The following is a 42843-nucleotide window of genomic DNA, read 5'->3' on the forward strand; positions in this document are numbered from 1 at the left end:
CAATAGCGTTCTTTTGTCACGCAGTACGTGCCAGAATTCTTTTTTTACAAAGGTGATTAATTGTTTCATTTTTTTAGTAGATAGCGGATCGTTGACAATTGATAGTTTAAAATAATAAACTGATCGTTATTTTCTTCCGAGATTTTCTTTAGTTGTTTTTACCATTTTTAGGCGTATATTTAATATTTCGATGCAGTCTGAAATAATGGATGGTTCTTCTTTTTTGTTGAGGTAATCGCTATTCAACTCTTTTCGCTCCTCTCGCTAATTCATAAAAAACATCGTCCATATTTTTTGCCTTAAATTGTTTCTTCAAATTTGCGGGAGTATCCAAAGCTGCAATTTTCCCATCTACCATAATGGAAACACGGTCGCAATATTCGGCTTCATCCATATAATGGGTGGTGACAAAAATGGTAATTCCACGATCGGACGCTTCATAAATCATATTCCAAAACTGTCGCCGAGTGACCGGATCTACGCCGCCGGTGGGTTCATCCAAAAAGACAATTTGAGGCTCATGAAAAATAGCGACCGAGAAGGCCAATTTCTGTTTCCAACCCAAAGGGAGTTGCGAAACCAATTTGTTTTTTTCATTTTCAAGACCCAGTTCCGTGATGAGTTGATTGCGCTTCATTCTTAATTCTTTCCTTGGTATTTCGTAAATTCCTCCGAAGAAGTTCAGGTTTTCTTTGACGGTTAAATTTCCGTACAAAGAAAATTTCTGACTCATATACCCGATGTTCTTTTTAATTTTTTCAGTCTCAGTGTATACATCATAACCGGCAACCGTAGCATTTCCAGAACTCGGAATGGAGAGGCCACTAAACATTCGCATCGCGGTTGTTTTTCCAGCTCCATTTGCACCGAGAAAACCAAAAATCTCTCCTTTTTTTACCTCAAAATTAAGGTGGTCTACGGCCGTAAAGTCGCCAAAAACTTTGGTGAGGTTTTCGGATTTAATGGCGATATTGTTATTTTCAGTCATCATTTTAATGAGATAATAAACGGATAAAACTGTCTTCGATACTGGCCGTCACCGGATAGATTTCGATGTTTTCACATCCTTCTTTTTGTAAATAATCTTTAATAATTGAAGGGTCAAAGTCGTCTTCTTTGTCAATGGTTAAATGCACAAATTCACCGTAGGCGTAGACATTTTTCTTTTGGTCAAAATTCTCCAAAGCGCCTAAAACAGTGGAAGTTCTACCGGCTTTTACTTCAAAGAGCAGGTCAGGAAAAGAATTACTCACATTTTCTGGCGTATCTATGGAGAGGATTTTCCCGTGGTTCATTAAGGCAATTCTGTCGCAAAGCGCCGCTTCATCCATATATGGTGTCGCCACGACCATGGTAATACCCTGTAGTTTTAACCGTTGAAGCATTTCCCAAAATTCTTTTCTGGAAACGGGATCTACTCCCGTGGTGGGCTCATCTAAAAAAAGAACTTTTGGTTTGTGAATTAAAGCACAGGATAATGCCAGTTTTTGCTTCATTCCGCCTGATAATTTACCAGCGCGCCGGTTTTTAAAAGGTTCAATTTGAATATAAATATCTTTTATTAAATCATAATTTTCGGCAATGGTCGTATTAAAAACACTCGCAAAAAATTCCAGGTTTTCCTCAATGGTCAAATCTTGATAGAGTGAAAATCTTCCCGGCATGTAGCCAAGAATCTTTCGGATTTCTTTATAATCTTTTACCATATCTAGGTTTTCAATGGTTGCAGAACCGGAGTCGGGGAGAAGAACGGTGGTCAACATTCGGAAAATAGAGGTTTTTCCGGCACCATCGGGACCGATTAAGCCAAAGATTTCTCCAGGTTTTACTTCAAAACTCACATCGTCAACTGCAAGAACTTTGTCGTTTTTCTTGCCATAGGTTTTGGTGAGATTTTGAACGGTAATTGATTTCATTGTTATGTTTGATGGGTTTCACCACAAAAGTCAAAAAAGTTTTCTTTTTAAAGTGGGAACTTATTAAGTTTTAAAGTTCAAAAAAGGTGTGCTTTTTTCTTATTGTGGATTTTAATGCTTTATTATTAATCTTTAATGCTTTATTATTAATCTTTTATGGCATTTATCTTTTGTGACTTTTTTGGTCAATTTAGTTTTTTGTTTAATCACGAGTCACAAAAGATTTTTCTTTTTAAAGATAAAACGTATTAGACTTTAAAGTTCAAAAAAGAGAACTTCGAAACTATTTTGTGAACTTTAATGCTTTATTATTAATCTTTTTAAGACATTCATCTTTTGTGACTAACTCTAAAATTTCACGTCGCCATACATTCCGATTTTCAAATAGCCATCATTTTTTACGTGAATTTTTACGGCATAAACCAGGTTAGCTCTTTCATTTTTTGTTTGAATGGTTTTTGGGGTGAACTCGGCTTTAGAACTGATCCAGTAGATATTTCCGTCGAGTTCTTTGGTAGTACCTTCACCAGCATCGATTAAAACCTTTACTTTTTGACCAATTTTCACCTGTGGCAATTGATCACCCGTGATGAATGTTTTTAAGGTCATCATCTGGAGTGCTGCCATTTTGAAAATAGGTTTCCCAACCACCGCAAATTCGCCCTCATTTAAATATTTGGTTAAGACCATTCCTGAAATCGGACTTTCAATCGAGTTGTTTTTTAATTGTTCATCGATCTGGTCAACTTTTTTCTGTGTAGGTTTTCTCTCGCTTAAAATGGCTCTGTTTTGAATCGATACATTTTCTTTGGTGGTTGAAATTTGTTGTTGCAAAACATTTAATTGACTTTGCGCTGCCGCAATTTGCCTCTGAATTACTTTGATCTGCCCATTGGCATCATCGAGTTGCTTTTTTGTCGCAGCATCTTTTGCCACTAGATTTGCAGTTCGATTTCTTTCACGGACTGCATTTTGAAGTTGCTCCTGCAGAATGGAAACATTGGCAGTTTGTCCCGAGATTTGGGATTGCAAGACCTGAATTTGTGGCAGTGCCGAATTTGTTTTTTGCTCAAGTGCATCCATGCTTGCCAGAACCTGTTCTTTTTGCAGTTCTACATTTTTAGGATCGATTTCGCCTACTTTTTCATTCGCAGAAAGTTCTTGTCCTTCTTCCAAATTTAATTGTAAAATGGTTCCATTTGCTTTTGCGGTAACAATGAGTTCATCTGCTTCGAAAGTTCCGGAAGCATCGTAATCTTCATCAGAATTGGTACAGGAGAAAAGGGCAAAAATGGTGAGAAGGAAGATGTATTTTTTCATCGGATTATTTTATTTTAAAGGAAATAGATTTTAATAGTTAGAAATTTGGTATGCAAACACTCAAAGACTCAATCACTGATTTAGTTGTGCTTTCAGGTTATATTGGGTTAAAAGATATTGGATCTCATGCGTTATTTTTTGGTTTTTAGCGCGGTCGAGTTCGTTAACTTCGCGCAAATAATCGCTGGTCGTGATGATTCCGTTTTCTAATTGGGCAAAAGATGATGCTTTTATACTTTCGCGTAAAACGATCAGCTCATTATCTTTGGTGAGTAGTTGCTGGATCTTCTCAAGTTCACTGTTCTTCTGAATGGTTTGAAACTGTTGATTAAATAAGAAGTTTTCTTTCTGAACCTCAATTTCCTTTTGTTGGATGCTGACGAGTGCTAAATCATTTTTCTTGGTGTAGAAGCCAGAGATCGGAATGTTTAAGCGTACGCCGCCGATATAAAAGAGGTCGAATTCATTTTTCAACATGTTAAATCCTGGCTTTCCATAACCGCCTTGGAAAAAAGCACCAATTTTCGGGGTGTTTTTAGAGGTGATATTCGATTTTTGCTGCTCCAAAGCTTGTTTCTGTAAATCGAAAAGTTGCAGTTCAGCCCGTTTATTTTCGTCTAAAATTAGAATTTTTTCAGGTTTTTCGAGGGTTGTGGATTCATCCAAATTTCTTTGAATAAAGAGGGAAAGCATTTGGATAAAACCAATTCTTATCGCCCGCAGTTCCATTTGTTTTTGGTCGATATTTACCAATTGTGCCTTCAACACGTCTACATTGCTACGGAAGATGACCCCATTTTGCAATTGAGCTTCGGCTTTTTTTAGTCCATTGGTAATATCTGATTTGGTGAGTTCTGTTTGTTTAAGTTGTTCATCAGTTTGCAAAATTCCAAAATATATTTGGTTGATTCTCATTTCCAATTGATCGGTTTCGACTTCGGTTTTTTGCAATTCTATTTCAGCATTGATGGTCGCCATTTTCTTTTGGTTGGCAATCATTCCGCCATCGTAAATATTCTGTTGAATATCTGCAAAAACTTTATATTGGTCTTTAGTAACGGGCTCAACAGTCATGTTTGGAATCTGAATTGGTAGTTGCGTGACCTCATTTTGGTAGGTTGCCTGTCCGATGACTTGAATTTGAGGAAGCCAACCTTTCGCGGCATTTTGCAAATTATATTCCTTGGTTTTGGCAATTAAATCGTGTCTTTTGATGAGCGGATAATTGTGCTTCGCCAGATCATAACATTCTTCTAAAGTCAATGTTTGTGCGGTGACAGTAGAGATAAGAAAGATAAAAAGATATTTTAAATGTTTCATTAGAGCGCTTTTAGATGATCGACATTAGATGTTAATTATTAGATATTAAAAATGTGTTGATTACAATTAATTATTCAACATCATTTTAATCCACATGGGAACCAAAGTTTTTCTTTCCGTAGCAAATTTTTGAAATTCATCATCGTCCATTAAGTCGAAAGATTGTAAAATAGGTTTGCCTAAAAAGGGAAAAACAGTCATGCTTAAATAGTTCAGTAGAAAGTGAAAAGGGTTTTGGTCTGGTTGCTTTTCTCTAATCTGTTGCATTAAAAAAGAATTATTTAAAACTTTTTCAAAAGGCAAAATTGATTTTACATCAGAAGTTTTCTTTTGAATTTCACTTAAGACGAAAATCGGGAGGTTGGGATTTTTTGTTAAAATATCGAAGTATTTTACACTTGCCAAATCAATTTTCTCCTCTAATGTGGTTTTTTCGTTGGTGACGATAGGAATGATTTGACCGAATAATAAAACGATTTTCACTTTCATGACCTGTTCAAACAGTTTTTCTTTGGTTCGGAAATAATAATTCAGCAAGGCCAGATTAATACCAGCTTCTTCTGCAATATCGCGGGTTCGTGTACCGGAAAACCCTTTTTCGGTAAAAACCTTGGAAGCGGCGAGTAAGATTTTATCTTCGGTTGAAAGTTCGGTTGTTGCCATTTTTAAATTAATTCTTCTGCAAATATAGAATTAATTTTTTGATTTAAACAAATGAATTAATTAAATGATTAAATCAACTGGGCTTGTGGTCTAAAAAAATGCCACCTCGATTTATATTCGGGTGGCATTTTGTAAACTAGTGAACGGTTATTTTTTGAGAAACTGGATCGATTCCACAGTTCCATTTATATCGGTTAATTTTAAAATATACTGACCCGCAGGAAGATAAACTATATTCAATGGTGTCTTTCCGGAGGTTTTTTCTGAAACAACCATTTGGCCCGTCATCGTATAAACCGTATAAAAAGTAAATTCTTTGTCAGATTTAACATATAGCTCGTCTTTTACAGGATTGGGATAAACGGTCGGCCTTTGGTTTATTTTCACTGAACTTACACCCAAAGGACCATCTGCTGTAATTTCTACATAGATGAAGTTGCCTTGTAAAACGTTTCCAGTAGATTGCCAAAGTGCAGAAAACAGCGTGCCATAGCCTGTAGAAGTTGTGGGAGCTGCTTGAACGGATCTGGAAGAAATTCCGGTACCGCTGTGTCTTATTTCAATCAATAGATTGCCGCCGGTATATTGCCAGGCACTGCTGAAAGTGATTTTAAAGCTAAAATTATTTGGGTTAGACCCGACTGTTAAAGCTCCTGCAGGAATCACTAAACTGCCTGTTCTTACTTTAGTTTGGGGACCTACAACATTGGCTGTAAAATCGAGTTGCCGATCAGCTGGTTCAACACTATCACTCAAATAGATATCAAATGCAGACATGGTCAAAGCGTTTGCAGGCCAGCTATCGACTGTACTTGCTGGCAATCGAAATGAAATTGACGTAAGGTTTTTTCCTACCAAAGAGGTGAGTAAGCTATCATCGATAATAAATTGTAATTTTCTTGCGGCGTTTCCGAAAGGTCCAATAAACGAGCTACCCTCATTGCTGTTAGGAAGCACTAATGTTGTTTGTGCCTTGGTTGTGGTATTGTAGCCAAACATCATGATTAGTCCGATTAGTGCAGAAAAAAGTCTTTTCTTTATCTTCCGCCCGGAATGGGATTTTGGAAAAATATTTGGATTTTTGTAAAAAGTAATTTTTGTTTTCATAGTCAATAATTTTTTTTGGTTTAAAACAAATTTAGGTAAAATTATAATGAGGTTTTCATGACTTTTGATCAATCATATTCAAAAAAAATGAAGTTAATATAATGCTGATTTTTTAGGCAGTTTTCATAAAAAAAAGAAAGTGTCTCAATACTCGAAATCAGCCTCTGAGATTCTAATATTCGAGACCCAGACTCTGACAGGAGTCTGTGATAAAAGCATAAAAAAAGCCGTTTCATACAGTTATGAGACGGCTTCTTCTATTTTTTTTTTAGTTATAATCCAAACTGCTTCGCAAACAAATCTGGGAAAACTCCCATCGCTACTAGAGCGAAGATAATGAAAACCGCTACAATATTGTACGTTAAAGAAACTCTTTCTGAGGTTTTGAAACTGCTTTCTTTCGGGAAGAACATCGCCATAATCAAACGCAGATAATAGGCAATTGAGAGTGCAGAACCTAAAACCGCAACCAATACTAAAAATGGGGCAGAATCAATAGCCTGCGCGAAGATTGCAAATTTCCCCATAAAACCTGCAGTTATAGGAATCCCCGCCATTGACAACAAAGAAACTGTAGCCGTGACCGCCAAGATGGGTTCGGTATGCGCTAATCCTTTGAAAGCGTTGTAAGAAGTTTCTCTTTTTAATTTTTCAACCCAGATCAAGCACATCATTACGCCAACGGTTGCTAAAGAATAAGCGAAGAGATAGAACGCCAAGTTATAACTTGACAAACTATTCATTCCGTAGAAGATTAAAGATAAATAACCCACGTGCGACACGGAAGAGTAGGCCAACATTCGTTTGGCATTACTTTGCGCCAGACCCATAACATTCGCCAAGAATAAAGTGATAATAATTAAAACGCCTAAGATGGTAATCCATTCGCCCGTAATTCCGATAAAACCAATCGTCATTAATTTAAATAAAGCAAAGAAGGCAGCGATCTTCACCACCGACATCATAAAGGCGGTAATTAGTGCTGGTGATCCTTGATAGACATCTGGACTCCACATATGGAACGGTGCTAAGGAAACCTTGAAAGCCAAAGCAACCAGCATGAGGATTGCGCCTAAGTTGAACATTAAATCCTTTGGATGGTCCACCGCAAACTTATGGATGGTGTACAAGTCAAAACTTCCGCTGCTGCCGTAAATTAGCGCCACGCCAAATAGAAGAAATCCTGTGGCGAAAGCACCCATTAAGAAATATTTAATCGAAGCTTCGTTTGATCGCAAGTCGGTTTTATTACTTCCTGCGAGTACGTATAAAGGAATAGATAGGATTTCGATTCCTAAAAATAAAGTCACCAAGTTTTGGAAACCAAATAAAATAACCCCACCAATTAAGGAAAATAACATGAGGGTGTATAATTCTGATTGGTGATTTCGATGATTGCTGAATGAAAAACCGCCCAAGAAAAATAATAAGATGGTAATGACAATCGATATTTTGGTAAATAAAGCGGCATTTGCCCCAAATTCATACATGTGTTGGTATTGGTGGAAGAACGATAGCTCTGGTAAGAAACTGACGTAAAAAGCAATCATCAAGCCCAGAATACCAATGTATCTGGAGAATTTTCCTTGTTCAAAAACACCTGCAAATAAAGCAGCTACTGCGGTAAGGAATATAATTATTAAAACGCTCATTGAGTATAGATTTGAGATTTATAGATTTGAGATTTTAGATTTTCATCGGGATCTCGATCTCTTTATTTCTTAATTATTAATTTTTCTTAATTCATCATTGAAGTAAAAATAAACTTCAAAGAACTGTTGACCATATCGAGCATTGGTTGCGGATATACTCCCAATACAATTACAAATACAACCAAACTTGCCAACACGGTAAATTCTACGCCAGTGACGTCTTCTACATTTGCAAGTACTTCTTCATCCCCTTCTCCAAACATGGCTTTGCCATAAAATCTGAAAAGATACACCGAAGAAAAAATCATCGTTGTACCAGCAATGACCGCTGCAAGAATATTATAATCGAAAATAGATTTAATTAAAATAAATTCTCCGATAAAGCCGTTGGTCAATGGGAGTGCAATTGATCCCAATAAAATTACCATAAATAAAACGGCAAACTTTGGAGCTACTTTCGCTAAACCACCCATTTGTCTAATATCTCTAGTTTTAAATCTTTTGTAAAGAATATCGGCACAATAAAACAGACCAACCACGTTGATACCGTGGGCAAAGGCTTGTACTAAAGCTCCTTCGCCACCTTCAATCATTAATGTTCCTTTCATCGTTAAGATTGCAGAAGCCATAATCCCGGCTGTCATCAAACCAACGTGAGATAAAGAAGAGTAGGCTATTAATCGTTTGGAGTCATTTTGAATAATCGCAATTAAAGCACCATGTACAATTCCGATAATCGCCAGTACCAGTACAATCTGTCCGGAAATTCCTAAAATCGGTTCTGGTGTGATGGGTAATAACCATCTTAATAAACCGAATACGGCCATTTTCAACATAATTCCAGAGAGTAACATAGACCCTTGGGTTGGTGAATAGGTGTAGGTATCTGGCTGCCAGGAATGGAATGGGAAAATTGGTAACTTCACTGCGAAAGCAAAGAAGATAAACCAGAAAATCACCGTTTGTGCGCCTGAAGTTAAATCTGCGTTGTATAAATCAGTGAGAGCAAATGATGCGGAGTGGTTGTACACGTATATTAAACCGATCAACATGAATAGGGAACCTACAAAAGTATAAACAAAGAATCGTGTAGTAAATTCTACTTTCTTGTTTTCTTGACCCCAAATTCCCGCGATTAACCAAATTGGAATTAGCGTTACTTCCCAGAAAATATAGAATAATAATCCGTCTAAAGAAGTGAAAACACCGATTAAACCAAACTGCATTAGCAGGATTAAGCCGTAGAATGTATTTCGGTACCCCGGTTTTTCATTAAAGGACGAAAGAATAATTAGCGGTGTTAAGATATTGGTGAGCAATAACATCAACATGCTCATTCCATCAATACCGAAATGCAGATTGCTCTTGATATAATTGGACCAAGGATAATTAATTTCATATTGCAAAACTCCATCAACGGTCGGTTTGAAATCAAAACCCGACAGCATATAAAAGGTCAAAAACATTTGTGCAAATGCAATTCCTAATGCTAGATATTTACTGGCGGGATTTTTCCACGCGAACACCAAAACTGAACCTAAAAGTGGTAAAAGCAGTAATGTTAATAATAGGTACGACATTTACTATTGTAATATAAAGTTAACAATTAATATAATTCCGATTGCTAAAGACATGATGAGAACATAATTCTCTACATTTCCGTTCTGTAGCTTTTTTGCGGCAATTCCTGAATCCTGTGCTCCGGTACCGATATAATCAACAAATCTTTTAAGAACGCCTTTGTCAAACATATTTCCACCGACGCCAAGTCCTTCGATAAATTTCACGAAAGTCGCGTTATTCAATTCATCGATGTATAATTTCTTGTTAGAAAGTTTTTCCCATCCGGTATAATTTTCATCAGGTAAAGCCATTTTTTTCTTGTTGATGTAAATGATTTTAACAAGGAACCACACTACGAAGAACATTAAAACAGTTAAACCTAGAAGGATCATTTCAGTCATCAGAGGAACTTCTGCAAGCTCTAAATCATACATATAAAGGTTTTGCAACCATTTGTCTAAGTGGGCATAATTACCGTGACCAATAAAATGTGGCAGGTTAATGAAACCCCCAATAATTGAAAGTACTGCCAACACGATTAAAGGCAGAGTCATGGTTAAAGGACTTTCATGCAGATGATTTTTCTGTTCCTCGGTTCCTCTAAATTCCCCGTGGAAGGTTAAGTAATATGCTCTGAACATATAAATTGCCGTCATTGCTGCGATGATGAACAGAATCGCCCACAAATAAGGACTTCTTCCGTAAACATTTGCTAAAATTTCATCTTTTGAAATCATTCCCGACAGGAATGGGAATCCTGAAATTGCCAATGTTCCGATGAAGAAAGTAATATGCGTAATTGGAATTTTTTTCTTTAATCCGCCCATGAATCTCATGTCCTGTTCACCACTCATCGCGTGAATTACAGAACCAGAACCCAAGAACAGCAACGCTTTGAAAAAAGCATGCGTCATTAAATGGAACATGGCAACGGTATAAGCTCCTACACCAACTGCAACAAACATAAAGCCCAATTGCGACACGGTAGAGTAGGCCAACACTTTTTTAATATCATTTTGTCTAAGGCCGATAAAGGCTGCAACCAAAGCGGTTAATAAACCGATGAACAGAATTGCATCCATGGTGGTTGGTGCCAAAGAGAATAAAAAATTTGATCGCACCACCAAATAAATACCAGCCGTAACCATGGTCGCCGCGTGGATTAAGGCAGAAACTGGCGTTGGGCCAGCCATTGCATCAGGCAGCCAGGTAAATAATGGGATCTGGGCAGATTTGCCGATCGCTCCAATAAATAAACTGGCAGTGATAAAAATAATAATGCCTGAATCCAATTCGAATTTGCCAGAATTTTGTGCAACTGAAAGATAATCGATTGCATTGGTTTGAAAGGCAATCATCAGAATTCCAATAATCATTCCCAAGTCACCAATTCGGTTCATGATGAACGCTTTTCTTGCTGCTGCACCGTACTCTTTATTTTTATACCAGAAACCAATGAGTAAATAGGAACACAAGCCAACCCCTTCCCATCCGATGAAAAGAATCAGGTAATTGCTACCCATTACTAAAAGTAACATCATGAATATAAATAAATTCAGGTAGGAAAAGAAGCGGTGGAAACCTTTGTCGGTACTCATATACCCAATTGAGTAGAGGTGAATCAGAGAGCCAATCCCGGTGATAATCATCACCATCATTAATGACAGTTGGTCGATTTGAAAACCGAAATTCACTTGAACTCCATTAATTCGGAACCATTCAAAGGCTCGTACAATTACGGGTTGTGAATTTGCATCGAACTTAAAGAATAAACTCAAAGCAATAATGAATGAGGCAAATACAACCGCAGTTGCCAAGGTTCCTACCAACATTTTCGGAAGTTTTTTTCCGAATAAACCGTTGATTAGAAATCCGGCAAAGGGCAATAGTATAATTGCGTAAACTAAATTTTCCATTCTATATTATCCTCTTAATTTATTAAAAATACTAATGTCTACCGATTTGGTATTTCTGTACAACATGGCGATGATTGCTAATCCTACGGCAACTTCTGCAGCGGCAACCACCATGATGAAGAAGACCAAAATTTGTCCGTTTCCGTCGCCTTTATACGATGAGAAAGCGGCCAGTAGAAGGTTAACAGAATTCAGCATCAATTCTACACATCCCAAAATAATGATGGCATTTTTACGGATTAATACCCCCAAAACACCCAGACTAAACAAAACAGAACTTAGAATAATAAAATACTCCAGTGGCACTACCTGTATAAATGAATTTACTTCTCCCATAATTCTATAAATCTTTTTTACCAATTAAAACCGCTCCTACAATTCCCGCAAGAATTAAGATTGAAGCCAACTCGAAAGGCAAAACATATTCGTTAAACAATAATCTCCCAAGATTTTTGGTAAGACCCACCGACATATCTACATCACCTGCAAAAGTTTTTTGATTTAAACCTTTAAATGCACCTAAAATGCCCACCAATAATAATCCTGCGGAAAATACACCGATGAATTTAGAGAGGTTCTTCTTTTTACTTTCATCTTCTTTATTCAGATTCAACATCATTAATATGTAAAGAAATAAAACCATGATTGCACCGGCATACACAATGATTTGTACAATACCGAGGAACTGCGCATTCAATAAAATATAAAGCGCTGCAATTGAAAAGAAGGTAACGATCAGCGACAAGATAGCATACATGGCATTTCTGGCAAAAACAAAATAGAATGCACTGGCCAACGCTAAAAATGACACAAAGAAAAATATGATTTGTTCCATACTATTTTACTGATTTTTTTTGCAATTCACTCTGACGGTCAGAAATATCAATTCTTGCATTAATTTTCTCAACCAACTTATCTTTCCCATAAATAAAACTTCCGCGATTGGTTTCTACATCTACCAAACGGTCGGTTAAATAAATTGCTGATTTGGGGCAAGCTTCTTCACAAAGGCCACAGAAAATACATCGCAACATATTGATTTCATACACAGAGGCATATTTTTCTTCACGATAGAGTTCTTTCTCGTCTTTGGTTCTTTCAGCAGCGGTCATGGTGATCGCTTCAGCCGGGCATGCAACGGCACAAAGCCCACAAGCGGTACATCGTTCGCGACCTTCTTCATCAATTTTTAAAACATGAAGTCCGCGCCATACTTTTGCTCTAGGCTTTACCACTTCAGGATAAGCAAATACTTTTCCTTTTGGTCCTTCGATGGCGTGTCTTAACGTAATAGCCATTCCCTTGAAAATTTCTGGGAGGTATAATTTTTCCATAAAAGTCATCTCTTTATTCGAGACTACTTTTGATCTGTTTGTCAGTTTCATATTCATGGGTTTTAGCGCCACTTTTCAGTGTTGCATTAAAACTTCTATTTAATTAATTCGCGAAGAAAACAATAACTGCGGCAGTGATTACTAAATTCGCTAATGCTAATGGGATCAAGGTTTTCCAACCTAAATGCATCAATTGGTCATATCTAAATCTTGGGATCGTCCATCGGATCCACATAAAGATTAAAATTCCTAATATGGTTTTCGCTAACATGGCGAAAATACTTAATGTTCCGGCCACGTTTTCTCCCCAGTTCTGAGAAACCCACTCAATCCCCGGAAAATTAAATCCTCCGAAAAATAAAGTTACGATTAATGCATTAGAAATGAACATGTTTACATACTCGCCGAACATATATTGACCATAGTTCATCGAAGAGTATTCGGTCATATAACCATTGACCAATTCTGATTCGCACTCGGGTAAATCAAACGGATGACGGTTGGTTTCAGCCATCGCTGCTACAAAGAAGATAATAAAAGCCAAAGGTTGGTAGAAGATATTCCAGTTCATTCCGTCTGCAGGAATGAATCCCCAGATTTTTCCTGTTCCCTGTGAGCTGGTGATAAAGTGCAAATCTAAACTTCCGGACATTAAAATAATCGAAAGAAGAGATAGACCCATGGCTAATTCATAAGAAATCATTTGCGATGACGCACGAATTGCACCGATTAAGGAATATTTATTATTGGAAGCCCAACCACCGATCATCATTCCATACACTCCTATGGAAACCATTGCAATCAGATATAAAACGCCTACATCGATATTGGCGACCTGTACGTTAAATGATTCTCCCCCAATGTTCAACGATTTCCCCCAAGGAATCACCGCGCCCGTAATTAGGGAAATAAACATGGTTAAAGCAGGACCCACATAGAATAAAAATCGATCTGCACCTTGTGGAACAAATCCTTCTTTAAAGAATAATTTACCACCATCGGCTAAAGGCTGCAAAATCCCAAAAGGACCGGCCCTGTTAGGACCAATTCTATCTTGAAGGATGGCTGCTACTTTTCTTTCGCCCCATGTTGAATAGGCAGCAATACCCAAGGATACCGCAAAAAGGGTAACAACTAATATAATTTTAAAAGTAATTAAATCCATCATTATTTCTCGTCTTTTTCGCTCAGTTCTTTTGCATCTGGATTATCCAAAAGACTAATCATGTTCTTAGGTTTTTCGTAATGGTTCAAAGAAATTACGGAATGGCGGTCGATATGTCTTGGGCCTTCAATGGTCCATAATTTTACATCTTTTTTGTGGAATCTACAATCATCACAAATCCAATCCTGCACTTCATCGTATTGGTCTTTTCTGGCGGTTACCCGAATGACTTCTTCACCTTTCATCCACACCACTGCTTTACCAGCACACTTCGTACATTCACAGGTTGCGTTCAATGGTTTTGTAAACCAAACCCTACTGGCAAATCGCGCAGTTCTGTCTGTCAAAGCACCAACAGGACAAACATCAATAACATTTCCGATAAAATCACTCGTTAAAGCTTTGTTTAAATTGGTTGAAATTTCGGCATGTTCCCCGCGGAACAAAATGCCATGTTCTCTACCTTCTGTTAATTGATTTGCCACCAAAACGCATCTTGCACATAAGATGCAACGGTTCATGTTTAACTTAATATTCGGACCGATATCTTCTGGTTCAAAAGTTCTTCTTTCAAATTCGGTTCTTGTTTTTTCTAACCCGTGTTCATAACTTAAATCTTGTAAATGACATTCGCCCGCTTGATCACAGATTGGGCAATCGAGTGGGTGATTGATCAACAAAAACTCTGTTACAGCATGCCTTGCTTCCTGTGTTTTTTCTGAGGTAAGGTTTTTTACTTCCATACCATCCATTACACTGGTTCTGCAGCTTGCTACCAATTTAGGCATTGGTCGGGTGTCGGCATCAGAACCTTTTGATACTTCTACCAAACACGTTCTGCATCTTCCACCGCTGGATTCCAGGGGTTTATAATAACACATTGCCGGGGGAACTAATTTACCACCGATTTGTCTTGCAGCTTCTAAAATAGAAGTACCAGGCAAAACTTCGGTCGTCTGTCCGTCGATGGTTATCTTGAATTTTTTAATTTCTTCGCTCATTATAGATGAATTCAAAAATGAATTAATTATTTTTTGTGTTAAAGGTATATCCAATTCCAAAATTAACTTGTCCGAAAACGAAGCCTTGGGATGCTTTATCGGGTTTATTATTTAAGGTTGTTTTAATGTCCCACATGTTGATATAGCCCGCTTTCGCTTCGACTCTTGCGACCACATGTTTCCAAAACACAAAATTCAAACTGGTTCTACCATCCAAACCTAATCCCGCTACATGGAACCGGTCGCTTCTTTCATTACCGAATAATTTCACATTGCTTTTGGGGAACATAGGACCTAAACCGCCACCGTAACTCCAAACAATATCAAATTTTTCTTTGTTATAAATATTCTTATACTTTTCTAAACCGAAGTTGATGTAATTTAATCCATCGGTATGTTCAAAAGTTAAAAATTCTCCGTTTGTTAAATCAACCTTTCCGTTTTGTACCAGTGCAGCATAAACCGGATCAGTAATATTACCTGAAAATTTAACCGATTGGTCTTGATCCATCACATATTTCATATGGTCAATTCCTAAAACAAAAGCTACATTATCTTTGATAAAATAGGCAAACCTTTGATTGGTCTGCGGTATTGTTACCCGATCTAACTGAAAATAGTTATGGTAAGAAAAATCTGACGGCCGATCATGGGCAACCACTTTTTCTAATGTAAAATCATAACCATTTCCTTTAAAATGAATATCGGAATTGCTGTAGGCAGCCCGATTCCATCCCCAAAAAATTAGCATTTGTCCTTTTTGTGTTAGAGGTTGCTTTTTTGGCAATTCTTCTTGACCAAAAGCGAAACTAAAACTTAAAAATAATGCAGCTAAAACTACTATTTTCTTCATATTTATAATAGGAATTCATCCTATTCTTCTTTTAAACCGTCTTGTTATGACTTTCTTTTTTACTCTGTTTTGGCAGCCATCGGAATTGGATCTGCATAATTGGCTAAACCATAATTTCTTGTTTGACTTTCAGGATTGTCGATATACCACTCAAACTCATCACGGAAATGACGGATTGCAGCAGCAACAGGCCAAGCAGCCGCATCACCTAAAGGACAAATCGTATTTCCTTCAATTTTTCGCTGAACATCCCAGAGCAAATCAATATCGGCCAAGGTTCCTTGACCACTGTGAATTTTTTTCAATATCTTATACAACCATGGGGTTCCTTCTCTACACGGCGTACATTGGCCACAGCTCTCATGGGCGTAAAAATGAGCCAAAGTCATGGTATGTTTTACCACCGATTGGTCTTCATCTAAAACAATAAATCCACCTGAACCCATCATCGTTCCGGTCGCAAAACCACCATCTGATAGCGATTCATAATTCATATATCGAGGTTCACCGTTGATGGTTTTCAGCAATAGGTTTGCAGGAACAATCGGTACAGAACTACCCCCTGGAATACAGGCTTTTAATTTTTTACCATTGGGAATTCCACCACAATATTCGTCAGAATAAATAAATTCTTCGACGGTAATGGTCATATCGATTTCGTAAACGCCTGGTTTATTGATGTTTCCACAGGCTGAAATTAATTTTGTTCCTGTTGAACGGCCAACGCCAATTTTCGCATATTCCGCACCTGTAATATTAATAATGGGCCCCACAGCGGCAATGGTCTCTACATTATTTACTACCGTAGGACATTCCCAAAGTCCTTTTACAGCAGGGAAGGGTGGTTTCAAACGAGGGTTTCCTCTTTTACCTTCTAATGATTCTAACAGGGCGGTTTCTTCACCACAAATATAAGCACCAGCACCACGATGAACATAAATTTCTAAATCGAACCCTGTTCCTAAAATATTTTTCCCTAAAAATCCGGCTGCTTTAGCTTCTTCAATGGCATGTTCCAAAATATCCGGAATCCACGCGAATTCTCCTCGAATGTAGATATATCCGGTGTGGGCTCCTAAAGCGAAGGCGGAAATAATCATGCCTTCAATTAGGAGGTGAGGAATATGCTCCATCAAATACCGGTCTTTGAAAGTTCCCGGTTCTGATTCATCAGCATTTACCACCAAATATCTGGGAACGCCTTCTGGTTTTGCCAGAAAGCTCCATTTCATACCGGTCGGAAAACCTGCGCCACCACGACCTCTAAGCCCAGAAGTTTTGACTTCTTCAGTAACTTCGTCGGGAGTCATTTTAAAAGCTTTTTCCACGGCATCGTAACCGCCTTGTTTGCGGTAGACTTCGAAGGTGCGGATTCCTTCTATATGGGCATCTTTAAGTAAAAGTTTTTTACTCATTATTCTTATAAATTAATCCAAAGCAAGTGTTCCCTCTCTACAAAGATCCAGGATTTCGTTTACTTTTTCTTTTGTTAAATGTTCGTGATAAAATTTCCCGACTTGCATCATCGGCGCGTAGCCACAAGCGCCAAGACATTCTACTGTTTTTAAAGTAAATAGCCCATCAGCAGAAGTTTCTCCAGCATTGATATTTAAGGTTTCCTTGATATGTTGAATGATATCGTCGCTGCCATTGAGCATACACGGACCGGTTTGGCAAACCTCTAATACGTATTGTCCCACAGGTTTCATATTGAACATACTGTAGAAAGTGGCTACTTCGTAAACCTCAATCGGTTTGATTTCAAGAAGATCAGCTACATAATCCATTACAGGAACTTGCAGCCAGCCGCCAAATTCTTTTTGTGCTAAATGAAGCACGGGAATCAGTGCGGATTTTTTTCTTTCCACCGGATATCTCGCGGTAATCTTATGGACCTGAGTTAATGTTTCAGGTGTAAAAACAATCGTTTCGCTCATCTTATTTTTTTGTAAAATGTACAATGTACAGGGTACAATGTACTTTTTAATTTATTAATCTATATATATATATTACTTTGTACATCGTACAAAATTAGGCGTCTAGTTCGCCTGCAATTACATTCATACTACACAAGGTTAATATCGCATCAGAAATTGGTGCGCCTTGTATCATTTCTGGATAGGCTTGGTAATAAATAAAACAAGGTCTTCTGAAGTGAAGTCGGTAGGGTGTTCGGCCACCATCGCTCACCAAATAGAATCCTAATTCGCCATTTCCTCCTTCTACACTATGATAAACTTCGCCTTTCGGAATATGTACTTCACCCATCACAATTTTAAAGTGATAGATTAACGCCTCCATATTGTTATAAACATCTGCTTTTTCTGGTAGATAAAAATCGGGTAGGTCTGCATGGAAAGGCCCATCTGGTAAATTCTTATAGGCCTGTTCTATGATTTTTAAACTTTCCCAAACTTCTTGTTGACGAACCATGAACCGATCATAGGTATCACCAGAAGTTCCAACAGGAATAATGAAATCAAAATCATTATAAGAAGAATATGGATTTGCAACACGGACATCATAATCCACACCCGCCGCTCTTAAATTTGGACCCGTAAAGCCGTAGCTTAAAGCTCTTTCCGCTGATATTGGTCCAGCTTTGATGGTTCGGTCCATGAAGATTCTGTTTCTTTCGTTTAAGCTACAGAATTCGCCCCAAATTCTTGGGAATGTCTTCAACCAATGCTGTAATATTTCATGAAATTTCGGACTGAAATCTCTTTCAAAACCTCCAATTCTACCCATATTCGTGGTGAGTCTGGCTCCACATATTTCTTCGTAGAGTTCATATACTTTTTCTCTTTCTCTGAAAAGGTAGGTTAATCCCGTAATCGCGCCAGCATCCATAGCGGTAACACCGTTACAAATAAGATGGTCGGTAATTCTCGCCAATTCCATCATAATCACGCGCATATAATCTACCCGTTTTGGCACTTCGCACCCGATGAGTTTTTCCACGGTCATTTGCCAGCCTAAATTATTAATGGGAGCCGAACAGTAATTCATACGGTCGGTCAAGGTGGTAATTTGGGTAAAGTTTCTGCGTTCAGAAATTTTTTCAAAAGCACGATGAATGTATCCGATGGTTTGCTCCGCGTGCAAGATTCTTTCGCCGTCCATGGTGAGGACATTCTGAAAAATACCGTGCGTTGCAGGGTGGGTTGGCCCAAGATTCAAGGTGTATAATTGACCGTCAATTTGATCCTTGGCGTCGTGTTGGTTCAGTATATTTGAGAGTGCGTTGTCTTTCATAATTTTTTTGACTTTAAGTCTAAAGGAGTTTCTTTAAACCAATTATCTTCCAAACATTTTATCATCTTTGTCCATTCTGGTACCATCCTCTAAACGATATTCTTTCAACATAGGATGGTATCCTAAATCTTCCATATTAAGAATTACTCTTAAATCAGGATGTCCTTTAAATTTAATTCCGTAGAAGTCGAAAGTTTCTCGTTCCATCCAATTTGCACCAGCATAAAGGTCGGTCATTGTATCAACTTCTGCATTTTCTCTGGGCATAAATACTTTTAGACGAATTCTAAAATTCGTCATCATATTATGGAGGTGATAAATTACGCCAAGTTCTTTGTCTGGAGTTTCAGGATAGTGAATCCCACAAATATCCGTCAGGAAATTAATTTGAAGTGAAGAATCTCTTAAATGATGAATCACCTTTTTCAAGTCTTCTTTCTTTATTTCTAAAGTTAAAAAATCATAAGGCGTCTCGTGCGAAATAACCGAGTCGGGAAACTCTCGGTTTATGGCTTCTAAAACAAAATCATTCGTCATTTCCATTAATTTATATCGTAAGATGCTAACAATTGTTGGTATTCTGGCAAGTCTCTTCTGCGGATGCTTTCACTTTCGCAAAGTGCCTGAACCTGCATTACGCCTTCAATAATTTGCTCGGGTCTGGGTGGGCAACCTGGCACATATACGTCAACAGGAATTATTTTATCAATCCCCTGTAAAACAGAGTAGGTATCAAAAATCCCACCACTAGAAGCACAAGCGCCAACAGCAACTACCCATTTAGGTTCGGCCATTTGGGTGTATACTTGTTTTAAAACGGGGCCTAATTTTTTTGAAATGGTTCCACATACCATCAACATATCAGCTTGCCTGGGTGAAAATGAGTTCTTTTCCATTCCAAATCTGGAGGCATCGAATGTTGGATTTAAGGTCGCCATAAATTCAATTCCGCAACATGAAGTAGCAAAAGGTAAGGGCCAAAGTGAAAATTTTCTTGCCATACCAATCACACTGCTGAGTTTGGTGGCGAAAAACCCTTCTCCTTCAAAACCTTCTGGAGCTTCCGCATCCATTCTTATTACTGGTTTATTATCAGACATTTTAATTTTCTTAAAGTTACTAAAGATTTATTTTTACACTATTTATCCCAGTCAAGTGCACCACGTTTCCAAACATAGATGAATGCGATGAAAAACACAGAGATAAAGGTAAGGACAGCGAAGAATCCCTCAACTCCAAATTCACGGATGTTTACTGCGTAAGGATAGAAGAAAACAATCTCGATATCAAATAAAACAAAAAGTACAGCGGTTAGAAAGTACTTTACAGAGAACGGTGTACGCGCATTTCCTTCTACTTCAACCCCACATTCGAACGCTTCATTCTTTTTGGTAGAAGTCGACTTTTGTCTTGGTCCTAAAAAATGAGTTCCTAAAATGGAAAGTAAAACGAAACCTGCAGCAACTGCAATCTGAATAATAATCGGGATATAATTTTCGGGAAGATTCATCGTAACGTTATTTTCTTAATCTTGCAAATTTAAGGAATTAAGTATAATAGAAAAAATAATAACCCGTAAATATCACTGATAACAATCAATAAATTAATAGTTGTTGACAGGTTATTTATTCTTGCCGGTATCTTTTATTCTTTTTAAAACCAAATACGCCAGATAACCAATATACAGGAAAAGAAAACTGGCAAAAAGAATATTGATTCCCTCATTGAGCCGTTCGTCTTTCACCTGGAAAAACTGATTGTACACGATGAATGCAATGATCATCGCCATGTAGAGGTATAGTTGCTTTTTCATTTTATTTTAATTTTCTTGCGGTGAGATTTCCAACGAATACGTTCTACGTCGTTTATGATTAACGGGATTATAATCCTGCCACAGAACCTGAACACTTTTATTTTCTTCGAGTTCGGGGTTGGTTTCCAGAATTTTTACCCCTTTTTTACTAAAATTACGCCAGATTTCTTTAAATATAATAGATGTTACCCCCCGTCTTTGGTATTCTGGATGAATGCCAATCAGATAAAAATTAGCACGCAGGTTTTTTTTGCCCGCCTGTAAAAAATGATACCAGCCGAATGGAAATAACTTACCCTTGGCTTTTTGCAGTGCTTCAGAGTAAGACGGCATCGTAATGGCAAAAGATATTAATTCATCATGTTCATCTACGATACATACGATATAGTCTTTGTCGATAAAATTAAAATACTTTTCGCGGTACGTTTTAATTTGCTCATCGGTAATCGGAGTATAGGTTGATAGCGTTTTGTAAGTTTCGTCTAAAAGTTTAAACATTGGTTCTACATAAGGAAGGATTTCTTTTTTAGATTTAAATTCCAACACTCTTAATTTGTATTTTTCAGCGATAAGATTGCTAAATTTTAGAACTTTTTCAGACAGCACTTTAGGGAAATCCAATTCAAATTCTACCCATTCTTTTTCTTTGATTAAACCCATATTTTCCAAATGTTGAGGGTAATATTCGAAATTATATAAGCCAATCATGGTCGCGATTTTATCAAAACCCAAGGTCAGCATTCCAGCTTTATCTAAGTTGGTAAAACCCATGGGACCTTCAATTTTAGACATTTTTTTTTCCTTTGCATAATCGATGGCTTTCTGAATTAATGCTTTTGAAACATCAATATCATCAATGAAGTCCAACCATCCAAACCTTACTTTTTTAATGCCCAACTCATTAATTTCTTTATGATTAATCATCACCGCAATTCGCCCGGCAATTTGTCCGTCTTTAAAAGCCAGATATCTTTTGAATTCAGAATAGTCTAAAGCTGCGTTTTCTTTGGGGTTCCAGATGTTTTTTTCATCATTGATTAAGGGCGGAACATAATTTTTATTACTTTTGTAAACTTCCATCGGAAATTTGATGAAATTTAGTAAGTCAGCTTCGGTTTTTACTTCAAGAATTGTAATCACATTCATCCGTTTAAGTTTAAAAAAACAAAGATAATTCATTCGGCCAAAACTAAAAACTTTGGCACGTTTTTTATTAGTTGTATAGGCATTTATTAAAAATATAAAAAGTAGAAAAAATGACAGGTTATTATGTAATTATTGGACTCTCAATGCTGGTAAGTTGGTTGGTATCGTCCAGGTTAAAGTCAAAATTTGAGCATTATTCGCAAGTACATTTGCGAAATGGGATGTCTGGAAAAGAGGTGGCAGAAAAAATGTTACGAGACAACGGTATCAATGATGTTCAAGTGATTTCCGTACCGGGCCAACTCACCGATCACTATAATCCAGCAGATAAAACAGTTAATTTATCAGAAGGTGTATATATGCAAAGAAATGCTGCTGCAGCCGCGGTTGCAGCTCATGAATGTGGTCATGCTGTACAACATGCGGTAGGCTATTCGATGTTGCAATTGCGATCAAAATTAGTCCCGATGGTGAACATCAGTTCCAACTTGATGCAGTTTGTTTTAATTGGAGGTATTGTGTTAATGGGTGCTACCCGAACGATTGAAAATCCCAACGGTAATACAACAGTGCTTGCGATTGGGGTCGCCATGTTTGCCGTGACAACGCTTTTTGCTTTTGTCACTTTGCCTGTAGAATATGACGCGAGCAACAGAGCCATGAAATGGTTAAAGGATACCGGAACCGTTACTGCAGAAGAATATGTGGGCGTAAAAGACTCGTTGACTTGGGCAGCCAGAACTTATGTGGTCGCAGCTTTAGGCTCACTAGCTCAACTTTTGTACTGGGCTTCCATGCTGATGGGAAGGAGAGATTAAAAAGAGCCAGATAAAAAGTAAAAAGAGCCAAGTGAAAGGGAACAATTTCTAAAGGCATTTTTTAAGTGATCAATGGAGAAAACGATAACGTGAATATCGGCTAATCTAGAAATTTATATGAAATATTTTGCATCTCAGACAATTGCTCTGAGATGTTTTCTTTTTCAGCGGTTTTTAATTTGGTAGAAATAGTACAGTATTCTTCTGTTTTAAAATCGATTATTTTTGCGCCGAACTTATTTAACAAAGTGAAAATTACATTCTGCTGATTAAAGTCAAAGTGAATTTCGAGATTTGATTCTAAGGCTTTGGTAATAATTTCAGCGGATTCTAAAGTCAGTTTTGCCGATTCTTTATACGCTTTTACCAAGCCAGATACACCGAGTTTTGTACCACCATAATAGCGTACCGAAATTACTAAAATCTGTGTTGCCTGATGTGCCAGTAACTGATTATAGATCGGTAAACCCGCGCTTCCGGACGGCTCCCCATCATCATTTGCCCGGTAATTTTCACCTTTAATTCCTAACCGAAACGCATAGCAATGATGCGTCGCTTTGGGATGCTCCTCTTTTACCTTGGCTAAGGCGTCTTTGACCTCTTTTTCATTTTCAACAGGAAATACAAAACCAAGAAATTTACTTCCTTTTTCTTTAAGAAGAATATTTCCTACGGGTGATTTTATTGTATTAAATGAAAATTCCATTAAGGTGAATTTTTATAGAATTCTATGACATTCTCTCGAAATTGTTGGACGTTTGACAGTAGAGCCGTAAATTTAGGAGCTTTAGTTCCATTCAATAAGTGTAATTTTTTATTTTTAATAATGATGGTTTCATCCCATAAATTTTCATCGATAAACTGCTGCAGCGTATTAGAACCTCCTTCAATAATGACCGACTGTATTTGAAGTTCAACTAATTTTGCCATCAAATTTAATAAGAAATTATCTTTCTCAATTTTAATGAAATTTAAATTCCCTTTCACTTGATCTTTTATGGAATTAATAATGATCGTGGTTGCCTCGTCATTCAAAATATGATAGTTCACCGGAATTTTTAAATCAAAATCAATGACAATTCTGATGGGATTTCGACCGGCAATTTCTCTGGTGGTTAACCTGGGATTATCGGTTAAAGCCGTACTGGTTCCAACCAAGATCGCATGTTCGCGACTTCTTAATTGATGTACGAATTGCTTGGTCAATGGATTGCCAATTTGCGTGGGCTTAAAATCTTGATCTAACAAACCATCACCCGATTGAGCCCATTTCAAAATGATATAAGGCCGATGTTTCTGATGAAAAGTAAAAAACCGTTTGTTCAGTTCCTGACATTCTTTTTCTAAAACGCCAGAAATCACTTCGATCCCAGCGTCTTCGATTATTTTTTTTCCTTTTCCATTGACTTTCTCATGTGAATCGAGCGTTCCGATGACCACTTTCTTAAAACCAATTTCGATAATTCTAAGAGCGCAAGGCGGTGTTTTCCCGAAGTGAGCACAGGGCTCCAAAGAAACATAAATGGTGGATTCTTTTAATAATGCAGGATTTTTAACAGCATCAATTGCCATGATTTCAGCGTGAGCTTCTCCAGCTTTTTGGTGAAAACCCTCACCGATGATTTTATTATGATGAACAATAACAGCTCCAACCAAAGGATTTGGATAGGTGTTTCCGACGGCTTTTTTCGCGAGTTCAAGGCAACGCTGCATGTAAATTTCGTGGTTCATCTGAATTAAAAAACACCCAACAGGTTGTCGAGTGTTTTATTTTTTATAGTTAAAAATTAATTGGTCGCTACAACTTTTATTTCTGTAATTTTAAATTCGATCATCGTGGTCAAAAGGTGATCCCTCTGCCTTGCCAAAGATTTCGCCGACGATTTCAAGTCGCCGTACATTCTTTTGCTAAACGCTAAAATGAGAAAGCTTTTTGCTCCGCCGTTATCATAGCTTTTAAAACGATAAATGTTGTATTCTATAAAAGAATCACCTTTCTCAGGACTTTCCGAAATAAAATAATCAACAACATATTCTTTACCATCTGGGCTTTCACTCACATTGATCTTTGCAAATTTATCAGACTTTTCTCTATTTTGTATACCTTCTACTTTATGCCGAACGGCCAATTCCATTTCAATTTCTTTATTGAAAAAGGAGAAATCCAGGAGTTGGGTGAAATCTTCAATTCGTTCGTCACTCGGTAAATACTGCTGACGAAACAGCGTTTTAGACATTGGTTTACTCCACGATAAAAAATATTCCGTACCATCATATTCAATCGGACCAGGTATTGAAAGTAAATCGGGAACATCTTGCGCTTTCATCAATGACAGAGAATTGAGCAATAGAAGTAAAAATATTTTTTTTAAAATCATTTTCTTATTGATTTTCGCCGATGAGAATACTGTGCAAACTTTGTTTCATGCTTTCGAGTTGCGATTTTTTATCATCAATTTTATTGTAAGTGTCTTTTAGCAAACGATTTTCACGTGATGGATTGCTAAAGAATCCAAGGTTGTTTTCCATTTTTACAATTTCGGCTTCCAAATCAGCTATTTGATTTTTAATTTTACGCGCTTTGTCGGTCACTTGATTTTCGGTAAGTCCTTCTTCTTTTAAATCATACTCGTGAATCTTGTTCAGTTTCAATTTCTCCCGAAGTGTTTTATTGAACTCCGTATTGATATTAATTTTATCTCTCGGAACTTTTCCTATGGCGTTCCATTTTGATTTAATTTGTTCTATTTTTTCAAGACTTCCTTCTTCATCGCCAATTTCTTTCAACTCGTCTAAAAGCTGTTTTTTATTTTTGAAATTCTCCTTCCAGTTGTCATTTGCCGTATTGTTTTTTTCTCGGTAATTGTTAAAGAACGTATTACACGCTTCACGGAAATCGTCCCAGACTTTATTGGTCATACTTCTTGGTACGTGACCGACTTTTTTCCAGTCTTCCTGCAGTTTTTTAAACAAGGGAACCGTAGTTTCCCAATCCTCCGACAACATATTGTCTTTTGCGGTCTGAATTAAATTCAGTTTTTCATCAAGATTGGTTTGCTGTGAATTTTTTAATCCTTTGTAAAATTCATTTTTCTTCACATTAAAGTTTCTTAAATGCTCTTTAAAGTCATTCCAGTTTTGATTAGAAACTTTTCTCGGAACATTGCCTAGTTTCAAGAATTCACTGCGCATTTCCTCCACTTTTTTAATTGCGTTTTGCCAATAATTGTGGTTGGTTTCTTTGGCAGCAGCCGCCATCTTTTTAATTTCCTCGATGATTTCGTTTTTACGAATCAGGTTATCGTTTTGTTCCTTTTCTATTTGCTCGTTTAATTCCGATTTTCGGTCGTGTATTTTATTAGAAATCTCCTTGAATTCGTCCCAGGTTTTCTCTCGGAATTCTTCTGCCACCGGCTCAGCTTCTTCTTTCCACAGTTTATGAAGATACTGTAATTCATTCAGAGCTTTTTGCACGGAGGGTTCTACTTGTAATTCCTTCGCTCTTTCAATGATGTGCTGTCTTTTCTCTAAATTATGAGCGAATTCCTGCTCCATATATTCCTTGTTCATATCAAGCATTTGATAGAACTGGTTCAGGTGATGGAAGTAATTGTTATTCAGTAATTTGAAATCAGATTTGGCGACTTGTCCGGCATTTTTCCACTCGTCTTTGATTTCGCGAATCGCTTTGAAAAGATTGGTGCCGGCTTCGGTATTGGTGTAAAGATTTTTCAGCTTGTCAATAATACTTTGTCGGTGTTCAAGATTCTTATGCTGATTTTCTTCTAATTTCTTATGATATTCGTCGTTTTTTTCACGATAAATATGCAGCAAGCCAGAGAATTTAGCTTGTAATGGATGTTGATGGCTGAAAAGTTCTACGGGATTTCCCGCTGCTACGAATTCGCTTTTTATATCTTCAGTTTGATCATGAATCAAATGATTTGCCTGCTCTTTTAACTGATTAAACTTTCTAAAATGAGCGCCTGCATCTTCTTTGTTAACAATGGTTTCCAATTCGGCCAGCACTTCAGGTAGTGTTAAATTCGAAAAGTTTTCTAGTTCCTCTTTGTGCTGTTCCTGCTCTTCTTTTTCAGCAGCTGGTTCATGGCTTTTTTGAGTTTCTTCTATCGGTATTTCCAATGCCTCATCATGAGCCAGTGCAGGATCCGGTTTTGGAGTTTCAACCTCAGTAACAGGTTCATTTTCGGCTGGAGCCTCTTCTGTTTTTTCAGTAACTTTAGGCTCTTCAATCACCTCTTCTGTGGGGATTTCTGAGGAGGGCGTGGCCGGATCTTCCGTTGGGTTTTCGGAAGTAATTTCATTTAAAACCTCTTCGTTCAAAGGTTTGTTTTCTTGGTTCTCAGAAAGGGAATCTTCTGTAATCATAGCAGTCTTTTTATTAAATTTATCGGTCTTATCATTTTTATTAATAAACCGTGCACTAAATTAACTTATTTTTCTTGAACATTCCAAATTTCCCACGCTTTTTCTGCTTGTTGTTCAAGCATATAAAAACCATTGGCTGTTTTCGCCCCTTTTTCTGCAGATAATTTGAGAAAGGAAGTATAATCTGGATTATAAATAAGGTCAATGACCAAATGCTGATCAGTTACACCGGCAAAAGGAAAGTCGAGGCAATCCTTCACATTCGGAAAGGTTCCAACGGGCGTACATTGAATAACCAATGGATTTTGGCGAACCATCTCTTCGGTAAGGTTTTCGAATTTTAGGAGTCCATTTCTGGTGACGGTTTGATGCGGTATTCCGTATTTGTTTAGGACGTATTTTACGGCTTTCGCTGCACCGCCATCTCCTAAAATTAGCGCAGAGTTCTGATGGTCTTTCTTATGAAGAAAAAGCATTTTTTCGAATCCAAAAGCATCGGTGTTAAAGCCCTTTTTTATATTATTTTTAATAACAATGGTATTGACCGCTCCGATCTTTTTGGCTTCATCACTCAACTCATCGAGATAAGGGATTATTTTTTCTTTAAAAGGAATGGTTACATTAAGTCCGGTGAGATTTTGGTTTTTAAAAACTTGGTCAACTTCTGCAAGATCATTCAAGTCATAAATAACGTAGGAATGATTTTTTAGAAATAGTTTTTTAAACTTGCTTTCAAAATAGTTTTTCGAAAAAGAGTAGGAAATATTTTTCCCAATGAGTCCTAATTTCATATGCTGATCCATAGGTCAAAATTAAAAAAAAGACTGAGGTAAACCATCAGCCTTTTCTATTATTTATTAAAAAAAATATTATTGAATAATGAATTTGGCAGATTCTGGTCCCACTTTCAAAATATAAACTCCTTTTGGTAAATTTTTAAGCATGATTTTATTGCTCGTTTTGAACGGCTGAGAAATGGTTTGCACTAATTTTCCGCTGTAATCAAAAATCTGAACCGTTGCTATTTGATTTAAATTCTTCGCATTCACATGTAACGCTCCATTGCTCACCGGATTCGGATAGAGGGTCAATTTTGATTTCGAGCTCGCATTCTCTTCTGTAGCTAAGCCATCACTATAGCACGTCCATTTCATATCATCGATGGCTATTCTGTTAGAATTCGTGTTCACCAAAGAGATTTCAACATTTCCAGACACATTTAATCCTGTTACTGTGGTCGTAGTGACCGCATCACTGTAAGGAATTGTTTTTCCAGTATCTACACCATTGATGAAGATGCTTAGCGTTCCACTACCACCAGAGTATTTTCTTTGCGTGGTTACCGTTAAATCACCAATTCCGTTGGGCGCAGATAATGCAGTAAGGAATCCATTTCTGATGGTAATTGCACGACCATTGATCGTTTCATCTGTTCTGGAATCTTCCGAAGTCCAAGAAATTCCATTGCTCGTCCAGTTGTAGGTATTGTATTGGGAAGACTTTGCAGGGATACTTTCAAAATTTTCATCACCACAATTCAAACCAATGGCTTGCGTAGTTGCAGTTACGGTGTTACTTGCTGGCGAAACATTTCCCGCCGCATCTTTCGCAATTACATAAATGCTGTACACGGTGGAAGGATTCAAATTGGCAATATTCGCAGCGGTCTCTGGAGTAGAACCCATCAATTGCCCATTTACATAAATATCATACGAAACAATACCCACGTTATCCGTTCCTGCAGACCAACTGATGGTAATGTTATTGGTTCCCACCGAACCCAAAGTTAAGTTGGTAGCTGCCGTTGGCGCTTGGTTGTCGACTAAAGTTGTTCCCGTGGCAGTATTGCTTGGAGGGGACACGTTTCCGGCTGCATCGGCGGCAATCACATAAAAGTTATAAGTCGTTCCTTGATTCAAGCCTGAAACGATGGCTGAATTGCTGTTTGCATTCATTCGGAATGTTCCATCCACATAGACTTTGTAATAGGTCACAGCAATATTGTCCGTTGAAGCAGTCCACGTTAGGTTTGCTGAAGCTGTAGTTGTAGAGGCCACCGCTAAATTGGTAGGAGTAGAAGGTGCTTGATTATCGATCACCTGGGTACCCCAAATGGTTTGAATCCATTCTGGATGGTCAATAAATGGATTTCTGTTTCCTTGAAAAAAGTAAGAAGCGTTGTTACGAACTACTTCGGCCGGAGAAACCGGATCTTGTGCAGCCCAAGCCATCAATACTACTTTTTCCCATTCCTGTAAACCAGGATAGGTAGAGCCACCCAACATTCCGCCTGATGAAAAACCCGAAAGTCTGCTTTCATATCTAGTTACAAAATAAAATACCATTCTGGCGATATCTCCTTTAAATTCATCAATCGGTTCGAAGACCGTTCCCGTATATCCTGGGGAGGTAGAAGGACCCGTTTTGCTTCCGTTTTTAGAGAGGTATGAAGGATTGGTTACTTTTCCGAACGGATAGTTGCTGCGCATTCCATTCACTTTTCCATCGGTGGGACGAATATGGTGAACATCAGAAACCATCGGTGCTTTAGAGTTAAAAAAACTTTGTGGGATCACGTGTTCTCTGTTGTAGCAATCACCTTCAACACTATAATTTCCACATTTTTTTACACCGTGTCTGTAGGTGTAAGGATCTGGCCCGGTTGGGTTCTCCGAATACATATCCAGCACGCTGCCATCATTTTCATAAAAGCTGTCGGTGTCGGTACTAGGATAGGCGTTGTATAATCCTTCATATCCTTTGTCCTGTGCTCCGGCCGTGATAATTTGGCTGAGTTTAGTTTTTAAAGCCGCTCCAGTTAATCCAGAGGTGCCATCATAATAATTGGCTGGTGCTTGCGCTAGTGTTATTGAAAACAAAAAGCCCAGCAATAACGTAGTCATCTTTTTCATAATCATAATTAAATTGGGAGGGTAAAGTTAAAGAAAATTTTCGTCACTCAGGACGAGCATGCTATGACAATCATGCGTATAATTGATTTTTTTTACCGAACACTAAAACTTATTGACCATTGACCGTTAGTATTTTCAAACTGCATTAAAATGAAAAACCGGCCAACTAAAAAGCAGGACCGGTTGTTTTTGATCATGCCAGTGTTTAGTCCACCATGAATTTTATACTTTGCGTATCGGTTTTCAAAATATAAACTCCTTTCGGAACGTCTTTAAGAATTATTTTAGGTAAAGTTTTAAAATTCTGCTTAATGGTTTGGATTAAGCGACCGTCCAGAGAATAAATTTGCACCGTTGAAAGTTCTTCCAGTCCATAACCAGCAAGATGCAATTGTCCGTTTCTAACAGGATTCGGATAGATTGAAATTGTTTTTTTAAAGGTAGTAATTTCGACACTTGAAAGGGTAGAAGTCCAGATCATATTCACCCATTCCGGATGATCGATAAAAGGATTTCTGTTCTTCTGTCTGACATAAATCGCATTATTACGATCGATTTCTTTTTGAGAAACGGGATCTTGAGCCGCCCATTTCAGCAATAGATTAATATACCATTGTTTGTAACCACGATCTGTAGTTCCGTCAATCGGATTGATATTGGGATAAAATTTATTAAAATTTTGTAATTTATCCTGATATCTGGTGATAAAATACAGGTGCATTCTGGCGAAATCACCTTTAAATTCATTAATTGGCTCGAAAACAGTACCGTAATACCCAGGAAAACTGGATGTTCCTAATTTACTTCCGTTTTTAGAAGTCCACACGGGTGAATCGGTTTCGCCATACGGATAGTTTGATCGTTGTTGGTTCACAAAATAATCAGACGGAACTACAAAGTGAGCATCATTGGCCATGGGAGCAGCATTTCCAAAATAGGATTTTGGGAGGCTGTGTTCTCTGTTATAGCAAACACCTTCCACCGTGAAATCAACATCGGAACATTGATTGCCACCACTGTAAGACTGTCCCAGCTTGAATTCATAAGCGTCTGGTCCTGTGGGGTTTTCAGAGTACATATCGAGTACGGAGCCATTATTTTCGTAATACCGATCAACATCAGAAGTGAAGTAGGTGGTCCATAATCCGCCTGTACCACTGCCATAGCCCAAATCCAGGGCGCCATTGCTGATGATTCCATAGAGTTCAGATTTCAGTTCATATCCGGTCAGGCCATTTGCAGAATCATAATAACCAGTGGGAATTTGAGCAAATGAATAGCCTGCAAAATGAACTGCGAGTAAAAGAGTAAGGAATTTTTTCATAAGAAATTTTTTATCTAAAGACCATTAAAATAAAATAGCAATTCATCCAACAGCTGAACTGAAATCAATATTAATAAAGTGTAAAATTAACCATTAAAAGGCAGAATCTAGGAGGCTTTGAAATGACTTTTGTTAACCTTTGAAAAAAGTCTTGCTACGATTATTCCGAAGAGTCCGGCCGTTGCACTTACGATGAGATAGTTCATGGCATTGATGCGCACAGGGAAAGGCAGATCGGTATTGCTACCCGCTTTGAAGAAGCCCGTGTTAATCTGAATATAACACATCACGGTGCCCAAAATCAAACCGCAAATAATCCCGAAGAACACAATTAAAAGTCCGGTGTAGAAATAGATATTGCGCAACGATTTCATATTCATTCCCAAAGAAATGAGGGATTTCGCCTGTTCTTTTTTGTCGAGTTGCAGAATAATTATCGCTCCAGCCAAATTAAAAGTGGTGATAAAAATTACCAAAGCAAAAATCAAGTAAATAAAGAGTTTCTCGGTATTGATCATTTTCCAGAAGGCTGCATTTTCTTCTTTTTTGGTTTTTAAAACATAGCCGCTGCCCAATGATTTTAATAATGCCGCTTTTACTTCGTCGGCTTTGGTGGGATCTTTTAATTTAATTACGATTTGATAAGCCGCATTTTTTGGCAAGTTCAAAAGTTCCTGTGCTAGCTCAATGGGTGAGATGATGGTATTGTCTAACTGATCATTTCCCGGAAAAACGCCGGAAACAAAAATTTCACGGGTGGTAAATATATCTTCCTCTTTACTAATCATCCCGGTGCCAGGTTTGGGCATTAAGATCGTCGCATAATCTGCACCTTCGCCCACCGGAATCGCCAAGCGGTTATCCAGTTTATTCTCCATCAGGACTTCATTCGAGTATTTAAAACTTGGATACGTGCCGTAGAAAATATTTTGATGGATTGGGTTTACAAAAATATAGGCAGAATCTACGCCTCGTAAATTGGCAATATCCCCATTTTCCCGAAAACGAATATAAGCTTTCTCTTCAATCACTTTAGAAAAATGGGCAATCTCTTTATCTTGTCCCAGTATTTTTGTTGCTTTTTCAATATTCGGCAACGTTTTACCTTGGTTGCTTTTTACCGTAATATCGGCATGCAAATTAGCAATTAAATCCTGATTCAAATCTTCTAAACCTGAAAAAACCGATATAATAATAAACATCGCTGCCACCGCAACCATCATAGCCACGGCCGCCAGCCACGTAATAAAAGTGACCGCCGTGCTTCCTTTGCGGGCCAAAAGATAGCGGGTAGCAATATAAAATGAAGTGTTTCTCAAGGAATAAGCAGCTTTAAAATTGATTAAAGAATAGGATTATCGCCTTCGCCTCTCAATTCTTTTTCAATTTGTTCCACATCATCCATCGTGGTATCCAGGTAAAAATTTAATTCCGGAATAATCCGAACCTGTTTCCCCATTTTCTGGCCGATAAAGTTTCTATATTGCGATTTATTCACCAAAATTTCTTTCATGATATCTTTGCGGTATTCTGGCGGAAAAATGCTTAGGTAAATTTTGGCAATACTTAAATCAGCCGTTACTTTTACATCAGAAACGGAGATTAAAAATGATTGCTTGCTTTCTGAAGCTTGCTTGCGGAAAAATTCTGCGAAATCTTCCTGTATTATTTGGGCGACTTTTTTTTGTCTGTTGCTTTCGTTCATGCTGCAAATTTACTATTTTTGTTTGAATTATTTGGGCGTGTCTTTTTTTCTCTGCCGCATTGGCCTTTAGGAAAAAAGTCGGTCTACGTGCAGTCGCTTTTTTCCAACACCACCAAATCCAGCCAAGAAAAAGAGCTCCAACAATGCACTCCGCCCTCACGCAAACCCGGTCAAAATAGACGTAAAAAATAAACTAATAAAATAAATTTAGTTGTACAAAGTAAGATGTACAAAGTACAAAGTACAAAGTACAAGGCAAAAATTAGAAATTAGAAATCACACAAAGTACATTTTACGTGATACATTGTACATAATACATAATACAAACCACTATGAAAATAGAACATCTCGGAATTGCCGTAAAATCTTTAGAAAAAGCCGACGAATTATTTGCCAAATTATTAGGCAAAGAACATTACAAACAAGAATCCGTAGAAAGGGAAGGAGTCACCACTTCTTTTTATGAACTGGGCGAAAGCAAAATCGAACTGCTGGAAGCTGCCAATCCCGGAAGTCCCATCGCTAAGTTCCTCGACAAGCGCGGCGAGGGAATTCACCACATCGCCTTTGGGGTCGAAAATATTTATACCGAAATCGAACGTTTAAAAGCAGCCGGATTTATCTTCATCTCCGAAGAACCAAAAGACGGCGCCGACAATAAACTCATTGTTTTCCTTCACCCAAAATCGACCAACGGAATATTAATAGAATTGTGTCAGGAAAAACCTGCGTTTTAAAGAGCCAAGTAAAAAGTAAAAAGAGCCAAGGAGAGTGAATAGTTATTGGTGAATTTTCTCAACTATTTTCATTCAATCAAATAAGAGCCAAGTAAAAAGTAAAAAGAGCCAAGGAGAGTGAATAGTTAATGGTGAATTTTCTCAACTATTTTCATTCAATCAAATAAGAGCCAAGTAAAAAGTAAAAAGAGCCAAGGAAAGTGAATAGTTAATGGTGAATTTTCTCAACTATTTTCATTCAATCAAATAAGAGCCAAGTAAAAAGTAAAAAGAGCCAAGGAGAGTAAATAGTTAATGGTGAATTTTCTCAACTATTTTCATTCCATCAAATAAGAGCCAAGTAAAAAGTAAAAAGAGCCAAGGAGAGTGAATAGTTAATGGTGAATTTTCTCAACTATTTTCATTCAATCAAATAAGAGCCAAGTAAAAAGTAAAAAGAGCCAAGGAAATTCCTTGCGATCATTGCTAAGTTTACGCCTTTGCGTTCTTAAAAGTTTCATCAAAAATATTCGAATAGATAAAAATTCTTTGTGTTAAGATAATTCTGAAAACTGAACGATAACTTAATTTTCTCAGGAAAAACTTCAAATAAATTTTGATTTTTTCAAAAAAAGCTTATTTTTGCAAACCCAATTGAGACTTCAATTTATTCGGAAATAAAGTTAGGCCCTATAACTCAGCTGGTTAGAGTAGCTGACTCATAATCAGCAAGTCCCTGGTTCGAGCCCAGGTGGGGCCACAACATTGGAAATCAAGCACTTACAGCGATGTAGGTGCTTTTTTTATGGGTTCAAATTTCTCTTAGGTACAACATAGGTACAACAAATTCACTTTTTCAAAGATAATTTTTATTTCATTTAATTGCAAATAGTTGTATTTTTAGACCGTAATATGGAGAAATTTTTGACAAAAATTAATTCGCGAATTCTTGATTTAAAATATCAGGGCATATCTGCTTGGACTTTTTTACTAAAGTCAAAAGTTACTTTGGCGATAATTTTAGTTGTGATGATTGCCGTCTTAACCTATCTTAATTACCTCTTTTACGAAATATTATTTAAGCCTCTCTGGATTATTTTTCTATTAACGACAATTTTTATTTTAGTCACTGTTTTACTTCCGGGCTTTCTTTTAGTTGGTGGAACAGACATTTATAAGAATATGAGGGATCTTAAAGATAAACCCAAACAGAATAATAATCAATTGTTTGATAAGGTCGAAACTTTTGATTCAGTCAAAAGTAAAGAATGTATTAAGGTCAATAAAATCACTGACTCTGTGGAAATCATAGAAAAGTCTAAAATGACCGATAATGAAATTTTTCAAATTGACGATAAGTATGATGTTGATTTTAAAATAACCGATGCAGCGGAAATCAATGTTGCTGTATATCGTCCAGCTAGTGATGAATCAATTAAGGTTTTATTTGAGCATTTGAAGGATAAGAATTTTTTTGATACTACTTTAATTAGAGAGAAGCTTCATTTGCAAAATATAGAAACTGAACACGTATTTAAATTTGAATATTTTAAGGAATTTATAAATGATATAAGAAGTAATGGGGAAACAACAAACCATCTTTATTTATTTGCCGATCAAAAAACTGTTGGGTTTTTAATATTTGAAGCTTTCAAACCAATTTTGAAACGTGATGTATCTAAAATTTCAGAGTACTTTTATTATTATCAAATTAAGAACGGCTTTAAACCGATCAATTATGATTCTATAATTTCGCCCAGTAAAAGAAGTATACATCTTCAAACTCATAAATTTCTCCCTACATTTCTCTCAAAGTTCCGATCTGATTTGTAAAAGTTCTGATTTGAATTATAAAAGTTCTGCAACATAACTATCGTACCTTTCATCGGCTTTCACACTAATACATTTGTGGTATTAAAATTTTTATTATGACCACAATCGAAATCAAAATGCAACTTCACGAGATAAAAACTCTCGTTGAGCAAGGCGCGCTAAATGCTAAAGAAGTGTGGACTTCTTCTGACTTGATTAAGTATACTGGGATGAGTTACTCTAAGCTCACCAAACTTACGTCTTCTGGAGCAATTCCATTCTATAAACCTACTAATGGTAGCCTTTACTTTAAAAAATCTGAAATTATAAACTGGATCACAGAACACAAGATTTTTTCCGATCAGGAGGCGGATGCTTTCATTATAAACCATAAGAAAAAATAAAGCCCAACTATAGCAGTAGTCAGGCTTCAATTTATTGTTTCACTTGGAAGTGAAGTACAAATATAGTAATTATTTGTTTCTACTTCCCAAATACCTAATCTTTTATGGAGGAAGATAAAACGCTGTATCAAACTGGTACAGTAGGCAAAACTATATTTGATCGAACGCTGAAATATCTAAATGCTAAGTATTCTTTGAGATTTAATACCATATCGCTGGAGTTCGAAATTAAACGTACTTCAGATAAAAAGTGGTCTGATCTCAACTTGAATTCGTTGTTTATAGAACTCGCTCAATCTGGAATTGATATTCCAGTCAATAAATTAGAAATCCTGGTGAGAAGCCATCTGATTGACCAATATAATCCCATTTCGGAATATTTTGAAAGTCTGGAACAGTGGGACGGAGAAGATCATATAAAAAACCTTTGTAGTTACGTAAAAACCAAATAATGATAATGCTTTTCTGTATCACATGGAGAAGTGGTTTACGAGAGCGGTTTTATGTGCTTTAGAAAAAGAAAAAATAAATAAACATTGTTTAGTCCTCGCCAATACGATTCAAAATAGCGGAAAATCAACCTATTTAAGATTTTTCATTCCCAGAAAATTAATGAATTATCTCTCGGAAGATATCGGATTGGATAAAGACAGCAGAATTAAACTGTGTAAAAATTTGATTATCAATTTAGATGAACTCTCGATTTTAGCCAAAGCAGATATCAATTCATTGAAAGCATTTATCTCAAAAACCCATATCAACGAAAGGCTTCCCTATGCACGTAAAGCGGAGTATTTGGAGCGTATTTGCAGTTTCGTGGGTTCTACTAACAAAACGGATTTTCTAACCGATGAATCGGGGAGTGTGCGTTGGATTATTTTTGAAGTGATCGAGAAAATCAACTTCAATTATTCAATGGAAATCGATATTGATAAAGTTTGGTCACAAGCATACTTCAATGCTTTTAAAAGAAAGGGTTTTAATCCGGAACTGACTTTAGCAGATATTTCCGAAAACGAAAAGCGGAACGAGCGATTTACGCAGATGACTTTAGAACAGGAAATGATCAACAAGTTTTATGAACCATCCGATAATCTGGAAGAATTCAAGACTGCGACCGAAGTGATGATAGATTTGAGCACGCAGGGAATTCGATTAAATCATTTAAAAATCGGGAGAGCATTATCATCTTTCAAATTTCCCAGAGTAAAACATCCGCAAAGACAAATCTATGGTTACCTAATTCGGTTGAAAACCACAGATTAATTTTAAAAATAGAAAATAAACTACCTACTTACCTAACGGTTTTAAATCATTCTATATCAGATTGTTATAAAGGTAAGTAGAATTAAATAAAGTTACCTAAAGTTACCTATTTAAAGAAATTGGGTAAGTAGGTAAATCAAGGTAAGCATGAAAAACGCCTTTAATTAATTGATTAACAGTCACTTGGTAAGTAGGTAGGTAGTTTAGCAAAAAACATAGAAGAAATATACAACTATTATGAATTGTTCAGAAGCAAAGAATATATCAATCAAAGCAGTATTGGAAAGTTTTTCTTTTTTCCCGAGTAAAGAAAATTCCCGAACCGCATTTTATTTTGCACTTGACCGCGAAGAGAAAACTCCAAGTTTATCAGTCGATTTTATTAAGAATACGGCGTTTGATTTTGGTACTGGAAAAAGTTATGATAGCATCTCAATTGTTCAAGCAGTGAAAAAGTGTTCAGTAAGCGATGCATTAAAATATTTGGAACAATTTAATTTTTCCTTTCAAAAGCAAAATCTAAAATTAGAAAACCTTCCAAAAGGTTATGAAATAATTGACGTCAAAGAAATTCAGCATCCTGCTTTAATACATTATTTAAAAAGCCGAAATGTTGAAGATCAAAAAAAATGGGTTGAAGAAATTCATTATCGGATGAACGATAAAAATTATTTCGGGATCGGTTTCAAAAATGATTCTGGTGGATATGAAATTAGGAATGCTTATTCAAAAATTTGTCTGGACAAAAAAGATATTACATCGATAAAAAACGATTCTAAAGATGTAAGAATTTTCGAAGGCTTCTTTGACTTTCTCTCCTTTAAAAAAGTAGAAAATTATCTGGAAAAAGAAACTTCTGATTATATCATTTTGAATTCCGTTTCGATGATTCATAAAATTAAAAACGAGATCGGAAATTATAAAAACATTGAACTTTATTTTGATAACGACGAAGCCGGAACTCGAGCCGTTGAAATTATTAAAAATGATCTAAAAAACGCAGAAGATTGTCGGGTTTTGTATTCTGATTTTAAGGACTTGAATGATTGGCTGCTCCAGAATAATCCTACAGAAGAAAGGCAAGTAAAATATAGAAGAAGGTGATTAAAATAAAAGCATATAGAAATGATTTCAAAAAATTCTAAAAGGTTTTTGCCTGTGTTCTTTTTACGCAGGTGCAACCTGAAACAACGTGCGTAAAATAGATTCAGGTGAAATATGGTAGGATGCTAGTGCAAAAAGTACCCAATGTTTACAAAAAGCGCGTGCTGCTTTTTCGTAAAAATGGGAGTTTTTGATTTCTTCCTATCGTCAGAAATACAATTAGATTAAAAATTAATAAAAGATGAAAGCAGATAATTTGAAAAATTTTATAGATAAAATGGCTCAAGAAAATGAGCGAAAAATGAATGCTGAAAAAAGAAAAAAACACTTCCAAGAAATTGGACGAAAAGGAGGTTTAAGGAAAAAATCTGAACAGCAATTATCTAAAGTAATTTCGTTTCGATTGAAGGATTTTGAATATGAAGATAGCCAGAAAAAAGCGAAAGAATTTAATCTGAAATTATCGTCCTATTCAAGAATGGTTCACCTGCAAAAAGAACTAAAAGTGAATGAATTTGAAATCGATAAAACACTGTTAAATTACGGAAATAATTTTGCCAGGATCACTAATCTTTTGCGAAATAGAGAATGGAATATGTTCCAAAATAAGAAGCGAATTTTGATGGAAATCCAAGAAGTTATTGACCTTATCCGTCAATATTTATATTCAAGAATGAATGATAAAAATAAAGAATGAATAATTCAGCAACAACCAGAATAATTTCTAAAATCGCTTTGGAATACAACGGAAACGACAAAGGAATGGCGGAACTTGCGGCAGTAAATTTTCTTTTGAGCAGCAATCCAGAAGATCAATTTCACGAAATGAAAATCGTCGCCGACCGGAATTCTAATGTTGAAAAATGGGCATTAACCGGATATATTTCTCCACCGGAAGAAATTGGGAAATCTCTTTCCGATGAAGAATTGACGGACATTGCGATTGAAGCATTAAAGAAAGTTGGAGTTACGGACTTAAATCAATTTCGTTTGGATATTCATAATAGCACAAAACAGAAACACATTCATTTTGTGGTGAATAGAATGAACATTCATGGGAAATGTACAGTAAAATCACGCAAAATAGGAGAGAGGTTTGGTGAAGCAGTCCGACAAATTTGCCAGGAACGAAATCTTAAAACCGATGTTGAAATTGGAATTGAGAAAAAAGCCGAAATGTTGAAAAACCTCACAGAATCTTTGCGAACATCCAATAATTTTGAAGAATTAATTTCAAAAATGAAAGCAAAAGGTTTTGATGTGCAACTTTCTTCCAATGTCAAAGATGGTATTTCTGGAATGCGAATCATTCTGGAGAAAGATAAGAATCCTTATACAGAACGACAATACAAAGCAGGTTACACGCTTTCTCAAATTTCAAATAAATTGAGAATTTCGGAAATAAAATTGCTTTTTGAGGTTAAACAAACGGTTCGGAAAAATCTACAAAATGCTACTAGCTTGAATGATCTCAGACAAAAATTGCAGCAAGATGGCTTTAAAATGAGAGTTCAATACAAAGGAGAATTTAAACCAAATCAGAAGAAAGAAATTCAGGATATTTGGATCAATAAAGTTGGACGCTCTCAAACAGGTCCACAAAAAGACGGGTTCTTTTTTAAAAACTATCAGGGTTTTTCTCTTTCGACAATTGATAATGTTTTTGGTAGTTTACTGAAGCCTGTATTTGCGCCTTCGGAAATAAGAAATAGAGAAGACGATTTTACTACTACTGTAAAATCAACAACGATAGATAGTTTACAAGAAATTGCTAGTGAAGCAATAGAAGATTTCCTGAAGCCTAATTATGTTTCGCAGCAGGAAGATGAGTGGTGGAGGAAGAAGAAAAAATCTCGGCGATGATTTAGAATAACGATTAGTTAAAATTTCTAAAAGTCATATTTACATATGCAGATAAATATCAAATTATGTGATGTCATATCATTCAATAGATTCTTTTTCTTTCAAATATATTTAGAACTAACTGCTTTTTTTTGTTAAAAGGTAGAGTTTTAACGAATTAAAGAGGTTGAAAAAAGAAATTAAATTGATTTGTCAACCGGGAGTTTATAAAAAATAAAAAGGATTTCTTAAAACTGATAAAAATTAAGGTTTTCTTTTTTCATTCTTATGTGGTTAAATAACAGATTGTTACTGCTTAATCACACTTCTCTTTTCAGTTATTGTTTTCGAAATAAAGAGAAAATGGTCGTATACCCCGATTTTCGTATTACTATTTATTGTACTTTTTCTCCATTGAAAAACCAATTTATGAAAAAACTTTACATTGGGGTGTTATTTCTTTTCGCCATACTCTCGGTTTCCGCACAAGAAACCAAAACCTTGTGGCAAAAAGATATAAAATCTTCTACTCAGGATTTTCTCACCCAACTTTCCATCACTATTGATGGGCAATACCTTGTTTCGGGAAGTTCGATACAACCTTCCAAAATATCTTCGGTAAGTTCTGACGGATCAGCTAATCAGAATAACGGTTATGATTTTCATGTCATGAAACTTAATCAGCAAGGTCAGCAAGTTTGGGAAAAATATTTTTCAGGAAACCGACATGATTATTTAGCTGCAACTACTGCGACCAAAGAAGGTGGTTTTTTGCTTGCCGGGACTTCTTATTCCACTTTGGGAATCGATAAGAAAGAAAAGTCGTTTGGGAGATCGGATATTTGGATCATTAAAATTGATGAAAATGGAGAAGAAGAATGGCAGAAAACCATCGGCACTCAGTATGGAGACGAAGCCCGATCGGTTATACAGACCTTGGATTTAGGTTATGTTGTTGCTGGAAATACCAATCTGTCCTCACAAGGGTTTGGAGGAACGGATGTACTGCTTTCTAAACTCGACAAAAACGGAAAATTAATCTACCAAAAAGTGTTGGGTGGTAGTGATAGAGATGAAGTGGAAAAAGTGATTCCAACCAAAGACGGCGGATGCTTGATAGGAATCTATTCGTACAGCGGAACCTATAACGGAAAGAAAAAACAAACCATTAGTTCACAAATCCTTCAAAAACCTTCCAATTCACAAAACAATCCCAAAAATCCTGATCAACCAAAACCGGTTGATGTTGATTTTTACGGAAAACAGACTGAGAATTACGGTGTAGGCGACTATTGGATCGTAAAACTAGATCGATCGGGAAAAGTGGAATGGGAACAGAATTTCGGTGGCAAAAACGATGATCACTTGCGACAACTCTCTTTTACTGAAGACGGATATGTGATTGGAGGAGAAAGTCGTTCAGAATCATCCGGGAACAAAAGACCTTCTTTGAAAGAAGGAACCGATTTGTGGCTCATTGCACTGAATGAAGACGGAAGTGAAAAGGCGCAATACTCCTATAATTTTGGTAATCGCGACATCCTGATGAGCATGGATGCGATTAAGGACAAAGAAAATAAAACCAAAGGCTTTTTAGTTGGCGGTTATACCCAGGCAGAAGAAAAGATACAAACCGATGATGGAAAATTCTGGATGCTGTATATTAATAATGAAGGGAAAGAAGAATGGCGCAAACATGTAGAGGGCAAATCTAAAAAGAAAGAGGAACGCTTAGTATCTGCTAAATTACAGAACGATGGAACTTTTCTTTTGGCTGGAACAAGTGCCGAAGAACTGGGACAAGAGAACTGGAAGATCTTGAAATTGGGTGATAAAGATTTGGATAATCTCATTGAAAAACAAGACATAAGGATTTACCCAAATCCTGTGGAGGATTATTGTTATGTGGAGATTGGGTTTGAATTTAATGGCGAAGCTGAGATTGCGCTGCATGATATGACAGGAAGAGTAATTCAAAATATAAAAACGAAAAATAGCGTGACGAAAATGAATACAAGTGCTTTACCCCAGGGAGTGTATGTGGTGAGTGCGAAGACGGAAAAGAAAGTTGTGAATAGTAAAATTGTGAAGAAATGATGAGAAAATTATGTATTATTATATTAATGCTATGTCAAAGTGTTTGGTCGGATTGTCAAATAAATGGAAGTGAAAATTCAGTTCAAAATATATTTCCAACTGCAGTAACTGCTGAAACATATGGAATATCCAAAATAGGACAGAATTCAATTGATTTATTTAGAGGAAAGGTTAATGTTTCTATCCCTTTGTATACTATAAAAGTTGATAACTTAACTATTCCTTTATCTGTTTCATATAATACAGGAGGTATAAAATTAAATGAAGTCGCTACTAGTGTAGGATTAGGGTGGTCATTAAATATCCCTGGTTATATCAATCATACTGTAATCTTCCCCAAAAATAAGAACATTTAAAAATATAGTTTTTAAATTTGGAAGACTATGAAAAACAGTAAATTTTCAGAAGTTCAGATCATCAAGATTTTATC

General features: G+C 36.6%; 44 protein-coding genes and 1 tRNA gene (1 of these 45 running past the window's edge). 12 read left to right on the forward strand and 33 right to left on the reverse strand.

Annotated features, from left to right (window positions below; translation table 11 throughout):
* From QWY78_RS05220 to QWY78_RS05335, 24 genes are all read right to left on the reverse strand, one after another.
* Positions 1-69, reverse strand: the 5' end (the start) of a protein-coding gene (locus tag QWY78_RS05220) for an ABC transporter permease (protein WP_290217280.1). The gene continues 1032 nt to the left of window position 1, outside the view; 69 of the gene's 1101 nt are visible here — the first part of the coding sequence; it begins with the start codon at positions 67-69; its stop codon lies beyond the left edge, outside the window.
* Between the two features lie 169 nt (positions 70-238).
* Positions 239-991, reverse strand: coding sequence for an ABC transporter ATP-binding protein (locus QWY78_RS05225; protein WP_290217282.1), 753 nt, complete (start codon positions 989-991; stop codon positions 239-241).
* A gap of 1 nt (position 992) precedes the next feature.
* A complete protein-coding gene (locus QWY78_RS05230; RefSeq protein WP_290217284.1) occupies positions 993-1916 on the reverse strand; it encodes an ABC transporter ATP-binding protein in 924 nt (307 codons plus the stop codon).
* A 348-nt stretch (positions 1917-2264) separates the two neighbouring features.
* A complete protein-coding gene (locus tag QWY78_RS05235; protein WP_290217285.1) occupies positions 2265-3236 on the reverse strand; it encodes an HlyD family secretion protein in 972 nt (323 codons plus the stop codon).
* 72 nt (positions 3237-3308) lie between these two features.
* Positions 3309-4556, reverse strand: a complete 1248-nt coding sequence (locus QWY78_RS05240) for a TolC family protein (RefSeq protein WP_290217286.1) — start codon at positions 4554-4556, stop codon at positions 3309-3311.
* A gap of 66 nt (positions 4557-4622) precedes the next feature.
* Entirely contained in the window at positions 4623-5219 is a 597-nt protein-coding gene (locus QWY78_RS05245) for a TetR/AcrR family transcriptional regulator (protein ID WP_290217287.1), read from the reverse strand.
* A gap of 147 nt (positions 5220-5366) precedes the next feature.
* Positions 5367-6326, reverse strand: coding sequence for a T9SS type A sorting domain-containing protein (locus QWY78_RS05250; RefSeq protein WP_290217288.1), 960 nt, complete (start codon positions 6324-6326; stop codon positions 5367-5369).
* 272 nt (positions 6327-6598) lie between these two features.
* Positions 6599-7978 carry an NADH-quinone oxidoreductase subunit N gene (locus QWY78_RS05255; RefSeq protein ID WP_290217289.1) on the reverse strand — a complete coding sequence of 460 codons (1380 nt, stop codon included), beginning with the start codon at positions 7976-7978 and terminating at the stop codon, positions 6599-6601.
* 86 nt (positions 7979-8064) lie between these two features.
* Entirely contained in the window at positions 8065-9558 is a 1494-nt protein-coding gene (locus QWY78_RS05260) for a complex I subunit 4 family protein (RefSeq protein ID WP_290217290.1), read from the reverse strand.
* Positions 9559-9561: 3 nt separating this feature from the next.
* Positions 9562-11457 (reverse strand): NADH-quinone oxidoreductase subunit L, encoded by a 1896-nt coding sequence (gene nuoL, locus QWY78_RS05265; RefSeq protein ID WP_290217291.1) that lies wholly within the window; start codon positions 11455-11457, stop codon positions 9562-9564.
* Between the two features lie 6 nt (positions 11458-11463).
* Positions 11464-11793, reverse strand: coding sequence for an NADH-quinone oxidoreductase subunit NuoK (gene nuoK, locus QWY78_RS05270; protein ID WP_290217293.1), 330 nt, complete (start codon positions 11791-11793; stop codon positions 11464-11466).
* 4 nt (positions 11794-11797) lie between these two features.
* Positions 11798-12292, reverse strand: a complete 495-nt coding sequence (locus QWY78_RS05275) for an NADH-quinone oxidoreductase subunit J family protein (protein WP_290217294.1) — start codon at positions 12290-12292, stop codon at positions 11798-11800.
* 1 nt (position 12293) lies between these two features.
* Positions 12294-12842: a NuoI/complex I 23 kDa subunit family protein gene (locus tag QWY78_RS05280; protein ID WP_290217295.1), complete on the reverse strand. Its 549-nt coding sequence runs from the start codon at positions 12840-12842 to the stop codon at positions 12294-12296.
* A 52-nt stretch (positions 12843-12894) separates the two neighbouring features.
* On the reverse strand, positions 12895-13956 hold the full coding sequence (nuoH, locus tag QWY78_RS05285) for an NADH-quinone oxidoreductase subunit NuoH (protein ID WP_290217343.1): 1062 nt from the start codon (positions 13954-13956) through the stop codon (positions 12895-12897).
* Positions 13957-13958: 2 nt separating this feature from the next.
* Positions 13959-14957, reverse strand: coding sequence for an NADH-quinone oxidoreductase subunit G (locus tag QWY78_RS05290; RefSeq protein ID WP_290217296.1), 999 nt, complete (start codon positions 14955-14957; stop codon positions 13959-13961).
* Positions 14958-14979: 22 nt separating this feature from the next.
* Positions 14980-15810 carry a hypothetical protein gene (locus tag QWY78_RS05295; protein WP_290217297.1) on the reverse strand — a complete coding sequence of 277 codons (831 nt, stop codon included), beginning with the start codon at positions 15808-15810 and terminating at the stop codon, positions 14980-14982.
* A gap of 59 nt (positions 15811-15869) precedes the next feature.
* The gene (gene nuoF, locus QWY78_RS05300; protein ID WP_290217298.1) at positions 15870-17225 is read right to left on the reverse strand and encodes an NADH-quinone oxidoreductase subunit NuoF; all 1356 of its coding nucleotides are present in this window, start codon (positions 17223-17225) and stop codon (positions 15870-15872) included.
* Positions 17226-17237: 12 nt separating this feature from the next.
* The gene (locus tag QWY78_RS05305) at positions 17238-17747 is read right to left on the reverse strand and encodes an NADH-quinone oxidoreductase subunit NuoE family protein (RefSeq protein ID WP_290217299.1); all 510 of its coding nucleotides are present in this window, start codon (positions 17745-17747) and stop codon (positions 17238-17240) included.
* Positions 17748-17841: 94 nt separating this feature from the next.
* Complete coding sequence (locus QWY78_RS05310) at positions 17842-19065, reverse strand: NADH-quinone oxidoreductase subunit D (protein ID WP_290217300.1); 1224 nt, start codon at positions 19063-19065, stop codon at positions 17842-17844.
* A gap of 42 nt (positions 19066-19107) precedes the next feature.
* Positions 19108-19602 (reverse strand): NADH-quinone oxidoreductase subunit C, encoded by a 495-nt coding sequence (locus QWY78_RS05315; protein ID WP_290217301.1) that lies wholly within the window; start codon positions 19600-19602, stop codon positions 19108-19110.
* A 5-nt stretch (positions 19603-19607) separates the two neighbouring features.
* On the reverse strand, positions 19608-20165 hold the full coding sequence (locus tag QWY78_RS05320; RefSeq protein WP_290217302.1) for an NADH-quinone oxidoreductase subunit B: 558 nt from the start codon (positions 20163-20165) through the stop codon (positions 19608-19610).
* A gap of 38 nt (positions 20166-20203) precedes the next feature.
* Positions 20204-20575 carry an NADH-quinone oxidoreductase subunit A gene (locus QWY78_RS05325; RefSeq protein WP_290217303.1) on the reverse strand — a complete coding sequence of 124 codons (372 nt, stop codon included), beginning with the start codon at positions 20573-20575 and terminating at the stop codon, positions 20204-20206.
* A 111-nt stretch (positions 20576-20686) separates the two neighbouring features.
* Complete coding sequence (locus QWY78_RS05330) at positions 20687-20878, reverse strand: hypothetical protein (protein WP_290217304.1); 192 nt, start codon at positions 20876-20878, stop codon at positions 20687-20689.
* A 6-nt stretch (positions 20879-20884) separates the two neighbouring features.
* Positions 20885-22024, reverse strand: a complete 1140-nt coding sequence (locus QWY78_RS05335) for a GTP cyclohydrolase (protein ID WP_290217305.1) — start codon at positions 22022-22024, stop codon at positions 20885-20887.
* Between the two features lie 110 nt (positions 22025-22134).
* On the opposite strand from QWY78_RS05335, the gene QWY78_RS05340 reads away from it, so the two are divergent.
* On the forward strand, positions 22135-22842 hold the full coding sequence (locus tag QWY78_RS05340; protein ID WP_290217306.1) for a zinc metallopeptidase: 708 nt from the start codon (positions 22135-22137) through the stop codon (positions 22840-22842).
* A gap of 100 nt (positions 22843-22942) precedes the next feature.
* Here QWY78_RS05340 and QWY78_RS05345 read toward each other — a convergent pair whose 3' ends face one another.
* The 9 genes from QWY78_RS05345 to rbfA form a co-directional block, all read right to left on the reverse strand.
* The gene (locus QWY78_RS05345; protein WP_290217307.1) at positions 22943-23548 is read right to left on the reverse strand and encodes a YigZ family protein; all 606 of its coding nucleotides are present in this window, start codon (positions 23546-23548) and stop codon (positions 22943-22945) included.
* Positions 23548-24573: a bifunctional diaminohydroxyphosphoribosylaminopyrimidine deaminase/5-amino-6-(5-phosphoribosylamino)uracil reductase RibD gene (gene ribD, locus QWY78_RS05350; protein WP_290217308.1), complete on the reverse strand. Its 1026-nt coding sequence runs from the start codon at positions 24571-24573 to the stop codon at positions 23548-23550. Before ribD ends, QWY78_RS05345 begins: the two co-directional genes overlap by 1 nt.
* A gap of 56 nt (positions 24574-24629) precedes the next feature.
* Positions 24630-25220 carry an HI_0983 family protein gene (locus QWY78_RS05355; protein WP_290217309.1) on the reverse strand — a complete coding sequence of 197 codons (591 nt, stop codon included), beginning with the start codon at positions 25218-25220 and terminating at the stop codon, positions 24630-24632.
* A 4-nt stretch (positions 25221-25224) separates the two neighbouring features.
* A complete protein-coding gene (locus QWY78_RS05360; RefSeq protein ID WP_290217310.1) occupies positions 25225-27231 on the reverse strand; it encodes a DUF349 domain-containing protein in 2007 nt (668 codons plus the stop codon).
* A gap of 65 nt (positions 27232-27296) precedes the next feature.
* Positions 27297-28034: a shikimate dehydrogenase family protein gene (locus tag QWY78_RS05365; RefSeq protein WP_290217311.1), complete on the reverse strand. Its 738-nt coding sequence runs from the start codon at positions 28032-28034 to the stop codon at positions 27297-27299.
* Between the two features lie 66 nt (positions 28035-28100).
* A complete protein-coding gene (locus QWY78_RS05370) occupies positions 28101-30143 on the reverse strand; it encodes an endonuclease (RefSeq protein WP_290217312.1) in 2043 nt (680 codons plus the stop codon).
* A gap of 205 nt (positions 30144-30348) precedes the next feature.
* Entirely contained in the window at positions 30349-31467 is a 1119-nt protein-coding gene (locus QWY78_RS05375; protein ID WP_290217313.1) for an endonuclease, read from the reverse strand.
* A gap of 107 nt (positions 31468-31574) precedes the next feature.
* The gene (locus QWY78_RS05380; protein ID WP_290217314.1) at positions 31575-32786 is read right to left on the reverse strand and encodes an ABC transporter permease; all 1212 of its coding nucleotides are present in this window, start codon (positions 32784-32786) and stop codon (positions 31575-31577) included.
* Between the two features lie 23 nt (positions 32787-32809).
* The gene (gene rbfA, locus QWY78_RS05385; protein ID WP_290217315.1) at positions 32810-33172 is read right to left on the reverse strand and encodes a 30S ribosome-binding factor RbfA; all 363 of its coding nucleotides are present in this window, start codon (positions 33170-33172) and stop codon (positions 32810-32812) included.
* A gap of 332 nt (positions 33173-33504) precedes the next feature.
* Here rbfA and mce point away from each other — a divergent pair, with 332 nt between their 5' ends.
* The 11 genes from mce (at position 33505) to QWY78_RS05440 (ending at position 42769) form a co-directional block, all read left to right on the forward strand.
* The gene (gene mce / locus QWY78_RS05390) at positions 33505-33909 is read left to right on the forward strand and encodes a methylmalonyl-CoA epimerase (protein ID WP_290217316.1); all 405 of its coding nucleotides are present in this window, start codon (positions 33505-33507) and stop codon (positions 33907-33909) included.
* Between the two features lie 665 nt (positions 33910-34574).
* Positions 34575-34648: transfer RNA gene (locus QWY78_RS05395), tRNA-Ile, on the forward strand.
* 122 nt (positions 34649-34770) lie between these two features.
* A complete protein-coding gene (locus tag QWY78_RS05400) occupies positions 34771-35721 on the forward strand; it encodes a hypothetical protein (protein ID WP_290217317.1) in 951 nt (316 codons plus the stop codon).
* Between the two features lie 95 nt (positions 35722-35816).
* On the forward strand, positions 35817-36104 hold the full coding sequence (locus QWY78_RS05405) for a helix-turn-helix transcriptional regulator (RefSeq protein WP_290217318.1): 288 nt from the start codon (positions 35817-35819) through the stop codon (positions 36102-36104).
* A 104-nt stretch (positions 36105-36208) separates the two neighbouring features.
* A complete protein-coding gene (locus QWY78_RS05410; protein WP_290217319.1) occupies positions 36209-36556 on the forward strand; it encodes a hypothetical protein in 348 nt (115 codons plus the stop codon).
* A gap of 22 nt (positions 36557-36578) precedes the next feature.
* Entirely contained in the window at positions 36579-37370 is a 792-nt protein-coding gene (locus tag QWY78_RS05415) for a VapE domain-containing protein (RefSeq protein WP_290217326.1), read from the forward strand.
* Positions 37371-37607: 237 nt separating this feature from the next.
* A complete protein-coding gene (locus QWY78_RS05420; RefSeq protein ID WP_290217327.1) occupies positions 37608-38474 on the forward strand; it encodes a DUF8464 domain-containing protein in 867 nt (288 codons plus the stop codon).
* A gap of 241 nt (positions 38475-38715) precedes the next feature.
* Entirely contained in the window at positions 38716-39171 is a 456-nt protein-coding gene (locus QWY78_RS05425; protein WP_290217328.1) for a special sigma factor, read from the forward strand.
* Complete coding sequence (locus QWY78_RS05430; RefSeq protein WP_290217329.1) at positions 39168-40337, forward strand: relaxase/mobilization nuclease domain-containing protein; 1170 nt, start codon at positions 39168-39170, stop codon at positions 40335-40337. The genes QWY78_RS05425 and QWY78_RS05430 overlap by 4 nt, the downstream gene beginning before the upstream one ends.
* A gap of 408 nt (positions 40338-40745) precedes the next feature.
* Complete coding sequence (locus tag QWY78_RS05435) at positions 40746-42413, forward strand: T9SS type A sorting domain-containing protein (protein WP_290217330.1); 1668 nt, start codon at positions 40746-40748, stop codon at positions 42411-42413.
* Positions 42410-42769: a hypothetical protein gene (locus QWY78_RS05440; protein WP_290217332.1), complete on the forward strand. Its 360-nt coding sequence runs from the start codon at positions 42410-42412 to the stop codon at positions 42767-42769. The genes QWY78_RS05435 and QWY78_RS05440 overlap by 4 nt, the downstream gene beginning before the upstream one ends.
* Positions 42770-42843 lie beyond the last annotated feature (74 nt).

The organism is Kaistella yonginensis (genome assembly GCF_030409525.1).
GTDB lineage: Bacteria > Bacteroidota > Bacteroidia > Flavobacteriales > Weeksellaceae > Kaistella > Kaistella yonginensis.

Bases quoted from the DNA above. Each gene is read 5' to 3' on its own strand.
- QWY78_RS05225 (WP_290217282.1), bottom strand. From the start codon at position 991: ATGATGACTGAAAATAACAATATCGCCATTAAATCCGAAAACCTCACC.
- QWY78_RS05230 (WP_290217284.1), bottom strand. From the start codon at position 1,916: ATGAAATCAATTACCGTTCAAAATCTCACCAAAACCTATGGCAAGAAA.
- QWY78_RS05235 (WP_290217285.1), bottom strand. From the start codon at position 3,236: ATGAAAAAATACATCTTCCTTCTCACCATTTTTGCCCTTTTCTCCTGT.
- QWY78_RS05240 (WP_290217286.1), bottom strand. From the start codon at position 4,556: ATGAAACATTTAAAATATCTTTTTATCTTTCTTATCTCTACTGTCACC.
- QWY78_RS05245 (WP_290217287.1), bottom strand. From the start codon at position 5,219: ATGGCAACAACCGAACTTTCAACCGAAGATAAAATCTTACTCGCCGCT.
- QWY78_RS05250 (WP_290217288.1), bottom strand. From the start codon at position 6,326: ATGAAAACAAAAATTACTTTTTACAAAAATCCAAATATTTTTCCAAAA.
- QWY78_RS05255 (WP_290217289.1), bottom strand. From the start codon at position 7,978: ATGAGCGTTTTAATAATTATATTCCTTACCGCAGTAGCTGCTTTATTT.
- QWY78_RS05260 (WP_290217290.1), bottom strand. From the start codon at position 9,558: ATGTCGTACCTATTATTAACATTACTGCTTTTACCACTTTTAGGTTCA.
- nuoL (WP_290217291.1), bottom strand. From the start codon at position 11,457: ATGGAAAATTTAGTTTACGCAATTATACTATTGCCCTTTGCCGGATTT.
- nuoK (WP_290217293.1), bottom strand. From the start codon at position 11,793: ATGGGAGAAGTAAATTCATTTATACAGGTAGTGCCACTGGAGTATTTT.
- QWY78_RS05275 (WP_290217294.1), bottom strand. From the start codon at position 12,292: ATGGAACAAATCATATTTTTCTTTGTGTCATTTTTAGCGTTGGCCAGT.
- QWY78_RS05280 (WP_290217295.1), bottom strand. From the start codon at position 12,842: ATGAAACTGACAAACAGATCAAAAGTAGTCTCGAATAAAGAGATGACT.
- nuoH (WP_290217343.1), bottom strand. From the start codon at position 13,956: ATGGATTTAATTACTTTTAAAATTATATTAGTTGTTACCCTTTTTGCG.
- QWY78_RS05290 (WP_290217296.1), bottom strand. From the start codon at position 14,957: ATGAGCGAAGAAATTAAAAAATTCAAGATAACCATCGACGGACAGACG.
- QWY78_RS05295 (WP_290217297.1), bottom strand. From the start codon at position 15,810: ATGAAGAAAATAGTAGTTTTAGCTGCATTATTTTTAAGTTTTAGTTTC.
- nuoF (WP_290217298.1), bottom strand. From the start codon at position 17,225: ATGAGTAAAAAACTTTTACTTAAAGATGCCCATATAGAAGGAATCCGC.
- QWY78_RS05305 (WP_290217299.1), bottom strand. From the start codon at position 17,747: ATGAGCGAAACGATTGTTTTTACACCTGAAACATTAACTCAGGTCCAT.
- QWY78_RS05310 (WP_290217300.1), bottom strand. From the start codon at position 19,065: ATGAAAGACAACGCACTCTCAAATATACTGAACCAACACGACGCCAAG.
- QWY78_RS05315 (WP_290217301.1), bottom strand. From the start codon at position 19,602: ATGACGAATGATTTTGTTTTAGAAGCCATAAACCGAGAGTTTCCCGAC.
- QWY78_RS05320 (WP_290217302.1), bottom strand. From the start codon at position 20,165: ATGTCTGATAATAAACCAGTAATAAGAATGGATGCGGAAGCTCCAGAA.
- QWY78_RS05325 (WP_290217303.1), bottom strand. From the start codon at position 20,575: ATGAATCTTCCCGAAAATTATATCCCGATTATTATTCAGATTGCAGTT.
- QWY78_RS05330 (WP_290217304.1), bottom strand. From the start codon at position 20,878: ATGAAAAAGCAACTATACCTCTACATGGCGATGATCATTGCATTCATC.
- QWY78_RS05335 (WP_290217305.1), bottom strand. From the start codon at position 22,024: ATGAATGTGATTACAATTCTTGAAGTAAAAACCGAAGCTGACTTACTA.
- QWY78_RS05340 (WP_290217306.1), top strand. From the start codon at position 22,135: ATGACAGGTTATTATGTAATTATTGGACTCTCAATGCTGGTAAGTTGG.
- QWY78_RS05345 (WP_290217307.1), bottom strand. From the start codon at position 23,548: ATGGAATTTTCATTTAATACAATAAAATCACCCGTAGGAAATATTCTT.
- ribD (WP_290217308.1), bottom strand. From the start codon at position 24,573: ATGAACCACGAAATTTACATGCAGCGTTGCCTTGAACTCGCGAAAAAA.
- QWY78_RS05355 (WP_290217309.1), bottom strand. From the start codon at position 25,220: ATGATTTTAAAAAAAATATTTTTACTTCTATTGCTCAATTCTCTGTCA.
- QWY78_RS05360 (WP_290217310.1), bottom strand. From the start codon at position 27,231: ATGATTACAGAAGATTCCCTTTCTGAGAACCAAGAAAACAAACCTTTG.
- QWY78_RS05365 (WP_290217311.1), bottom strand. From the start codon at position 28,034: ATGGATCAGCATATGAAATTAGGACTCATTGGGAAAAATATTTCCTAC.
- QWY78_RS05370 (WP_290217312.1), bottom strand. From the start codon at position 30,143: ATGAAAAAGATGACTACGTTATTGCTGGGCTTTTTGTTTTCAATAACA.
- QWY78_RS05375 (WP_290217313.1), bottom strand. From the start codon at position 31,467: ATGAAAAAATTCCTTACTCTTTTACTCGCAGTTCATTTTGCAGGCTAT.
- rbfA (WP_290217315.1), bottom strand. From the start codon at position 33,172: ATGAACGAAAGCAACAGACAAAAAAAAGTCGCCCAAATAATACAGGAA.
- mce (WP_290217316.1), top strand. From the start codon at position 33,505: ATGAAAATAGAACATCTCGGAATTGCCGTAAAATCTTTAGAAAAAGCC.
- QWY78_RS05405 (WP_290217318.1), top strand. From the start codon at position 35,817: ATGACCACAATCGAAATCAAAATGCAACTTCACGAGATAAAAACTCTC.
- QWY78_RS05410 (WP_290217319.1), top strand. From the start codon at position 36,209: ATGGAGGAAGATAAAACGCTGTATCAAACTGGTACAGTAGGCAAAACT.
- QWY78_RS05415 (WP_290217326.1), top strand. From the start codon at position 36,579: ATGGAGAAGTGGTTTACGAGAGCGGTTTTATGTGCTTTAGAAAAAGAA.
- QWY78_RS05420 (WP_290217327.1), top strand. From the start codon at position 37,608: ATGAATTGTTCAGAAGCAAAGAATATATCAATCAAAGCAGTATTGGAA.
- QWY78_RS05425 (WP_290217328.1), top strand. From the start codon at position 38,716: ATGAAAGCAGATAATTTGAAAAATTTTATAGATAAAATGGCTCAAGAA.
- QWY78_RS05430 (WP_290217329.1), top strand. From the start codon at position 39,168: ATGAATAATTCAGCAACAACCAGAATAATTTCTAAAATCGCTTTGGAA.
- QWY78_RS05435 (WP_290217330.1), top strand. From the start codon at position 40,746: ATGAAAAAACTTTACATTGGGGTGTTATTTCTTTTCGCCATACTCTCG.
- QWY78_RS05440 (WP_290217332.1), top strand. From the start codon at position 42,410: ATGATGAGAAAATTATGTATTATTATATTAATGCTATGTCAAAGTGTT.